Here is a 57,671-nt window from a genome sequence, read left to right on the forward strand (position 1 = left end):
CTCCAAATTTAGATATCTATTTTTGATTTAAATTTATTCTCGTTCATTTTTGAAATAGGAACTACATTAAATAAACTTTCATTAAAACACATTGTTAAATCCTTATCTAAGCCCATTTTCTTCAATTTTTGTGCGTGAATAGAATATTGTAATATTCTTGTGTGAGGTATATTTGCCAGATTAAGAGCAATATATGATTCATCATTAAAATATGTAATGTCCTGTTTTGATAATACATTTAAAATTCTTCCTGCAGTAAATGCATCTTCCAGAGATACCTTACCATCCGTTCCACTACAAATTATTCCTATATCATCTATTTTCTTTGTGATTAAATATTGCAAAACAGCTTTTAAATTTATTAATGATGCCGCAATAGTTATTCCTTTAGAATTAGCTAATAATAACGATTTAGAACCGTTCGTAGTACACAATATAATTTTTTTATTTTTAAAATATGCTGCATTTTTTAATATTTCAGAAGGCGAATTAGAATAATCAAAACCAGAAATTTTTAGCGCTCCTCTTTCACCCAATAATAATGTATTTTCTTTCTTTAATTCAAAAGCTTTTTCTGGTTCAGATACTATAGTAACGCTCTCACATCCAACAGACAGCGCTGTAGCTATAGTAGATGTAGCTCTTAATGTATCAATAACTATATAATATTTATGATTTTCAATACTTTCTTCTGGTAAAAAATAGGTATATAACCTCATAATTCTTCCTCCACAGTTTTAGGATGAATTAATCTCTCTAAATCCAAATGCCATGTTTCATTTAAATTCAATAATCTTATATATTTTTCTGTATATTCTAATGTTGTAACGGATGCATTATCTAATATAAAATTCCTATGCTGGTTAAGGGTAAATTTAATACCCAGCAAATTACAGTTCTTAATAATAAAGCATGTGAAACCACAACAACATCATCTTCATTTTCATTGATGATTTTTTTTAAAGCTCTTACTCCTCTTTGTTGTATTTCGGCGAGTGATTCAACACCTTCTACAAATGCCCAGGGATCTTTTGACCATGTTTCAAATTCCTTTGAAAACTTATTTTTTACATCGTTAATATTATATCCATTCCATAATGAAACCTGTGCTTCTTTTAAATCATCGATAATTATTGGTTGAATGTTAATGTTCTCAGCTATTGGCAACGCTGTTTTATATGCTCTTTTTAATGGCGATGAATAAACTTTTATATAATGTTCCCTTTTAAACCTTCCAGCAAGATTATGTGCTTGTTTTAAACCTATTTCATTTAATTCTATATCAACATTCCCCTGCCATTTCCTATGTAAATTCCAATCTGTCATACCATGGCGCACCAGATATAATTTCAAAAAATTCCCTCCTTAACCTATTAAATATTCTATCATATTTCTGTAATTTTTGTATACATATTTTTAATTTTTCCTTTATCATATTCTCCGGGCGTATTTTTCACATGAGATGATAACATTACTTCATTAACAAATAGTTCCAATTCTTCATTTGTAAAATCAATATTAAATTCATATACTCCCATATCTTTTAAGAATACAAAGAATTTATCTAATGTTCCAAATATATCTTTAATTATTTTTGTCTTTTCTGGAGAATATTTTTCTACTTCTTCTGCTATTAATGGTAAAAACATAGCTGTAGCTTGACCATGTCTTATGCCTTTATGAATTGTAATTCTATATCCCAATGAATGTGGAAGAATCGTTCCTGTTTGTGCTATAACCATCCCAGCTAATGTTGAAGCAATTGCCAATTTTTCTCTATATTCTATATTTTCTAAATCATTTAATACTTTCGGTAAGTATTCATATATTAATCTAATAGATTCTTTAGCAAGCATATCTGATAAAGGTGTAGATTTTTTAGAAAGAGTTCCCTCAACTGCATGAGATAAAGCATCAACTGCTGTTGTGAGCGTTAAAGCTTTGCTAATCTTAACCATATATTTTGGATCTAAATAAGAAATATCAGGGAAAATTAATTCACTCTTGAAACCACTCTTTCTACCATTTGGTTTTGTCAAAACTGCAAATGGTGTTACTTCACTTCCCGTTCCAGCAGTTGTTGGTACGGCTACAATAGGTAAAGCAACATCATAATTATTCATATCAAACAAATCATCAGGTGTTAGCTCTGGATTCGCTGTTAATACAGCTATAGCCTTTCCAGCATCCATTGGGCTACCGCCACCTATTGCTATAACGAAATCGCATTCATTACTCAAAGCAATCTCTTTTCCTTTTAAAACCATTTCATACGTTGGATTTTCTCCAATCCCATCATAATGAATATATGGAATTTTCAATTCTTCAAGAACGGATATTACATCGTCTAAAGCTCCTGTAAGCTTTGCAGAATTTTTACCTGTAACTATAATCGCTTTTTCACCTAATACAATCTCTTCTTTATGTTGAAAAATTATATCTTTACCATAATATAATTTTGTTGGCATATAATATAACATTTTAACCACTCCCTTTCACATATTTTGATTCTTATAAACTTCGTTTTTATAAAAATACATTTAAAAAGACTAAATTGATTGTTTATAAAAAATTTTTTATTTTATACTACTTCTATTATAATAAAAAAATTCATAAATATCAAATACTCTTAATTTTTATTTTTTATTGACATATTATTATTTTATTGGTATAATAATAGCAATAATTTTATAATAATACCCCTGCATGTGAAAAAAATAATTTTCATAGAAAGGAGTGATATTATAGTAATTTCAGAATCCTGGATTTTTTTCATTTTTGTTTTTAGTATTTCATGGTTTTCATGGTTATGGATAATATTATTAAATTGGAATGTTTTTACTTTTCCTGCAATACTTTTTGGAGCTTTAGGACTATTAGGACCGGCTATTGCTGAATTTATTTTAATTTATAAGAAACATAATAAATATGAATGGAAAGATTATTTATCTAGAATATTTGATGTTAAACGAATTGGCGCTGTATGGTATTGCATTATTTTATTCACATTTCCTTTAATAAATATCACTGCAAATATTTTAGCAATGTATTTTAATAAAAGTCCTTTACCCAAATTTGAAATAATAGAAAATTTCATATCTAATCCTTCAAAATTTTTCCCATTTATTATATTTATCCTTATTTATGGTCCTTTACCTGAAGAATTAGGTTGGCGTGGTTATGCTCTTGATAAGCTTCAGGAAAGACATAGCGCATTTTTATCCAGTGTTATTATTGGTGTTTTATGGTCAATATGGCATATTCCTCTTTTTTTATGAAAGGTCAATGGCAGCATGATGTATTAAAATTTGGAACTATTGATTTTTGGATTTTTATTTTTAGTCCTATTATATTATCTTTTTTATTTACATGGATATATAATAATACAAATAGAAGTACTTTATCAGCTATACTTTTTCATTTTATGTGCAATTTTACGGGATATATTATTCCTCTCTCGTCAGCAGGAAAAATCTACAATTTTTTATTGATTTTTGTTCTTTCAATACTGATAATTATTATATACAAACCAAAAACTTTAACTTTCAATAAAAATATATATTATAAATATCGAAGGGAGACTTAAGCATGTATTTACAAAAATCATCTATAACACTTAATTATAAAGCTATAGAACCTATGTTGAATGTTTTTCAAGCAATACGTAATTCTAATAACATAAATACTATTAAAGAACTTCTCAAAAAAATTTTATCTACATCTGAATATCAAATTTGTGAAGAACAATATAGAATAGAAAAAAAACAAATCACTTTAGATGAATTTAAAAATTTTATATTAAGCTTTTCAAGTAATTCCAAAGAGACTCAAGATAATAAAAGATTATTATTTTTAAAAAAATATTATATAGATGCTATTAATAATTTAGAAAAATACAAAAATGCTTTAAATAAAATTAAATTTATATCCAATGATGATATAAAAGAAGCTTTAAATATAGCTCTTTATTGGCTGCCAGGTAATATAAATTTGGATGTCGAAGTATTAATTTTATTCGATATTGGCGGTGGAGCATGGGCTTATAAATCAAAATCTGGAAAATATTATACCGCTTTTAATATATTATTCTTGTTAGATGATCAAGGACATTTTGACAAAGATATGTTTCTTTTAACTTTAGCCCATGAATTGCATCATCTTGGAATACCACTTAATACTTATCTTAAGTCTATTAATTATGAAACTTTATCTGACACACATCCTTTAAAACTATATTCTGATTTTTTTTATTCAATTATAAAAGAAGGTATGGCACAAAAATTTTGCAGTAATGCCCCAACAAATTTTTCTCTAAAGCCATATCCTGAAAAAAAATTTGCTGCATTAAAAAGAGTAGAAAAGACGTGGCTCTGTTTTATGAAAGAGTTCAAAGATATTCATAAACACGCAATTCAAGACTTACAAAATATTGTTGATGGAAACATAACTGATATATCTAAATTTTGGAAAGATTATTCAAACTACTGGACATGGAAAGCAGGGCAAATTGAAAATAAAGACATTAGCTTAGGTAGAAGATACTATTATGGTTCTGAGATTTTAGGATTAATTAATGCTGGTATGGGAAGAACTGCTTTATTTGAGGTTATGTTTGATTTTAGAAAACTTTTATTCCTTTATAATAAATCTTTAAAAAAATTACATCCTGATTTATACGATAAATATAAATTTCCGGAAGCCCTGGTTGAAATGATTAAAAATTTATGAATTTAGGAGTTCATATGAACTCCTAAGGAAGAACATTATTTTATAACTCTGTTTAAAATTTCAATATATGAATATTTCTTATTTTGATAAATAAAATATTCTTCGTTATGAAATGAAATATTTGAATTTTCCAGCAATTTCAAATTCTTTTTCTTAAAACCTATAAAATTCGATTTAAATTTTATAGGCACAACTAAGTCAGGAAAATTTTTCATAATATCTTCTGCTATCTTTGTTCTAACAAGATCTCCAAATGAATCATGATATGGACCTGCCACTACATTTTCCCTTTCTTTTCCATATAAACAAATCCCTAATCTTATAACTTTTTTCCCGGATGCCTCAATAATTTCTGTCATTTTAGCTACCTTATCAATTGCAATATCAAGTGTTTCAGGAATATATTCTCCATTTTTATACATTTTTTCAAGGGTTGAATTTTTCAATACTACCGTAGGATGTATTCTAACGCTTTTTGCTTTCAGCATCGTTGTTATAATAGCAGATGTTATATCTTTATTATATGAACTCTCAGGTAATCCTGTCATTAAATGAACTCCATAATCCATATTATGTTTTTCCAACAAATCAATTGCATTCCATACATCATTTAAATTATGTGGCCTATTAGCAGCGTTTAAAATATCATCAAAAAATGACTGTATGCCTATTTCTATGAAATTAATTGTATAGTTTTTTAATATATTTATTTTTTCTTCTGTAATCTCTTCTGGTGATGTGGAAAAACGTATACCAAAAGCTTTTTTCTGATTAATTTTTTTTTCTGCCCAATTTAAATAATATTTCATTTTTTCAGTTTCCATACCTGTAAATGTTGCCCCGTAAAAAGCAATATAAGGATTAACTTTTTCTGGAAAATAACTAATATATTTTTCAAACGTTTCATCTAAATTTTTTATATCTGGTTTTTCCCTTATACCTGTAGCAGAATATTCATTACAAAAGACACATATTTTTTTACATCCTGCATGTGGAATAAAGATAGGAATGATATATTCTCTCGACACACTTCCACCTCTCACACTTACACAAATCCGGCGGCCTAGTTCCCGCCGGATTCAATATATTATAAAAATAAAATATAAAAAATGTATCAAATATTATTTTACAATTTATCTAAAATCTAAACCGGTGGATACTAATCCACCGGTTTTATATTATTATTACTTTTCTAAGCCTATTAATTTTTTTACAAAATTTGGTAATGCAAAAGATGCAACATGAATTTCTTCATTGTAATATTTTAATGTATCTTTCTTCTCAAAATTTCTAACCTTTTCAGGATCGAAATCTTTTAATGGATCTAATACTTTTGAAGCAAATGTATAACTCCACATTCCTGATGGATATGTTGTCATGAATCCCATGTATACTTTAGTTACAGGAAATGCACTTTTAATTCTATTATATGCAATTCCAACCCATGCTCTATCATAGAATGGATCTTCTGTTTCAGCAGAGAACACTCCATTTTCTGTCAAAGCATTATTACATGCTTTATAGAAATCTTCTGTAAATAAGTGTCCTCCTTCTCCAGCAGTTGGATCTGTTGAATCTACAATAATTACATCAAAATAATTTTCAAATTGTCTTACATATTCAGCACCATTTTCATTTACTATTTTTAATTTTGGATTATTAAATTCTACGCTTGTAGTTGGTAAATAATTTCTTGCTGCTTCAATAACCATTGGATCAATTTCACATAAAATTACTTCCTCAACTGATGGATGCTTTAATACTTCTCTTGTTGATCCACCGTCTCCTCCACCAATAACCAATACTCTTTTTGGATTTGGATGAATAAACATTGGTACATGAACCAACATTTCATGATACATAAATTCATCTACTTCTGTAGTCATTGTAATTCCATCTAAGGAAAATACTCTTCCCAATTCAGGGTTTTCAAAAACATCTACTCTTTGATATTCACTTTGTCCAGAAAATAATATCTTGTTCATTTTCATAAATAATCCTACATCGCCACCTGTATACCATTCCATATATAATAAATGTCTTCCTGGTTCCAAATTCTTTTCCATTTCTATCCCTCCTTAAGCTTCCACTTTATGTGGTGAATTTTCATCTATTCCTATTTCTTCATAAACGCCTCTTAAATGTTCTATTGTTTGCGCTCTTTGAGAATTAAATTCCCTTTTTAAAAATTCAAAACTCTTCCATGGATCCACATGATCTCCACATGTATAAATATCAACTGAAGCATAACCATATTCAGGCCATGTATGAATAGCAAAATGTGATTCTGAAACAATAACAGCTCCACTTACCCCATGGGGCAAAAATCTGTGGAAAGTAGATGTTACTATAGTTGCTCCCGATTCTATAGAAGCCTTTTTCATTAATTCTTCTATTTTATCTACATCGTCTAAAATATCTTTATCACACTCATAAAATTCTGCTATAATATGTCTTCCTAATGATTTTGCCATTTACAACCCTCCCATGGTATTTTTATTGTATTTCAATCCATAATACTCTGGCTTTTTTCTTTTTACTGGAATTCTTTATATAATGTATTTTATCTGCCTTAAAATAAAAAGCATCTCCTGTTTTCGCTTTATATTTAACATCATCCAGCCATAATTCTATATTACCCTCTAATATGTATCCAAATTCAGAACCTTCATGATAGTTCTCCTCTTCTGTTTGAGCCATTGGTTCAAGCTCTACAATTATTGGTTCAATCTTTTTTACTTCAGTATCAGTCATTAACAATTCTTCTTTTATACCATCAGGAGTATCATATATTGGAACTCTTTCATTTTTTTTGTATATAACCTTTTTTTCTTCAAAATCAGAAAAAAACTCTTTAAGATTTGTTCCTAATGCTCTTAAAATCATTTCCAAACTTTCGAGAGTCGGAGAAGTTAAATCTCTTTCTAATTGTGATATAAATCCTCTCGTTAAATCCGCCCTAACGGCTAATTCTTCTTGTGTTAATCCCTCGAAAGCCTTAATTTTTTCAGCTTTTCCCCTATTTTCATAATATCACCTGTATTTTTAAAGTATCTTTTATGTATTTTATATTAAACTTATAAAATATTTATAGAAAAACACTTATAGAAACATTATTCTTTTATGCTCTTTTCAAAAAGACATTTTTCCACACTTCAATGAACATTATAATAAACAATACGTTTATTATTATAATCTTTTTTTCTTTCATTGTCAACAAATGTTCTTATCAAAAACGTATTTTTAATATTAAAGTTTTTTTACACCTGTGCTTTTGTTTTTAAAAGAAATTAATGTTATAATTGAATTAGACGATATTAATTATGAGCTATGTCAGGAGGTATGTTTTTATGGACAATATAAAAATTAAGGTAATTTATGAATCAGATAATCAAACATTTGAAAGAGAATTTTCAAAAGATCAGTTTAATAACTTTAATGAATTAGTTAATTTTTTTCAAACAGAAAAAGTTAATTCGGTATTAACCGGGATGAAGATAAACGGAAAAGAAATTCCTATGAAATTTTATGATGAAATCAAAAATGCTTTTTTTGAAGGTGGAGAAGAAATAGTACTGACATTTGATGATTTATATGGTTTAGTAAAAAAACTGCTTTTAGAAGGTGAGCAATACATTTCAAAAATAGAAAATTCTTTGAGTACAATTTCAAAAGAAGTTATGTTAAATACCAAAGAAGGTCATAAGATGATTAAAGCATTAGCAGAAGGATTACAAGCTATGAATACAATATTATCTCAGGCATCAAAAGTTTTAAATAAAACATTTATAACTGACGAAGAAATGGAAAAGCAAAAAAGTATATTGGAAAAAATTACAGAATCTCAAAGCATTTCTGATAATGTAGAAATCTCTGATATAATCGACTATGAATTTACCGAATTGTTAGATATCTTTAAAAAAGCATTTGAAAGGGCTATAAACGAAATCGATTAAGCGAGGTGGTGAGCTTTATGTATCAACCAAACAATTTCCAAAATGCTAATAACAGATATGTTGAAAGCATGGTAAAAACCGCAAGCCCTGCAAAATTAGTTGAATTACTATACTTAAACTCAATAGAAAGATTAAATAGAGCCATGAATATGATTAAAAACAAAAAAATAGCCGAGGCTCATAATCAGATCGTAAGAGTTGAAGATATAATTATGGAATTAAATCTCTCTTTGGATATGGAAAAAGGGGGCGAAATTTCAAAAAATTTAAGAGCATTATATAATTATATGTATAGGCGTTTATTAGAAGCAAATTTAAATAAAGATATTGAAATATTAGAGGAAATAAAAATTTTATTAAATACTTTATTAGAAGCATGGCGTGAAGCAATGAAGCAGGCAGGAGATATAATTAAACAGCAGGTTAATCAGCCTACAAGAAAAGGATTAGATATTTCCACATAATTTAAACTGGCTTTGTGCCAGTTTTATTTTTTTGTGATATAATTGTAATGAGAAGCAAAGGGGGATATTATGGAATTTAAAAAAGCAAGCGAAATTCCTAAAGTTGCTATTGTAGATTTAGTTAATCAAACATTTAAAGATTATACCGTACCAATTAATTGGACAATAACATCTTTTGAATATGATGTTAGAGAAAATTCAATTTCATTAGAAGATTCATATATTGTCTTTGAAAATGAAAAACCTATTGGTTTTTCTTTGGTTTCCATAAGAGGTACAAGGGAAGAATAGACGCTTTTGGTTTTTTAAAAGAATATAGATTAAAGGGATATGGCTCAGAACTACTTTATTATACACTTGAAAAAATGAAATGGAAAGGCATTACAAAAGTAACTCTAGAAGTTGTAGACACAGAACTTAGCGCAAAAAAATTTTATAAAAAACATGGATTTAAAGAAAAAAGGATATTGGATAGTTTTATCAAATACCTGGATAAAACTAAAGAATCAAAATTCAAATATGTAAAAACAGATTATAAATATATACATGATAGAGCTGTAGAAGCCTTGCATTATATTGGAAGAAACCCTAACTGGCAAAGAGAACCAAAAACATTGGAATTATCAAAAGATAGGTATCAAATGGAAAGAATCACACAAAAAGGTTTTACTATTGGATATGTTGTATGGGAACAACAAAAGAAGGCGCTTTTATAGTTGATATTTCTCCTATTATCGATATTACAAGATATGATGAAATTTTAGAAGATTTATTAAATAGGTTTGCTGAATTGAATTTTAAAAATGTTACTATAGTTTCTTTACCTGAAAACGATCCGTTGTATCCACTAATAGAAAAATATAATTTTAATCCTTTTTTAAGACAGGTAGAAATGGAGAAAAGAATACATTAAAAAGCGCAGTTTTTTAACTGCGCTTTTGCCACTCTCTTCTCAATATACCCATTATGATTTCATCATGATATTTTCCTTCTCTAAAAATTTGTTCTCTTAATACACCTTCAACTTTAAACCCAACTTTTTCATATGATCTTATTGCTCTTTTATTAAAACTAAAGACATGTAATTTAACCTTATTTATATTCATTTCATCAAATATAAAATTCACTAATAATTTCATTGCTTCTGTTCCATAACCATTATTCAAAAAAGGTTTTCCTAAAAAGATTCCACAGTTGCTACGGAATTTTTCCAATCTACTTCATTTATTCCACATCCACCTATATATTCACCATTCTCTATTAATTCAATTGCAAAATCATAATTCCCTTTACCCATTGGATTTATATTTTCATACCATTTTTCTTCATCTTCTTTTTTAAAAGGAAATGGAATCCCTGGTGTTAAATTCTTTTTTACTTCATATTCATTAATATACTTTAATGCTTTATCTAAATCATCTTTACGATATGCTCTTAATCTTATTAATTTCCCCTCTAACATGAAATCCCTCCCTAACCGTTTTTAATAAAAATACAAATATTTGAGAATATTATAACAAATTATATCTCCTAATGTCAATTATAAATATTGATTTATTGAAGTTGGTATGAAATTAATAATAACAAATTATAAAATTTCATAATAAATCGAGAAAAGACTCGAAATTTGCCTGATAAAATCATGAATGTAGCTGTTAAAATCCTAAGGATGGGATTTTAAGCGAAGCAACACACGATGTGTTGTCTGAGCGACAGCTGAAAATGAATGATTTTATCAGATCAGCAAATGAGCGTCTGATCGAGATTTATTATGCAAATTTTATAATATGTTTTATTTTAATAAATCAATATTATTAACAATACAGGATTATAATATTAAAAAATATTGTAGTATTATATGTTATAATATATCAGAAAAACTTTGGGGAGTGGTTTTATGATTTTTGATACTATTGCAGCAATATCTTCACCTTTAGGAACAGGAGCTATTTCTGTAATAAGACTAACCGGAAAAAACGTTTTACAGGTTATAACTGATCTCTTTAATATCAATAATCCAGAACCAAAAAAAATGTACTATGGTTGGATTAAAGAAAAAGAGGATGTTATAGATGAAGTAACATGGGTATATCATAAAGGTCCAAAAAGTTATACTGGTGAAGATATGCTTGAAATATTTGGTCATGGTGGGATCTTAGTTACAAGAAAAATCCTGAATATTATTTTATCAAAAAATGTAAGAGAAGCATTACCTGGAGAATTTTCTAAAAGAGCCGTTATAAATAAAAAAATGGATTTAGTAAAAGCCGAGGCTATTAATGAATTAATACATGCAAATTCCGAGTACGCTTTAAAAGCAGCTGCAAACCAAATGGACGGAAAACTTTCAGAAAAAATACAAATGCTAAAAAAAGAGTTATTCAATATTGCTGCAAGAATTGAGGTAGAAATGGATTATCCTGATGACTTTGAAGTAGATAATTTTGAATTTCTTAATTCTCTAAACTCTATAAAAGATGAATTAGAATATTTATACGAAAATGCTGATAATGGTATCTCTGCCATAGAAGGAATAAAAATGGCTATTGTCGGAAAACCAAATGCTGGGAAATCTACATTATTAAATGCTTTACTAAGAAAAGACAGAGCTATAGTAACTGATATCCCTGGAACTACAAGAGATACCATAGAAGAAAATTTGAATATTCATGGCATTTATATAAAATCAATAGATACTGCTGGAATAAGGGAAACCGATGATGTTGTAGAAAAAATTGGTGTAGAAAGGTCTTTAAAAGCCATTGAACAGTCAAAGTTGGTATTATTTGTATTGGATAATTCAACTGGAATAGAAGATTATGATATAGAAATATATGAAAAAATTAAAAATCTAAATAAGGATATTATTATAGTAATAAATAAATCCGACCTTAAAAATAAAGATAATTTTGAAATCCCATGGAAAAATCATGATATTGTTAGAATATCAGCAGCTACAGGAAATATTAAAAATCTTGAGGACTTAATCTATGATAAACTAAAAAATACAGTTACTACAAATGAATTTACACTTACAAACGAAAGACAAAAGCGAGCTGTTAAAAAAGCTATTGATTCTGTAATAAAAGCTATTGAAGGAATTGAATTGGGTCTTACAAATGATGCAATAATGTTTGATGTAAGAAAGGCTATTGAGGGCTAAATGAATTAACAGGTGAAGATTATACAGAAACATTATTAGACAACATATTTGGAAATTTCTGTGTAGGAAAGTAGGTGTGAATTATGAATTATACAATATTATCTATTTTATTTGGATTAATCCCTTAGCTCAATTATTTATCAAAGGATGGCTATTTTTTGGAATTTCATTAATTGCATTTATTGTTTTTTATCAAATATTAAAGTCAAAAGGAAAACAGGTCTTTTCATTTTTATCTGCTACAATAATAGGAAGTGAAGCCATAGCACTACTTTTTGGATTTACGAATTTCTTTATTCTCTTTTATCTTTTAGTTGTTTCTGGTATCTTTTTAGTTGCTGCTAACGAAGAAAAAAAGGTGGATATATTAAGAGAATATATAAATACAAATAATATGAATTCTCAAAAATGGGACTATTACCATTTATTTTTTGGACGTGGAGAAATTTCTTCTATAGAAGAAGTAGGAAAATTAATTCCTTCTATTCTGGCAATAGGAGAAAATAATATAGCATATTCTGTAAAAATGCCTAATGGAGACTATTATAATCAAATTATTCCAATTAAAAATATAAACTCATATGATCTTTACGACATTAAAGGTAAACAGGAATTATATTATGTAAAAATACAGGACTTATTCCTGCCTAATAGAAGATTAAGAACTTTGCATAAACCTTATTTAGAAAGTTTTTGTTTAACTATTTCAACAAAAGATGGAGAGCTTATATCCTTTTATGAAGAGCCAGACATACTCCAAAAAATAATAATAAAATTGGATGAAATATAACTTGTAAAAATCTTGAAATATTTTTTTACTTGACTGGTAATGATTTTTGTGGTATTATAATTCTCGGACATCTGATGAAGATGAATGAGTCGGAGCGTAGCGCAGATGGTAGCGCGCCGGTCTTGGGAACCGGAGGTCGCTGGTTCGATCCCAGTCGCTCCGACCAGAAGGTGGCGAACTTTCATGTGCGGCTGTAGTTCAATTGGTAGAACACTGGCCTTCCAAGCCAGGGGTTGCGAGTTCGAGTCTCGTCGGCCGCTCCAGCGCCCATAGCTCAATAGGATAGAGCATTGGATTTCTAATCCAAGGGTTGGGGTTCGAGTCCCTCTGGGCGCGCCACCTTTTTTTATTTAGAGATGGTGGCATTAGTTCAGTGGTAGAACGCCTGACTGTGGATCAGGATGTCGTGGGTTCAAATCCCACATGCCACCCCAACAAAAGAGGAACCAAGTTTATTGGTTCCTCTTTTTTTAAAATTATATTTCGTTTATACGAAAATATTGGAGAGTGAAATATGCTAAAAAATTTATTTAAGAATAAAAATTTTATTTTAATAGTTATTTCTGATGCAATTAATAGGTTTGGGGATTCTATTGATAAAATTGTTTATCCATGGATGGTTTATGAAATTACAAATTCAACACGTATTATGGGAATTCTGTTTGCAGTTAATTTTATTCCTCAAATAGTTTTTCTTATATTAGGAAGTAATTTTATTGATTCTTTATCTAAAAAAAAATATTGTTATTTTTGGCAATATAATGCGTGGAATACTTGTCTTTTTTACAGCAATTCTATTGTTATACAATTCAATAAATACTTTTTACATATTCGTATTTTCCATAATCAGCAGTACTTTAGGCTCTATTATAAAACCCGCTAATAAAACATTAATACCTTTAAGCGTTACAAAATCTAAATTATTAGATGCTATCTCCTTTTCAAATTTATTAATTTCTATAACGGATATAGCGGGTTGTTGTTTGGAGGTTTTATATCTGTTTATTTCAGTCTATATATAGCTTTTATTATTAATAGTTCAACTTTTTTTATTTCTTCTGTTTTATTATCCTTCGCCAGGATAAATGAAGTACTTGAAAAAAATTATTCAAAGAAAAAACTTCTTTTTTTGATACCTTTAAATATATAAAGAATAATGAAATATTATTTCCAACCATTTTAATGGCGTTTATTATAAATCTATGTATAACACCATTTTATATATTACAAGTTGTATACGTAAAAGATATTCTAAATCAAAACACCATTTATATTAGTTATATGGAAATATCATCGTTATTTGGAATAATAGTGGGGAGTTATATAGTACCTAAAATAGTAAAAAACAATAAAAAACTTAATATTATTTTTTTAAGTATTATATTTTTAAGTATTACATATGCTTTATATTCACTTCCAAAAATACTGGATTTTATAAATAATATATTATTTATATACATAATACTTATAAGCTTTTTCTTTGGGTTTTGGGGCCTTTTTCGACAATTCCATTAAATTATTATATCCAATCGTCTTCCCCTAAAAACATGTTAGGAAGAATTAATTTATTAAAAAGTTTTTTAGCAAGATGTTCTGCTCCATTATCAGGAATAATAATATCAGTCTTATCAAACAAAATAAGTATAATAACATTATTCTTAATTTTGTCAGGTATTATGGGATTTTCAGCAACAATATTTTATTTGAAAAATTATAAAACATTTAATAACGAAGAGCATATCATCAATGATTTGATATAATATTTTTATACTATCAAAAAATTAAAAGTTTAGAACTTATACAAAAATTTTATCGTAGCTATATAACAAAAAAGGCGAGATTTGTTCTCGCCTTTTTTGTTTATTTCCAACTATTTAAATATTCTATTTGTTCTGGCGTCAATTCATCTATTTCTATCCCCATAGACTTCAATTTTATCTTAGCAATCTTTAAATCAACTTCATATGGAACCGGTCTAACATCTATTTCTATTTTTCCTTTATTTTCTTTTAAATATTTTGCTCCTTCCAATTGCAATGAGAAAGATAAATCCATGATTTCTACTGGATGACCATCTCCATTTACCAGATTAACCAATCTACCCATACCCAATAAGTATAATTTATTTCCATTTGGCATTGTATATTGTGTAACTCCTTCTCTAACTTCTTTTTTATCAACATTTATTCTTTCAAGATCAGCAACTTTTACTTCTATATCAAAATGCCCAGCATTAGCCAATACTGCTCCATCTTTCATTTTCAAGAAATGTCTTTCTACAATAACATCAGTATCACCAGTTACTGTAATAAAGAAATCACCTATTTTTGCAGCTTCATCCATTGGCATTACTTCAAATCCATCCATAACAGCTTCAATTGCTTTTATAGGATCAACCTCTGTAACTATGACCTTAGCTCCTAATCCTTTGGCTCGCATTGCTACACCTTTGCCACACCAACCATATCCAGCAACAACTACATTTTTACCTGCAACTGTTAGATTGGTTGATCTAATTATTCCATCCCATGTTGATTGACCTGTACCATATCTGTTATCAAAGAGATATTTCATATAAGAGTCGTTTACATCGATAACTGGCACTTTTAATTTTCCATCATTTAATAATGCTTTATATCTCTTTATTCCTGTAGTTGTTTCTTCGTTAATACCCCAAATGTCATCCAATAATTCCGGGAATTTTTCTACTATTCTTACGCCCAAATCTGCCCCATCATCTATTACTATATTTGGTTTTATGGATAATACTTTATCAATATTTTCCCAGTATAATTCTTCCTCTGGTGTTCTTTTAGCATATACATTTACTCCATATGTTTTTAAAGCTTCTGCAACATCATCCTGCGTTGATAACGGATTACTACTTGTTATTGCTACATTAGCACCCAATTCATGTAATACCACAGCTGTATATGCTGTTTTAGCTTCTAGATGGATACTCATAGATATATTTATTCCTTTAAAAGGTTGTTCTTCCATATACATTTCTTTTAATGTGTTTAAAACTTTCATGTGTTGTTTTACCCATTCGATTTTCATTCTTCCAGATTTAATTAAATCCATATTATCCCCTCCAATAAGTTTTGTATAATTTTATTATATCATATGAACACAGCTTTATATAAATATATTTTTTTGTCACCAACCACACAATATGCTTCTAAAGGATTTATTTTTACATCATCAAATACTTTTTTGCTAATATTTTTTATTTCACCTAAAGAAAATCCCGGATGCGTATCTTTTAAATCATCCAATATTTCAACATGTTCATGTTTTAATATATCTATTATTATTACCTTCCCATTTTTCTTTAAAACTTGTTTCATGCTTTTTAATACTTTTTCAGGTTCTAAAAAATGATGAAAAGCTAAAGTGGATATAATGATATCAAACTTCTCTGGTTTTTTATCCTTATAATATTCATTTGAAATTCTTATTGACTCTTTAATTTTTTCTGCAACACCCCAGATAGCTTCTATATTCCTCTTTTTCAACCTATTTAGCATACTTGGAGTTAAATCCAATGCATGAGGTAAAGAAATGATATTTTTTTCATTTAAACTTTTTATTATTTTTTCAGTGAAAAATCCCGATCCAGCAGCAACGTCAAGAAACGATATCTCTTTTTTATCCAATTCAATTATTTCTGATACTATTTCTTCTACCATAACATTTATACATTTATCGTTAAGATATGATTTTACAATTTCATCTCTTGAAGGAGCTTCTTCTTCAAAATGTTTAATCTGCTCAATGAGTTCATTTATTACTAATTTATCATATCCTAATTTTTCAAAAAATATTTCTACTTCACTCAATGTTGGCATCATTTTCTCACCGCCTTAAATCCTTTTTCAAAGTCTTCAATTAAGTCCTCCACATTTTCTATGCCAACTGAAACTCTTATCAAAGAATTTTTAATACCTATTTTTATCCTTTCATCTTCAGGAACAGCTGAATGCGTCATTAAAGCAGGTAATTCTATTAAAGATTCAACCCCACCCAAACTTTCAGCAAGTGAAAAAAGAGCTAAATTTTCAACGAATTTTTTAGCCTCATTTAATCCACCTTTTATTTCAAATGATAACATTCCTCCAAAACCTTTCATTTGTTTTTTAGCCAGCTGATGTTGTGGATGAGACTTAAGACCTGGATAATATACTTTTTCAACATTAGAATTTTCTTCCAAATACTTTGCAATAATTAAAGCATTTTTTTCATGTTGTTCCATACGTATTGCTAAAGTTTTTATTCCTCTCATAACGAGCCATGAATTGAATGGCGATAATATAGCTCCTATCGAATTTTGATGAAAACTTATTTTTTCATATAATATATCATTATTCAACATTACAGCACCACCAACAACATCTGAATGACCATTGATATACTTTGTAATACTATGTAATACTATATCGGCTCCAAGATCCAATGGATTTTGAAAATATGGGCTGGCAAATGTATTATCAACTACTACCACTAAGTCTTTTTCTCTGGCTAATTTAGAAATCTCTTCAATATCAGCAAGTTTTAATAACGGATTTGTTGGTGTTTCAATCCAGATCATTTTTGTGTTGTTTTTAATGGATTTTTCAATATTTTCTACATTTCTGAAATCAGTATAACTTACTTCAATACCAAAACGATTCAATACTTTATTAAATAATCTTTTTGTTCCTCCATAAAGATCATCAAAAGCTATAACATGATCACCCTGTTTTAATAAAGATAAAATTATAGTAGTTTCTGCTGCCAATCCAGAAGAAAATGCCAAACCATATTTTGCATTTTCAAGAGAAGCTAATTTGTCTTCCAGGCTATTTCTGGTAGGATTTCCACTTCTCGAATAGACATATCCTTCTTCAACTTCATCAAGTGATTCTTTTGCAAAAGTAGTTGAAAGATGTATGGGATAAATCGCATCTCCATATTGAATGTTTTTAGGATTTTCACCAACATGTATTGATTTTGTTAAAAATTTCATTTTAACACCTCCAAAATTTTTTCGTCATTTGTTTCAAAACCATGTTCAATTAACCAATCATCATTGAAAACTTTAGTCAAATAGTTTCTTCCACTATCAGGAAAAATCACCAATACCTTTTTGTTATTTATATTATTCTCCTTTAAATATTTTATTGTCCCATAAAGTGCTGCCCCTGAGGAGCCGCCAACCAGAATTCCTTCATTTTTTGACAAAAACCTCGTCATTGAAAATGACATCTGATCATTTACAACTACTATATCATCAATAGCCTCTAAATCTATAGTTTCCGGAATAATATCTTCACCAATACCTTCAACAAAATAAGAATGGGCATGTTTTAATGCTTCTTCTAACTTCACTCCTTTTTTTACAAGATTGTAAATAGAACCCACAGGATCTACTCCTATTATTTTTATTTCACATTTTTCTTTCATAAACGAACTTATTCCAGTAATTGTACCCCCTGTACCCATTCCGGAAAATATAAAATCTATTTTTCCGTTAAATTGTTCCCAAATTTCTCTTGCGGTTGTTTCATAGTGAGTTTTTGGATTATTTTTATTGTAATATTGATTTGGTATATATGCATATATATTTGGTTCAGTTTTTTCATTTAAAATCTTTTTTAATTTATCAATTTTATTTTGGTCAATAAGTTTTTGAACATAATCAACTATTTCCTTTATTTCATTAATTTCTAATTTTTTATTTCTTTTCCACACAAGATTACGTAATATTTCAGCAATTTTATAATAAGAATTTGGAGAGTCAGGGGTTACCTCTGTAGGGGTTCTAACAACAAAAGCACCATAAGCTTTTAATAAAAACTCTTTTTCCATACTTATTTTAGAAGGCATTGTAAAAATTAATTTATTTCCTTTACTCAGTGCATATAAGGCTATTCCTACTCCTGTATTTCCAGAAGTTGGTTCTATTATAATGGTATCTTTATTAACTTTATTCTCATTTTCAGCGCTTTTTAACATGTATACGCCCACTCTATCTTTTATACTTCCACCAGGATTAAAATATTCAATTTTTGCATATAATTCGTTTTTCAAATTAAAAAATTTTTCTATTTTATTTAATCTTACAATAGGAGTTTTTCCTATTAAATCTAAAATATTTTTAAAAATTTTTTATTCACCATGAAATAACCTCCTTTGTGAATTTGTTCTCAAATCAATGTAGACTAAAAATATCCGATTAACCAAATTATACCAAATAGGATAAAAAAAGTCAAGATTAAATTTTTAATGTAAACAAATATTAAAAAAAGACTTCTGATTCCAGAAGTCTTGATTTTCAGGCAAAGTATAAAATAAAAGCTCCCAAAGGAGCTTAAGCACTTTGCGAAGCAAAGGGATTTGAATTCCTTATTATTAAGTAATTTTTTCTAAATATTTTACGTAATGAAGCGTTAGCTTTCGCTTTGCGAAAATCTAAGGTTTAAAGAATTTTATTATTAAATATTTTACTCTAAACACTTCACTTTGTGAAGTGTTTAGAGTAAAGGATTGTCTATAACATATTCCTCAACAAGTTCTTTATAATCATCAAGCCAATATGCATTTGGATTTCTTTTAAACACCATGAACTTTCCTGCATTATTTGGATCATGTGCTCTTTGATATCTAAAAATTATATGTTCCTTTGTAAGACCAGCAACTTCAATTTTACCTGTTTCATGTGACATAGCAAATCTTGCTCTTTTTGCAAGTCCTGATATATTCATTATAGCTTTAAGAAATATCTGATATCCTTCTTCCACAGGAACAGCAAATGGCTTATTACCAGCAACTGGTCTTCCCTGGAAAACATAATATGGTGGAACTCCTATGAATGACAATTTTTTAAACAATTCCATCAAGGTTTTCCAATTAGCATTTACTCCTTTTATTAATGGAGTTTGATTTGCCAAAATCGCACCTGCTTTTAATAACATATTTACAGCTTTAATTGCAACATCAGTAATTTCATTTGGATGATTAAATTGAGTCATAATATATATTTTCTTTTCATTTGTAGAATATTTTTTTATCATTTCAATTAATTCTGGATCTTCAATAATTCTATACGGATTAAAAGCTACCATCTTTGAACCTATTCTGATTATTTGAACATGTTCTATTTCTCTAATTTGTTTTATAATATTTTCAAGTTTTTTAGTGGATAATAGCAATGGATCTCCACCTGTTAACAGTACATTGGTTATCTCTTTATGTTGTTTAATGTACTCTAAATCTTCACTTACATCTCTAACCACTTCTGCACCAACATTTATAAATAACCTTTTTCTGAAACAAAATCTACAAAATCCACCACATACATCATTTACCAAAAGCAATGCGGTATCTCTATATTTATGTTGTAATCCTTTACTTATGGTATAAGATTTTTCATTTGAAGCGTCAAGTCTTCCCCATTCTTCCAATTCTCCAATTTGTGGAATGATAAGATTTCTTATTGGGTCATCTGGATCATCCCAGTTGATTAAACCTAAATAATAATCATTTGCTCTAAACTTATATTTTTCTGTAACCTTTTTTAATTCTTTTTTTTCTTCCTGACTTAATTGTTCTACTTTATCAATATCAATTATATACTTTACACTCAATTCTAACACCTCCCTAAAATTAAATAAAAAGAATTGAATATTGAATATAAAACAAAAATAATGCGAATGATGGTTCGCAGATTACTTAAATGAGTATTGAAAGTTTTCTATTTAAAGACGTATAGAAAGTATTTTTGAAGCATTAATATTATATCATATTTCTCCACATTCTCAAAAAAGATGTATTTTAATATTCAAATATAACCTGAGGTTTTTTCTTTGTGGGGTGTTCTGTAATTATACAATCTATATCAAAAATTTCCTTCATTATTTTCTCTGTTATTATCTCTTCCGGTTTTCCTGAATATTTTATTTTTCCTTCTTTGAATATATATATTCTATCAGAATATAAAGATGCCAGATTTACATCATGAAAAATCGATAAAACACTTTTATTATTTTTCACTGATTCTTCTTTTACCATTCTAACCAATTGTTGCGTATATCCCGGATCTATTTGCGAAACAAATTCATCTAATAATAATATATCGGTATTTTGCACCAATGCTCTTGTTAACATTACCCTTTGTTTTTCACCACCACTAAGTGTATTGTATACTCTTTCCTTGAATTTCAATGTATTTGTCTTTTTCATAGTTTTAATAATGATATCTTCATCTTTAGAAAATAACGTTTCATATGGAATTCTGCCTGTTGAAATAATATCTTCAACAGTAAAATCAAAGGATGTAAAAAATTCCTGTGGAACAACTGAGATTTTTTTAAATAACTCTTTTTTTGAATAATTTTCTATTTCCTTATCAAATAATATTATTTCTCCACTTTTTTTCTTCTCTAAAAGCGTCAATAATTTTAAAACTGTTGTCTTCCCTGAACCATTAGGCCCAATTATAGAAACAAATTCACCCTTTTCAAGATATAAATATTCAATTTCAAGATTGAAATGATTATTATATGAAAACATGAGATTTTTTATTTCCAATAATTTCATAATCTATTTCCTCTTTTCATAATGATTATAAAAATAGGAGCCCCACAAGAGAGGTTGTTACCCCAATGGGTAATTCAGTTGGTCTGAATAAGTAGCGTGAAAAAAGATCAGCAAATCCTAAAAATATACCTCCATATATCATCGATCCAATTGTTGAATAATATATATTTGGACCTGTTATTTTTCTAACCAGATGTGGAATTATCAATCCAACAAAACCTATTATACCAGCTTTTGAAACCACAACAGAAACTGCAAAAACATTTATTGTTAATACTATTAATTTTATTTTTTCTGGATTAATACCAGAAAAAATTGATATTTCATCTCCCATTGCAACTACTTCTATATGTTTTTTAAAAATAAAGTTCACTGCTATTTGTAACACCAAAAATATAGTTAATATTATTAAATCATTCCATACAATATTTCCAGTGCTTCCCATGAGCCAGAAATTCACATGTAAAAGATTTTGCCAGAATAACACTGTAAATAATGTCGAAATAGAATTAAACACAAAACCAACTATAACACCACTCAAAATCAAAGAAACAACAGGTATTTTTTTCCCTTCTTTGGCAAGGGAAAAGGTTATAATCGTTGCTATTAAAGCAAAAATAAAAGCAAATGTTTCTATTCCAAATGGTAAGTCTATTCCATATACACTCTTTAAAGCGGTATATATTACTGCTCCAAAGCTCGCTCCTGAAGATATACCAATAATAAATGGGTCGGCAAGTGGGTTTTTTATTATCATTTGAAAATCATTACCAGCTATTGCAAGTATTGCTCCTATTAATAAAGTACCTATTACCCTTGGTAATCTTAAATTGAATATTATTCTATCATACAATGGATTATCTGAATTATTTGCAAATGCAAGAATTACATTTTTAAAGGGTATTTTTACCGTTCCTAAAGATGTAAATAATATTATAGATAATATAATAAAAACTATTCCCAATAACAGGGAAAAAATCGGGAATTCCCCCCGATTTTAATTTTTTCATTTATTTTCACTGAAGAGTTTATTAATCTCTCCCAATAAGTCTATTAATCCTGTGTTTGGTAATGATGCTTTATTACCGTCAATTATAAATACCTTTTTGTTTTTTACAGCATTAACATCTTTAAATTGTTCTGCATTCATTATTAAATCATATGCACCCTTATCTCCTGGATAATATGCTGGAACCAAAATAATATCCGGATTTTCTTTAACAACAAATTCCGGACCAACTGCAAACCAACCGTTATTTCCTGTATATGGTGCTGTTAAGTTAATACCGCCTGCATAAGTGATTAATTCATTTAAATATGAACCTGTTCCACATGTCCACATTTGAGAAACACTACCATATGCGGATAAATACATAACTTTCGGCTTTTCTTTCCAGGAAAAAGTATTTTTTGCTATGTTTAACATTTGAGCTCTTAATTTTTGTGCATAATCCTGAGCTGTTTTGTCTTTTCCTAATATAACGCCTACAAGTGTTAAATCTCTAAACATCTCATTTAATGTTGTTGGATTTATAACAAAGGATTTAATACCAAATTTTTCTAATTTAGAAACCTCACCTTCCTGAAATCCTCCAGTTAATAATACAACATCTGGATTCAATGATACTATTTTTTCTACATTTAATGGAACCATATTTCCTATTTTTTCTACATCGGTAATATATGAATCAAAATCCGTTACTCCAACCACTTTATCCTTTGCACCAAGTTTTACTACAAAATCTGAAATAGCTGGTGCTGCTACTACAATTCTTTCAACTTTCTTTTCAAAGGTTACCACTCTTCCTAAATCGTCAACCAATGCCACAGGTTGAAAGGCAAACAAAGATAATGTCAATACCAATAATAACGCCAAAAATACCTTTTTCATCTATAATCCCTCCTATAAAAAATCTATTTTCCATCTTCTTTTCGCGAGAAGATGGAACAAATCCCTTTAAAGCAGGTCTCCCGGCTCATGGCTCATCCTACTCCCAACGCCTTCCCAGAGAAATGTTTCCAGTGGCATAGTGTTGGTTTCGTCCCCATTCACGGTGGCGCGACCGCAACGGATTTTCACCGTTTTCCCTCACACTTTAAAGGAATTTTTATTTAATTGTCAATGATATTATATCATGAAAAATCCTTCATGTAAAGAAAATCCCGGGAAAACCCCGGGGAATTGATAAACACATTAAATTAATTAGTTACTAAGTTTCCAAAGTTAATCCATTTATAATCGCTCGTTAGACCTGGTGTATAAGGTGTTGAATTATTATCATATAATACTACAACTCCATTATCACCATCTGCTACTAATGTATAATAATTTGCACCTGCACCACCATTACCTACATAATTTACACTATATCCTGCACCTTGAGTATCATATTCACTTGCTACATAGTCATTATCACCATCTGGATCATTACCTGATGTATGTAAAGCATCAGCATTTGATAATGTTGTTGGATCTGCTACTCTAAATACAACAACTCCTCTATTTCCTGCTGCTAATGTATAATATCCTGCTACTCTTAGATTAATACCTGTAATTATAGCATCATCGAATCTTACGCCACCTTTAAGTGTCCAGGTTAATGCGCCAGCACCATCATATGAATAATTAACAACGGTTAATCCTTGAGTTCCATCTGCTACATATGCATTATCATTTGCTGTGTCTACGTATAAGTCAAATGCTGTTCCTGATGTGTCATATCTATCCTGAGCGTGGTCTGAATCTGGTAATGAAGGACTGTTTGCTGTAGAAATATCAAATAATACTATACCAGCTTCTCCATCTGCTACTAATAATCCTGGTTGTGCTCCAGCTGTAGTTGTATCATAATCATCATCATAACCTATTGCCATCATTACACCAGCGTTACTTGAACCTGTACCAGTATCTATAAATGTATTTACATAAACTGGAACTCTTGTGTTTGCCTGTGTCGTTATATCAAATACTGCTAAACCTTTAGGACCATCTGCTACATATAGCCATTCATCTCCACTTAAATCAAAACTTCCATCTACAGCATATGGATAAACATCATATGCATAACCGTCTGTATCTATATTTCCTATTAATGCTATATCTGCTGCATTTTCAAATGGTGTGTCATTTGCATCTGCATCTGCATCTATTACTGCAAGACCTTTAGGACCATCTGCTACATATATAAGATATTCTTCAGCACCTGCTCCATCATCATGAGCAACATAATAAACAGACCTTGCATAACCTGGAGTGTCAATTGTATCAATTAATGTTGGATTTGCTATATTTGCTAAATTAGCTCCTGCATCATATACTTTTACACCATTATCACCATCTGCAACTATCAAATATCTATTTCCTGTTACGAAAGTATCCCTTGCTACCGAACCTAAATCAAAACTACCCGTTAACGTTAATGCATTTATATCTATAATATTCAATCCATTATAACTATCTCCTATAAATCCTGTTCCTCCATCTATAATTATCCCCTTTGCATATCCTGCTGTATTATATCTTCCTACATATGCCAATGAAGAATTACCTAATTTTACTACTCCATTGGAACCATCTGCTACATATACATAATCACCTAATGCATCCACTGCTTCTGCATAACCAGCTGTATTATATGATGTACTTACGCTTGGATTTGTTTCATCACTAATATCTACTTTATATACTCCATCTTCTCCAGCTGCTACATATGCATAATTTCCATCTACAACAACATCTAATACATTTGAAATATCGCTTAACGTTCCTACGATTGCTGGATTTGTTACATCACTAATATCAACTATTACCATTCCACCAGAACCTGCTGCTATATATGCTGCCGTTCCATCTACCGTTACTGACTTTGAATCTCCATTAATTGCAAGGTGTGACTTTAATGTTAATGTAAATTGTCCTGATGGATCATCATCGTCACCATTAGCATCATCCGTAGTACCTGGATCAAATTGTGCTATGTATAATCCTTGTGTTCCTGATGCTACTAAAATATAATAATTTCCTCCTGATGTATAATAAGCTACACCTTTCGCCTCATCTCCTACGTAGAATGGATCTAATTGGTCATCTAACTCAAATTGAGGTGATGTGTTATCATCATCATAAAATGCTACCTTTAACCCTTTATCGCCATCAGCTATTGCTACATAACCTTCTGAATTAATATCAAATTTTGCTACATCATATACGTAACCATCTGTATCTATTACATTATCTGATGGTCCAGCATCCTGTTCTATGCTTGGATTTGCAGGTGTGCTTACATCAATTACAAATACTCCTTCATATCCTCCTGCTACAAATATTTTATCCAATGTTACTGTTGAGAAACTATATGTCGTACTTGAACCAGGAAGCTGAGTTTCTCCACCCTTTCCATCTTTTGCGACTACTTTCCAATAATATGTTGTTCCTCTTAATAAAGATAAAGCTGCTGTCTGTGAATTAGTTAAATCTGTAGCTATTTTTGTTGTTGAATCTAAATTATTTACCAATGTTTGATCTGTTCCTAAATATACATCATATGTAACGCTATCTCCATCTGGATCGGTTGCGTTATCAAAATCAAGTGTTGTTGTTATAGAAACATTATTTGCTCCATCTGCTGGTGTAGGAGCAGCACCTCCAAATACTGGTGGTGAATTTTCTGTTGGTAAGTTTTTACCATAATTTCTTGCAAAAATTATGAAATCATATAAGTCTATTTTACCATCAGGAAAAGCTATACTATAGATTGAATTTGTTTGCCAATCAGAAATAGGAGCTATTTCTGAAGGATATATATCAAAATCCGCATCATATGCTGCATCACCTAGTTGAGTATCATAATGATCCAAAAAGATTAAGAAATCATCAATATCAACAGTATTATCTCTTTCATCACCTGTAGTATCTGGATCATCAAAATCACCTAATAATATAGGATCATAAACTACTATGTCTCCACCATATGTATCAGCAGAAACTGTATTCAAACTGTGATCTAACAAAGTAACATCTAAGCTCGTATTACCCTGACCTTTAGGATTAACATCTTTTGCAATAATATATATTCTTACAATATCTTCGTCTTCAATAGTTAATTCACTACCATTTTGTGTTGTAAAGGTTATTTCTAAATCTCCTGGATTATTTATTGGATCTGAAAGTAATGTATTTACTGCTGCTGAATTCAATAATTGAACTCCATTATTTCCTTTTGATGTATCAATATCTATTAAAGTGTTTGGATAATATAAATGAATCTGAAAACTTTCTACTCCTGAGATATTTTTTGCATGAATCACTATAGAAGCTTCATCACCTGATCTTAAAGTAGTTGCATCCGAAACGCTTAAACCATCAGAATACGGAGCACTTGCTTTTGTAATAACCTTATTACCTGCTAACAATGCTGCTTTAGTTTCAATTTGTGTTTTTTCTACATTTAAATAATTTCTTTTTACTGAAAACAGTTTTTCACCTTTAACTATATCCTTTTGTGCTTTTGAAAACATTATAACTGTTTTGTTAGGATACGTTTTTACCAGCATCAATGATGTGTTTTTATTATAAATAAATGCGTCTTTTGGTATTCTTGTATTGAATTCCATCTCAATAGCTGATGCATTTACCTTTGAATAAAAATCATAATTTGCAGTTAAGTCTACACTTATATGATTTGTATTCAACATTTCTACCGGGACTGTCTTAAAGCATCCTACCAAAACAAATGCCACCAACAGCAAAATCCCCATAAATAAGAATCCTTTTTTGTTCCGCATAATTTCACCTCCGTGTATTATTTATTGGCATTAATAAAATCGACCAAAAAAAAAAAACTTTATAAATATTAAAAAAATATATTAAATTTAACTTTATTTTATTGTTTAGACTATATAATCTCTCTATCGGTTCAAAAAATGTGTTTTTAACAAGTATAAAATATTTTTGTTTAGCAAAGAATTAGCAAATATCATCTCAAAAAATTTTATAAAAAATAAAGCCACATTTGACAAATGTGGCTTTATTTTTTATTGAATAGCAATAATACCAATATCGCTAATATCAACATCTAATTCTTTACCATTTGAATCTACAATTTTAGTATTTGGCGTAAATTCAACCTCTGTATTACCACTATTCCCTATTGCGGTAAATGTGATTTTTAAAATATCACTATCATTGATAGTAAAAGGTGAAAATGATAATGTTGTTATTTTTATTTTGCCATTATTGATATTAATTATTAAACTTCTTCCCTGTAATTCACCAATTGCCTGAATATTATTTTGTGATAGTGTTAATTTTGTTTTATCATAACTTATTTCTATATCGAAGGCCTGAACATTTTCCAGCTTTTGACCATGAATAATAAGATCTCCCTGACCTCCAGATTGTATTGTTACATCTTTAAAATACAATTTTGGTGTTAATGGACCTATTGATTCCTTTACTGTAAATGAATAAGTATCACTGCTATTTTCTCCACCCTTTCCATCTTTTGCGACTACTTTCCAATAATATGTGACTCCTAATTCCAAATCAGATATAGACAATGATGTAGTTGAAATATTTGTTCTATATGGTGATGAGAAATTTTGAGTTTTGTCTAAATAAACGTCATATGTCAATGAGTCACCATCAGGGTCTGTCGCATTCCACACCAGAGTAACATCTGGATCAATATCTGTCGCATTATTCGGCGGTGATAATAATTGTGGTATATTTGGTGGATTATTTACTTTTACTGATGTAGTAAATGAGTATATATCACTTGATGTTACCCCACCTTTACCATCCTTCGCAACTACTTTCCAATAATACGTCTCTCCTGGTTCTAAGTTAATACTATATGATGTTCCTTCATAATCTGTTTCTTTAGGTGTAGATAATATTGGTTCTTTTTCAATATATATATCGTATTTTAAAGCATCTCCATCCGGGTCAGAACATGACCACTTCAAACTAGCATTTATAGGTATATTTTCACTATTATTTGCTGGTTCTAGCAACGTAGGTTTAAGAGGTGGATTATTTTCACCAACAACTTCTTTAACTGTGAAACTCCACAAATCACTTTTTGAGGTATTTCCATAGTCATCCTGTGCTTTAACATACCAATAATATGTCCCTGGTTTTAAATTGGATATTTGATATTCTTTCTTTGTAAGCCTTTGAGCTTTTAACTCCTGACTTACACTATCTCCAAAATAAACATCATAATATACTACATCGCCATCTGGATCTGATGATTCCCAGGATAGTGTAACATTAGATAAAGCAATTTCACTCTTGTTTTGTGGATAAGGATTATACGGTTTTAAAGGTGGTCTGTTAGAAGGCATTATTATATTTTTATTTATATTTCCAGTATGTTTTTTATCCCCTAAAGAAATGGGCCATGGTGAATTGCGTAAAAATTGTGTTTCTCCATAAATCCCGTATAAATAACCATCTATGGTGCCAAAAATTATAACTCCATTACTATCTATATTTGGAGAATATTTTATTTTACTATATTCATCATACCATTCCAGATTTCCATTATAAATGATAAATTTATTTTTTGTCGTTATATACTTTACTTTATCCATTAAAATAAATGAATATGGTATATCTTTTAATTCTATGATTTTCATATCATCGCTTTTATAATAATATTTGTATAATTTGCCCTCGTGAGATCCAAAGATTATAGAATTATCCTCTGCAATAAGTATAGATCCTGATATTTTCTCATTTATATTTTTTTCAAATTCTATATTACCAAAGCTATTAATAGAATAAATTTTATTCTCTTCTGTTGCAAAATATATATTATCATTATTATCCATTGAAAGCTCAGTAGAAATTATTCTATTAAAGCTTTTTTTAAATATTTCTTTTCCATTTGAATCCAAACAATATAGATAATTGTTTAATCCAAAATATATGTTATCATTATTATCTACCACTATATTAGTTGTAGGCATTCCATTTAATTGTTTTTCCCATATTTCATTACCAAAAGGTCCTAATTTATATATCTTACCTGTATCTGTTATTACATATATTTCACTATTACCACTTAAAGCAACTGGTTTTGATATGCTACTATCAAGTTTTATAGAGTTTGATAAACTACCATCTGAATTAATAATGTATAATTCTCCATTTTCATTACCAATAATTATTTGATCTAAAGGATTTAAAACAACTGGAGATTTTATAAATCCATTCGTTTCATATTTCCATAGTTGTTTTCCATAAGGATTATAAGCATATACATTTCCAGAACTGGTAGAAAAATATATAGTGTTATCTTCAGATATTGCCGGAGAATATATAGTTGCTCCTTCAACTTTAACTTTAAATTTTTCCTCCGCAGGCGCAGGAATTGTATAAAAACTATACATATCACTTTCCGATTCCAATTCCCCATCATTTGCTACAACTTTCCAATAATATTTTTTACTGTTTTCTAAATTAACTTCATATGATGTTGCATTTGTTGTAGCAATCAAATTTAAATCTCCATCTTCACCCAAATATATTTTATATATTAAATCATCATCTTGTGGATCATCACATTCCCAGGTTAACACAACATCTTTTGGAATTTCTATGCTTTGATTTTGTGGATAAGTTAATTCTGGCTTTTCTGGAGAAGAGTTATTTCTCATATATGAATCTCTATTTTTAAAGATGTTTTTCCCAAAAGCTGGCCATGAATCATTCAATATATTCTCATCTTCAATGGAAATAGAATACAATTTATCTTCAGAGGCAAAATATAACAAACCATCATTCAACAAAACATCCGTTTTTATTTCTCCAAAATTCTTCAGGACTATCTTATTTTCATTTTGAGCTATTCCATCATTTAATACTGCAATTAAATTCTTATTGCCAGTTATTAATAATGTTTTTGTATAAATATTATTCAAAATATATGTATCTACTAAATTCCCTCCTTTATCTATTTTAAATACTTTGCTTTTCCCACCAGCATATAAATAATCTCCATCATATACAATATCATTTTCTATGCTTTCTGATAAATTTAATTCCCAATTTTTATTTCCTTCCTTTGTATAAGAATATATTTTATTTCCTGTAGCAAAGTACATATTATAATTTTCATCATTTGAAATTAGAGTTGTAATCTTTTGAGAAAATGTTATTTCTTTATATATTCTACCTTTTGGTTTCGTAATAATTATTTTTCCAGAATCTTCATAATTACCAGATATAATTAAGTATCCATTTTCGATTATTAAGATAGGCCCGTTTGGTATTATATTATACTCTCTACTCCAGTAAAGAGTATAATCTTCTAAATTGTATACATATACACTTCCATCTTCAGTTATTATATATAAATATTCTTGATTTTTATAATCTTCATCCGCAGTAATTCCTACAATTTCTCCAGGCACTTTTATTGTATTAATAACTTCAAATTTATCTAAATCTATTATTTTTAATATCCCGCCATTGATAGGAACAAACATTAAATTCCCAAAAATAACACTATTTGGCATTATATTACTTATGTCAATTGAAGAATCTTCTATACCATTTGTATTTAAACTACTTATTTTATCTTTATTCACAATTATTAGTTTATTATTATATATAAAATATTCTTTATTTCAGAAATATCTTTTCCCATTGAAGTGTCGTTGGTTCTTTCTTAGTTTTAAAATATATTTCATCACTTGCTGTTATACCGCCATATTCATCTTTTGCTACTATTTTTAAATAATAATTGGTATCATAATTCAAACTAAAACTATATTCTTCTGAAGAAACGTCTGTAGCTATTTTCGTATAATTATTAGAATAATTTCCCAAATATATATCATATTTTAAAGCGTCCCATCCGGATCAGAACAATTCCATTTTAATATAAAATCCTTAGGAACTATTGAATTATTTAAAGGATAAGTGATTTTCGGCTTTTCCGGAGGCTGATTAACATCTTTAACAATAATATTTAAAAATCCACTGGAATTGTCTTTTGTATCTGAAACAATTATTTGCTCTTGAATTTTTTTACTTAAATTGAAATGTTTTACAAAATTATATCCTGGTTTAAATATATATTTATTTCCTTGAATGCTGGCTCCGTTGTTTGTTACTATACTATATTCAAAATAATCATCTTCCATATCTGATACAAAATTACTTAGATCTAATTCAAATGTTTCATTTTCTTTTACTATAAAATTTTTTTGAGGAAAATCAACAATTGGTGGTGTATTTGATAATGTTTTGAACATCCATGTTTCTGAAGTAGTAGATGATCCATATGTATCATAGGATACTACTTTCCAATAATAGGTAGTATCTAATTTCAATTTTTTTAACGTATAATCTGTCTTAGTTAATGATGTTGCTACAGGAGTATTAAGAGGTGTAGCATCATCTAAATATAAATCATATAAAACAATATCTCCATCGAAATCCAAGCTTTTGTTCCATTGGAATTTTATATTATATGGATAAACTGAATTATCATTATTACTTGGAGATATTAAAAATGATTTAATTGGTTTAGTATTTGGTTTATATGTTTCAAATTGAGAATTTTTTTTAACTTTTTCACCATTTTCATCAATTGCTTCCAACCACCATTCGTATTTTACTAAATTCTCTAAGTTTTTTACAACATAACTGTTTCCTGCCAGGTTCTTTTCTTCCTTAACAAGTTTTCCATTTGAAAATAAATAAAAATTATAATATAATGTTTTTCCTTCTGGATCTTTAGCCGTCCATTTGAAGGTTATTTTATCAGGATTAACTTTTTCACCATTTGATGGACTCATGGTTTCAATTATAGGAGGTTGATTTTGAAATATACACCCATGTAGAAAAAACAATAAAATTAGTATTATTAATAATTTATATATCTTTTTCATAAGATTTCCTCCTATATATTTGACTACTCAAAAGTTCATTTAGTTCTTAATAATATCTTCGTATTATTTTTCTATAATGATTAATTATTTACCTAAACACACAAGAGCTAATGCTCTTGTGTGTTTTATTTTAATTTATTATACTCCTTCTATTTACTATAACAAAAGCACCCGATTTGGGTGCTTTTGTTATAAGTTTATATTTCCTCTTCAACTGGTTCTGGTTCTTTGCCAGCTTTTGCTATTGCTATAAATCCTTCAATTATAATCCATAATGCAATAATAAGTGTTGCAACTGTGATAAATATCAACAATCCATTATTTGAAGCTATAAATTTCTTTAAATTCATGAACGTTGCATATAATGTTATTACCATCATGAATAACATTGGTAATCCTGTAATCCAGATTGGTTTCCTTTTCTTAGCAAGATAAACTGTACCTATTAACAATGCTAAACTTGCTAATAATTGGTTCAATGCACCAAAAACTGGCCATAATATTAAAGCACCTTTACCCCCATCTGCTGACAATGCTAATGCCATTGCTGCTAAAATAACAATTGCCGTAGCAATATATCTATTTTTTAATGGTTTTACTACTACTTCTTTATTTTTATTTGAGAATAATTCCTGCAATGCAAATCTTTGAATTCTTGCAGATGAATCCATTGTTGTTCCAGCAAATGAAACAATAAATACAGCCATTATTGTCTTAGCTAAGTCTAAAGGAATGCCGTAAGAATTCATCAAATTTGCTGAACCATTGATAACTGCTGATAATTTTGCACCTAAACCACTTGCTGCTGCCCATGATGCATAATGTGATGTAAATGCTTCTACTCCTCCACCATTCATCCCTAAACCTGCAGTTACAGCAATTATAACTATAGTTGCTAAAACGCCTTCTAAAATCATTCCACCATAACCAATTGGAAGAGAATCTGTTTCTTTTTCCAATTGTTTTACTGTTGTTCCTGAGGCAGCCAAACTATGAAATCCTGAAATAGCGCCACAAGCTATTGTGATGAATAAAATTGGGAATAATGGTGGTGCATCTGGAACTGTTTGGAATGCAGGCGCAACAATTTTCGGATGACCAACTAAGATACCCAATACCAACAATGCCATTGCAATCAATAATTCATGTGAGTTAATATAATCTCTTGGTTGTAATAATTTATGTACTGGTAAAGTTGAAGCAAGGAATACATAAACCATTAAGATGTAAATCCATGTAACTACAGAAATACCTTTTATTGGCATAAGAACCCTATTGCTATTGTTACATACATTAAAATAACAGCTATTATTGAATATACTGTGTCATTTTTACCTTTGTTATAAACCATATAACTTAACCACATTGCTATAGGTATTTCCATCCATACTGGAAATACTGATTGTGGATACATTTTGAATAATAAAGCTACAATTAATCCAAAAACAGCTAAAACTATCCACAACAAAAATTGTATCAATATTAAAAATATTTTTGCTGTTCTTTCATTGATTAAATTACCTGTTAATTCACCAATAGTTTTTCCTTGATTTCTGGCTGATACGATTAATGATGTGAAATCATGAACTGCACCCATAAATATGGAACCAAAAAATACCCATATAAATGCTGGAACCCAACCCCAAATTACACCTATTGCCGGACCAACAATTGGACCTGTTCCTGCAATTGTTGTAAAATGGTGCCCTAATAAAATATGTTTTTTAGTAGGAACATAATCGACGCCATCTTCAAATTCCTTTGATGGTACTGGATTTTTGTCATTTAGCCCAAAAATCTTTCTTGCAATCCATTTACCATACGTGTTATAAGCTAACCAATAACCTACAAAAGCTAAAATTGCTAAAAGCAATGAATTCACACAGAATTCCCCTTTCATAATTTTTTGTGTATGATTAGTATATCAGTTGATATATTAATTTAACAATTAAACATACAAAAAAATGACCTGAACGGTCATTTTTTTGTATTAAAAGATATGTATTTTTCTTGACATCATATATTAAGCATATTTCTGACATCTTTCATATGAGTTTTTCCAATAGGAATAATTTTATTATTCTTCATTTGAAGTGAATTCAAATCTTTTATGAGCTTATCTATATAATTAAGATTTATAATGTATGATTTATGTATCCTGAGAAAATTATCTGGTAATTCTTTCTCCAATTTATTTAAATTCTTAAAATGTTTTAACACATATTCTTCATTATTTGTTCGAACCAATATTTTCTTTTCGAAATATTCAAAATAATATACCTCTTCAAAATCCAAAAATATTATTTCATTTTTATTTTCAACAGCAATTTTACTTAATTTTGTATCTTTAAAAGCTTCTTCTATTCTATTAACTGTTTCTATAAATCTTACTTCCGAGACCGGTTTTGTTAGGTAATCCAATGCTTTAACTTCAAATGCATCTACTGCATATTCGGAATAAGCAGTAACAAATACAATTTTATATTTTTCAAGATATTTTGAAGCCTTAATACCATTCATTTTTGGCATTTCAATATCAAGGAAAATAACATCAATATCGTTTTTTAGTTTGCTTTTTAAAAAGTCTTCAACACTTTCAAAACATCCCTTTATTTCAAAAGGACTCATTTCATTAATTAAATCTTTTAATGTTTCTCTTGCATAGTATTCATCATCTATTATAGCAACATTTATCATATTAGCTCACCAACTTTTGAATTAATTTTTATCTCTATCGTGGTTCCACTAAATAAACCGTTTTTTATATTAAATGTATAATTATCCTCATATAATGATTTCAATCTATTTTCTATTAAAGAAAGTCCTTTACCTCTATTTTTTAAGCTTCTAAAACCCTTACCATTATCTTCCACATATATAATAACTTGACTATCTTTTTCTTCTATTACGATTTTTATCAATAATTTATCATCTTTCATCCCATGTTTTATCGAATTTTCTACTAAAGGCTGTAATATAAATGGTGGGATTAACTTTTCTTCTAATTCTTTATCAAAAATTATTTCATAGTCTAATTTGTCTTTAAATCGTAATTTCATTAGTTCCAAATAGTTAATAGTAAAACTTATTTCTTTTTTATTGTTACCAATTTCGAGTTTTCGTAAAGTGTGTATCTCAACAAATCAGATAAATTATCTATAAATTTATTAACCTTTCGAGGTTCCTTTTTAGATATGTATTTTATAGCATTTAAGGTATTAAATAAAAAGTGAGGACTTAAATTTGCCATTAATTCTCTTAATTTTTCTTCTGTTGCTAATTTTAAATTTTTATTCATTTTTGAAATAGATATTATTAAAGACAAAATTTGTGCAAGTTTTTTACCAAAAATAACATCAGAATTCTTTATGGTATTATTTTTAGAATAATATAATTTTAATGTTCCTATTAAATCCCCATTCAAATCTTTTAATGGCACTATTAAAGCAGAATAAAGAGGGCAATTATCTTTTTCGCAATTTATTCCTTTTTTCCCCACCACTTTCAAACCTTTTTCATTTGCTATTACCTTTTTTGTTGCTCCTGTTTTTATTTCAAGCCGGCAAAGTGATGGTCATCACCTATACCAACATGAGCAAGAATTTTTCTTTATCTGTTAAAGCTACTGCTTCAAAATCTGTGTTTTCTAAAATAACTTGAGCTATTATATTAGCACTTTCCTCATTAAAACCTATTTCTACAGTATTTAAACTCTTTTCCATTATAAAAAATATTGAATTCATAGCATTTTCTGCAGTATATTCAAGTTTTTCTTCCATATTTAGAATCATAAAATTTAAAAACGATACGCCAAGAGCATTTGTTATTACCATTGGAAATAATATATTAAAAGTTATATCATAAGCAAGAGTAAAAGGTTTTACCATGATTAAAACATAGGTTAAATGAACTATTTCAATAATCGCTGTATAAAAAAGCGTTCTAAAAAAAGTAAAATGTTGTCTTCCATAGTATTGGGATATTACTCCACTCATAATTCCTGCAGTTAACGTTCCAAAAAAACATGGAATTGCTGTAATACCTCCTAAAAAACTCTAAATATTGCTGAAATTAATGCTGCAATAATTCCTCCAGGAATCCTCCCAACATACCTGCCAGAATAACTCCTATATCCCTATAATTTACTATAGCACCATTATATTTAACACCAAAAAGTGTCCCTAAAATACCAAGTAATCCTCCAATAATACCGAGAACAATTTTATTTTTAGCAACAAGAGTTTTGCCAAAAATCTCTTTTATAAAATATGTCTGGAAAATTATATACGTTATTACCAGTATCAAAGATACTCTTTCGAGTAATATTAAACTAATATTTCCTAACATGGGTCTCTCATCATCGCCCTATCTCCAAAATCTCCTAAATCTTTTAACTCTGAATCTTTAATTTCTTTAGCCTTTCTTTTAGCTTCTTTATAAAAGTTCAAGGTTGAATTTATTTCTATATAGTCCCAAGTTCTTCTATCATTTCTTTAGCTTTTCCCTGTGGCCTTTTGAAACAAATACTATAACTTTTTCATATTGTCCTTTAACCTTTTTTATACTCCTAATATCTACAACTCCTATTCCAAAACCATATAATATTAATGTTTTCATATCTTTCCTCCCTTATAAATTTGACATTAAATATGCATATACTTTTGTATCTGCTATTAAATGTTCTATTTTTATATATTCATTTGGTTGATGCGCCATATGATCCATAGTTCCCATACAACTGCAGGCAATCCTTCATGTCTTAAAATAGCTGCACAAGTACCTCCACCTATTCCACCAACAAATGTTTTTATATTTCTTAATTTCTCTACACTTTCTTTTAATTTTAATACCATAGGATGATCTGCAGGTGTTGGTTTTGGTGCGTTTTCCATTTGTGGAATCTCGATGTTTATCTTAACTCCAAATTTCTTTTCATATTTCTCTTTTATTTTATTTACATCATCTAATATTTCATTTAAATCGTATTGTGGCAATACTCTACAATCAAAATATAACACATCCGTTCCAGGAATAGTATTTACATTATCAACATTATGTTCTTTTTTGTTGGTTCAAATGTTGAAATTGGAATTCTACCAAACATTTCATCTACAGCATTATATTTCTCATGCAAAAATTCATCTAATTCTTTTGCAAAATATATTGCGGCTCTATGTGCATTTTTAGCAACATTAGGAGTAGCTGCATGAGCCTGTTTCCCTTCTGTAATTATTTTTAACCATAGGATAGATTTTTCAGCTATTTCAATAAATGAACCTTCATTATTTCCAGAATCAGGAACATAATACCAATCATTTTTATTAAAAATATTTTGTTTTAACAAATATTTTATTCCATAATCACTGCCTGTTTCTTCGTCAGAAACAAAAACAAGCCCTATATTATCTTTGGGTCTGATATTTAAATCCATTATTGATTTAACTCCAAATAATGTAGCAATTAACGAACTTCCATTATCTTCTGACCCTCTTCCGTAAATCTTACCATCTTTTATAATAGGATCAAAAGGTCATGATCCCATAATGACAAGTCTCCTTCAGGAACTTTGTCCATATGTGTAATAAACCATATTGTTTTTTCAGGATTTGTTCCTTTATATATAGCAACAATATTTGGTCTAAATCCATATTCCACAGCGTCATCTGGAGCATCATATCTTTTAATCTCATCAAATTTTAATGTTTTTAAATAGGATTCCAACCATTCTGCAACTTCTTTTTCTCCAGGACCTCCACCTCTTGGATTAACCGAATTTATTGATACAAACTTTTTAATGCCTCTATTACTTCATTTTTTATACTCTCCACATGATTTATAATATCCATTTGATTTCCCCTTTAAATTATTTTTCTATATTTTCTCTATAATATAATCCTCAATATTTCTTTTTCAGAATTTATATTTATTCCTATAAGATATATTTCTTTTCCTTTGTATTTTTCATAGTATTTCTTCTTTTTATCTGAGCTAGCGCTTCTTCTGCACTTTTGTCCAGTTTTGCTTCGAATATATATACTCTTTCATTGAATTCTAATACTACATCGCTTCTTCCAAGGTTTGTCATTTCTTCTGCTCTTACATTTAGACCTGCTATTGCCAGTATTGCAAATATCAATGAGTGATAATATCTTTCTTCTTTTTGATGTAGATTATACGGTATTGCACTTATTACTTTTTTTATTCCTTCTATTAATCCTTCTATATCATTGTCATATATCTTTTCATATATTATATTTTCTGCTTCATCTAATCCTTTTAATCCATAGTTTGCTTCTAATATTAATCTTGAGAAACTACTTTTTACTTCTATATTTGGATAGTCGAGTATATATTTCTTTTTTAATCCTAATTTTTTTATTCCTTTAAAGGTTAAATATCCTGCCTGCGTGAAGAATACATTTGCATTTGCATCTTCTATTTCTCTTGTTGAGAAATCCATTGCACTTACTGTGTCTTTTACTAAGTCTTCATAGGTTATCTTTCTGTTTTTTATGTATTCGTATAGGAATGATGGTGAGCCGCTTTCAAACCAGTAATTTTGAAATTCTTTTCTTCAAAGAACTTTAATATTGAAAATGGATTATATACATAATGTTCTCCATCAAATGAAAATCCATTATAATATTCTTTTAATCCTTTTAGTAATTCTTCTTCACTTATTCCTATTTCTTTTGATGTTTCTTTTATATACACTTTGAAATAATGTTCGAGTTCTTCCTGTGTATATCCTAACATTTGTGAGTATTTTTTGTTTAACGATATATCGTTTAAATTATTTAATGCAGAGAATACTCCTGTTTTTGTGAATTTTGTTATTCCAGTGATGAATACAAATTTTATATATTCATCATTTGATTTTATTGTGACATAGAAATCTCTTAATATTTCTCTATATCTTTCTGCTTTTTCTTTATTATTTATATTATCCAGTATTGGTTTTTCATACTCATCTACCAGTATTACTACCTTTCCTTTTTTGATAACTTCATTATTAATTCATCAAATGCAAATTTGTAATCATCTTCTTCAATGTCTACTCCGTTTCTTATTCCTTCTTTTTTTATTATTTTTGTTAGACTTTTTTTGAACCTCTCTTCATTATCTGTTGCTGATGATAGTATGTCTAATCTGATAATTGGATACTCTTTAAATTCCCATTTGTCGTATATATAAGTATCTTTGAATAATTCTTTTTCTCCTTTGAATATATAATACAATGTTGATAGTGTTAAGCTCTTTCCAAATCTTCTTGGGCGGGATAAAAATATTGGCACTTCTGAACTTATCAGGTCATATATATATTTCGTTTTATCTACATATACATAATTTCCTTCTATTATTTTTTTATAATCCTGCACCCCTATTGGTAATTTTTTCATCAATTCCACCTCCTCATGCCATAATTATACCAGAACTTTTCGCTTCGCAAAAACACATCGCTCCGCGAAGGGTTTTTGATTAGATTTTATAATAAAAATTTTTATTCCAAAAACACTTCACGAAGTAAAGCGTTTTTGTTTTTTTAATAAATAAAATTATAATCTTAAAACCTTTTGCCTTGCAAAAGCTTTTAGGTCTTTTTATTATTAAATAAAATTTTCTAAACCCTTCGCATAGCGAAGAGTCAAACTGTCAACAAAATAAAAGGTCCGGATAACCGGACCTTTTTTAAAGATTATTTACCCATATAGCTGAAATATACAGATGCTCTATAACCATCTCTAAATATGATAAATCCTATATAATCACCTTTTTTAACCCTTGATGAAAGTTTTTGGAAGTCTTTAATAGAATTTAATTTTGTCCCTTTTCCATTTACATACATTTCCATTATTATATCGCCTTTTTTAATATTTACATATTGAGCTTCTGAACCTTCTTTTACATCTTCAACCATTACACCATACATATCCTTGGGTAATTTGTATTCATTTAAGTCTTCAGGTGTTAAATCTCTTACTTTTAATCCTAAATAATAATCTTCTGTAGCTTTTGCAAATTCTTCTCTTTCAGCTAAAGTAATATCATATGTAATTTCTTTACCTTTTCTATTAACAACTACTTTTATTGTTTCTCCAGCAGGATATGTTTTTACAATATATACAAGTTCGTCCGCACTACCTATCTCTTTATTATCTATTTTCACTATCACATCACCTGGTTTAATACCAGCCTTTGCGGCAGGAGAACCTTTTTCAATATCACTAACAAATGCCCCTTTTGTTACTTTTAAACCAAATGTTTTAGCAAGTGATTCCGTTACATTTTGTATATAAACGCCCAAATAAGCTTTTGATACTTTACCAGTATTTATTAATGCTTCTGCAAATCGTTTTGCAAAATTAATTGGAATTGCAAATCCTAAATTTTGACCTTCTGTTGGATTAACTATAGCTGTATTTATACCAATAACTTGAGCATGTATATTTAATAATGGACCACCACTATTACCAGGATTGATAGCGGCATCTGTTTGAATTAAATCTGCATAAGAACCATTACCATCAGGTTTTGGTATTTTTCTATGAACTGCACTTACAACACCTAAAGTTACCGTGTGTTTAAATCCTAATGGGTTCCCTATTGCAATTGCCCATTCACCAATCTGAATATTATCAGAATCTCCTAATTCTATTACTGGTAATTCGTCTTTTGTTTTAACCTGTAAAACGGCAATATCTAAGTCTTTATCTCCACCTACATATTTTGCTTTGTATTTTTTCCCATTTAATGTTGTAACTGTTATTTCATCTGCATTTTCAACAACATGATAATTGGTTAATATATATCCTCTTTTATCAAAGATAAATCCTGTTCCTAATGCTTTAAACTCTCTATCCTGAGTCCATGGTGATTCACCAAAAAATCTTTTATAAAAATCCTCAAAAAATGGATCTATTGAAGCCTTCCTATGCCCTACCGCTTCAATATTAACTACAGCAGGAGCTGCTTCTTTTACAACTTTCACAACTGGTGACACATAATCAGGATTGACAAAGGCAAAAGAAGATACTACCATCAGCAATAATGACATCATTACTACTACCGTTTTCTTCATTCCTACCACCTCCATTTTATCATCTTTTTCAAAATATTTTTGCTCGCTTTCCTTAGAATTTCCTTAGAATATTTTTAAATTAATCTAACAATATTTTGTTAATTTCATAAAGTATTTCGTGATTTTCTTCTAATGTTCGTTTTGTTATATCTTTGAATTCAAATTGTTCTTTTATTTTTACTGGTTTATCGTTTAATATATAAACCACTTCACCAAAATTTGCTACTTCAAAAGGATCATGAGTTACCATAATAATAGTAAATTTATTTTTTTCTGAATATTTATAAGTTCTTTGATTATCCTATATTTATTGGATAAATCAAGTGATGAAAATGCTTCATCCATTAATATGATATCTGGTTTATACGATATCGTTCTTAATATATTTATTCTTTTTTTCATCCCACCAGAAAGTTCATCTGGATATTTTAATAATACGTTTTTCTCAAGATTTAATAAGTTTAAATATTTTTCTAACTCTTCCATTAGTATGGTGTCATTTATTAATTTTATATTTTCATATATATTAAGCCACGGAACTAATCTATCATCCTGAAAGATATATCCGATTTTGCCTTCAATAATTATTTCTCCATTATCTTTTTCCAAAATTCCAGCTAATATATTTAAAATCGTAGTTTTTCCTATTCCGATTCTCCAAGCAATACATTTATTTTTTCTTTTTAAAAACAATATCAAATCCAGATAATATGACGTTATCTTCAAAACTTTTGTTCAAGCCTTTTATGATAATATCCTGTGACATTTTATTTAAATTTTTCACTGAATCTACTTGATTCGTATAATTATTATTTCTTATTTCTTTTTTCTTCTTGTATTAAATGCTGAAATATATTTCAACACTTTTTCAGAAAACATTCCTAAAATTGCTAGTATTATAGTATATGCAAAAACTCTTTCTGTATTTAATGCTATTTTAGCAAAGGAAAGGCTGACTCCCAGCCCCTATCTCCTGCTAAAAACTCTCCAACTATAACGGCCTTCCATAAACTACCTGATATCATATTTAATGTGGACTTTAGAAAGGGAGTAGAGAAGGTATATATATTTTTAAAAAGATATTTTTTTTGCTTACTTTAAAAACCTTAGCCATTTCTAACAACTTTTTATCTGTTGAAGCAATGCCTTCGGATATATTTAATACTATTATAGGAAAGATTACCATAAAAGCGACGAAAACAGGAGTATAAAAACCTATTCCAAACCATAACATTGCTATGGCAATATATGAAACCACAGGAGAACTTTGAATAATCATTAAAAATGGACGAAATATTTCAAAAAACGTTTTACTTAATCCTGAAATAAATCCTATTGGAATGCCTATTATCATAGAAATAAAAAAGCCCATTATTATTTTTAAAAATGTATTGAGTAAGTCAAGATAAAAAGTCGTCTCTCCAAGAAGGTTTAACATTTCCAGAAAAACATTTTGTGGAAATGGTATTAGAAGATTATTATTAGTTATGAAAGATATTATCCACCATATGAATATTAATAATATTATCCCTATTAAGGTATTTTTTTTCATATATCCCCTAATCAAAAAATTCCTTTATTTTCTTGGAAACCTTTTCATTTTTTATTATTTCATTTATCTCTTCCCATGAAGCTTTTGAAATATTCTCTAAAGAACCAAAATGATTAATTAAAAGCTTTTTCCTTTTTGGCCCAATTCCCGGTATATCATCTAATCTTGATTTTTCAAATCTTTTTGCTCTTAATTTTCTGTTGAAGGTTATTGCAAATCTGTGTGTTTCATCCCTCATAAATATTAACATCCTTAAAACAGGATGATCCAGCGAAAGATGTAAATCTTCAATATCACCAGGAAACACTATTCTTTCATCTTCTTTTGCAATACCCACAACATCGACATCATCTAATGTATACCCTATTTCTTTTAAAGCCTCAACTGCGGCATTTACCTGACCTTTACCTCCATCAATGAATAATAAATCTGGTAATGGATGTTTTGTGTATCTTTTTCTAATTACTGTTCTTATTGATTCAAAATCGTTTGGTTCTTTAAATTCATCAAGCCTATATCTTCTATAATCCTCTTTTTTGGGTTTTCCATTTTCAAAGGTTATTAATGAAGCTACAGTATACATTCCCTGTAAATGTGAAATATCTATTCCTTCTATTCTATATGGTATTCTTTTTAACGATAGTATTTCTTTAGCCTGTTTCAGGGTGTTTCCGAGGTCTGTTTGTTTCTTCACTTCTTCTTCCAAGTTTCGTGATGCTATTACGTATAATTCTTCACTTTCATCTTTTAAGTTTTTTATCTTTTTTAATCCATTTTTTGTTAAGAAATGGTCTATTTCCTCATCTATTCCGTTGATATAATCTTTTATCCAGATTTCTTCAGGTACAATATTTTTTCTTATTACATAATATTGATGTATAAACTCATTGATACTTTCATCTATGGTAAAGGTTAGTTTTGATATTATATATCCCTGTCTTATTATCAACAATACCACTATTGGATATTCTTCATCCTTTGCAATAATATCCACATTTTTATCTTTTATCATTTCAACTCCAATGGGAATAAATAATTTATCTAATTTAAATAGCAAATCTCTCAACTGTGCTGCTTTTTCAAAATTCAATATTTTAGCATATTGATGCATACTTTCTTCTATATATTTTCTTATTGATTTTATATTTCCTTTTAAGAATCTTTTTACTTTATTCACTGATTTTCTATATTCTTTTTTATCCACTTCAATATAACATGGAGCGTAGCATTTTCCAAGGTGAAACAAAAAACATGGTTTTGTTTTTCTATCCAGTTTTCTTTCGCATGTTCTTACTTTATATACCCATTGAATTATTTCAATAATATTTCTAACCATTCGAACATTTGAATAGGGTCCGTAGAATTCCGCTTTTTCTCCTTTTTTGGTTCTCACTAATTTCACCTGAGGATAATCCTCTTTTGTAATAGCAATATAGGGATACACTCTGGCATCCTTTAATAATATATTGTATTTAGGTTTATGTGTGAAAATCAAATTTGATTCTAAAATCAATGATTCATCTTCATTTCTAACCACTATATAATCTAAGAACTCCGCGTCTTCTACTATCTTTTTTACTTTTTCATTTTTTGTTGATTTGAAAGATTAAAATATGAGGATATTCTATTCTTTAATTTTTTTGCTTTTCCTATATATATTGGTTTAGAATCTTTGTTTTTAAAAATATATACTCCAGGTTCATTAGGAATATCTTTTAAAACATTTCTATCGAGCATTTTTTCTCCTCTTTTTATTTTCATACATATTATTATCTGCTTTTTCAAACATTTCTTCAAGAGTTATATTATCGTTTTTATTCTTCACGCATTTTCCTGCAGAAACGGATATATTATATATCTTTAAATCATTTTTTACCTTTTCATCAATGCGTTTTATTATATTATCTATAGCTTTTTCAGAACCTGAATTAACCAGTATAATAAATTCATCTCCACCATATCTTATAGCCAGATCTGATTTTCTTACTGATTTATTTATTATCTCTCCCACTCTCATTAAAACATAATCTCCTGATTTGTGGCCGAATTTATCGTTTACAGGTTTGAAATTATCCAGATCTAACACTATTATGCCAAAACCTTTTCCTATATATTCTTTTAATTTAATTACTTTAGGTATAATCTCAACATAATATCTTCTATTTAACAACCCAGTTAAGGAATCAGTAAATATATACTTTCTTCCTCTCAACATATCTCTAAATGAAAGAAGAAGTATTGCACTGAACAATATATTGTTTGTATAAAAATCATTAAAATTAAATAGAATTAACGTACTAAAAATATAAATTGATATATCTGTAATAGGTGAAGTTATGTATAACCCAAATCTAATAATTAATATAGCAAGAACTTTTATAAATATATTAAAAGCAAGAACATAATTTCCTAATAATATATTTTTTGTTATTGATAAAATCCCAAAAAAAAATAATATAAATATGACTATATGAGTTCTTATGTCCCTATAATAAACAACAGATGCAGTTCTCACATTCCGCCTTTTCAATGCTATTCCACACCCTTTCTCCAATAGGGTTTTTTGTCCCCCTAAGTATGATGCTAACTGTAAATGTAAGCATTTTATGCTTTCAAAATTACTTATTCCCCCAATACCAATATTTTCCAATCTGTTTTTTACCCATTCAGGTTCTTTCTTTATCTTTTTATTTCTTTTTTCCTTTTCTTCAATGTGTGCTTTTATATATTCTTCTCTTAATTCATCGTTATTTTTTATTTCCTCTTCCCATTCTTTTATTTTTCCAAGAACTTCTAATTTCCCAACTTCTTTGATTAAATGAGGACACGTTAGCCAATAAAGAGTTGGGAAGGGTTTTCCATCTTTCAATGGATAACTTTCAATTACCTGGGGAAAGCCATATGAACATCTTTTTGGAATTGATATTATTTTATTTGGTTTTCTGTTTATTTGTTTTTCTACAATCTCTATATCCTTTTTTGTAGGAGTAGTGATATCCATCCTGCTTCTTCCTCTCTTGATATTATATTATATTCTTTCTCAAAAACTTTATGAACCATTTCTTCTTCTCGTTCCTTATTTATCCCTGATAATATTAAATACCCATTTTCATTTAATATTTTCTCTAATTTCTCATCATCCATTAACCTTAATAATATTGGAACCACTATATTTGCTATGATTATATCGTATTTTTCTTTTTCACTTATTGCTGAAAGCAAATCCGATTGTTTTACTTCTATATTCATTTCATTTAATTTAAACGTTTCTTTTGCCTTTTCTACTGCAAGAATATCATAATCCAACGCTAATAATCTATTTGCTCCATATAATTTAGCTATTATTGATAATATACCTGTACCTGTTCCAATATCTAAAACATCAGCACCATTATTAATAACCTTAACCAAATTCTTAGCAGCTAATTTAGTTGTTGGGTGTAATCCTGTTCCAAATGCAGTTCCTGGAATTATTTTTATACTTTTTACACCTTCTGGTATTTCATATTTTTTTTCAGGATCTGGAATTATCCATATATCCTTTATAAATTCAAATGGTTTTAATGATTCTCTCCATGGTTTTAGCCATTCATCTTCTGTAATATCTTTTTCAGATATTAATTCTAATTTATCTTTTAAATATTCAATAATATTTTCTTCTGGTTCCTTTTTATTAATATAAACCTTCACAACTTTCTGGCCTTTTGTTGGTTTGTCTACATAATAATTTTGAAACTCATTAATTGAGAAAAATGTCTCTATCTCATCTTCTAATTTTTCTGGCAAAACAAAAATATATTCAACAAATTCCATATTCATCACCTCAATAATAAGTATAACATCTTCATATAAAAATATATATAACTGAGTATGAAGAAAAAACAAAACCATAATATTTAAAACAATCCATCTACTAATGCAGATGGATTGTTTTATCATACAAATATGTAAAAATTCTAAAACTTTTATTGAACGGTTGCATTATTAATAATTGAATCATACTCTGTCAATCTGGTATAATCTTCATAAATAGTTGTAGAACGAGTATTTTTTACTGGATAAAGAAAAAACAGAAATTTACAATTAAACATAGTTCTGCTCAAAAAAGAGTTACTTTTTTGAGCCCATAAAAACTATTTATGGGCTCTTTTTATAAAACAAAAATTATTAAAGGTCTCTCAACTAACTTCGGGAAGATCCAATATCGAGTTGCAAAATACACACATCCTCCTTTTTTTCTAATTATACCAAATTATATCTATAAAAAACAAGCTACAGCATTTGCTGTAGCTAATTATTTATAATTTCATGAACTTTCTTGTTTTTTGAGTCACCCATATAAAAATGTTAATAAATAAACCTATTAATATATACAATAAAAATATCTCGTATATTAAAAATTGATTTTTTATCAAGGTAAAATTCATAATAGAATTAAAAAAAATTACTCCCAACGAAAATATTGATATAAACAGGATACTTTTATATAAAGAACTGATAAAATAGCTTATCAAAATTAAAGATATTAAATATAATGATAGGCTTTTTTCAATCCCAAATATAGCAAATTCAAAAAATATTCCAATAGAAATTAGTAAAATACTTATATGACTATTATTAATTCTTTTGTATTCAAAGCATGTAATGAAAATTGGCCCTAATAAAATCAAGAAGCGAAATTTTAAGGATAACCCAATCATTAACCATATTAATAATAAAATTGGGTAATATCTATAAAATAAATTTCCAGATTTTCTTTTCAAAGTAATAGTGACAATACCAAATAATACTAACAAAAAATTACTCAGTGATAACATCATAATCACCATTGACATTATAATATTTTTTCTCAAAATAATCCAAAATAGAATTATAAATATCTTGCGCTTTTTCAATTACTTTATTCCATGTAGAAGCCACTATAGTATCAATTTTTTCAAACACATTTGTTTTTAATTCATTCAAGGCATGATCAAAATAATCATACGTTATAAGTATAATTATAGTTCCCGCGGCCCTCCACCAGAAGAACTTCCACCATTTGCTGGAGTTAATTTCACTGGATCACCATATAACCTATTATTTCCCAGAGTATTTTCCAATTTACTTATCTTTAGATCGCTTGAGAAAGAAATACTTATCATAAAGATCATCAAAATATTTAATAAAAAGATACGTTTATTCATACAATCCCTCCTGATTTTTAGATTTTTATCTGGCGCCAGATATATTTATTTTTAATAATAAAGGTTGAACACAAGATTGTTGAGAAAATGGTATAACATAGTTGAATATATCGTTTTAGTTTTTTTAAATAAATAATAGTCTAATATTGCAAATATAAAGATATTTATTTTTCCATCTAACCATGTATATTGTTCATGAACACTGGCAAAAATAAATGCTGAAATAAAACAAACTATTTTATTGTTTTCAAACAAAATTTCTAAAAACTTATCACTATTAATCTATACAATATTTCTTCGTATAGAGGAGCCCAAGTTATAGCCATTAAATTTATTGAAGAAAAAGCTTTGAAATCAAGGTTTTTAATCTTCAAATATATTCCAAAAAGATAGAAAAGTAATATAAATAAAAAAATTTATTTTTAATAATAATATAAAAATTATTAGCTTTGAAATAGGATTTTAAAGAGTCTTCTCCTATTATTTCAATATATACCATTAGAAGATATAAGAGAAACATTACAGCCCAAAAATATGAAATACTGGAAGTAATTCCTACATAGGTTATTGCAATAATATGAAAAAGTATTATTCCTTTTATTTTATATGAATAGCTTTCTATATTGTTTGATATAAACATTTATATCTCCTTTCTATAAAAGATTTATTTTGAATATACTATCAAATAACTTAAAACTTTATTTCATAAAGACACATTATATTACAAATAATAAGTTATAATATTAATAAACCAATTGAAGATAAAATTTTTTACTCAGTAATATCATTTTGAATTTGAGGATTGATTGAATTTGATTTAAATGGTAGAAAAAGTATGATTAATATTGCATTTGTAAAATGTGGATTTTATAACTTTGATATCCAAAAAATTTCAAATATACTACAATAAAATTTGTTTTAATTTTCAGTTCATAATAATTTTATCAAAAAAAAAAAAAAAAAAAAAAAAAAAAAAAAAAAAAAAAAAAAAAAAAAAAAAAAAAAAAAAAAAAAAAAAAAAAAAAAAATAACATTAATATGAATTCAATGTATTTTTTCTTTTCTTAAATTTAATAAATTTACAACTTTATTATATCATATGATATATTTTTATTGTTAATTTTTATTATATACCTGTTGATTATTAATCATACATTTAAACTGCCAAAGTTATTTTGTTTTTATAGCAAGAAAATACATTATCATCGAGATTTTTAAAAAGGTGAAGGATTTTAAGGCAAAATCAAAAATTTTGCAATTAAATATGGTCTTGGTCAAAAAAGAGTTGCTTTAAGATATTATGCTTTTAAAGATAATGAAAGAGCTTTTCTTGATGATATTATTGAAAAGTTTTTAAGTGTATAAAATAACCCTGGTCAGTTTAAACTGCCAGGGTATTAGAATGTTAATACAATCATAAAAAATTTTGTTATTATGCAGTTTTTCTTGCTTTTGCTCTAATTACGCAATCATCTATGGTAACTTCACCTTTTATTACACCTTGTGCAAATAATTTACAATTTTTATATCCACATGCTCCACAATTCATGTTTGGTAAATCTGCAAGAACTTCTTTTTCATTTTCATACATTATCTCTTTATCCTGAATTTCCTCTATTATATCTTCTCTACTTACCAATTTTTCCATTATATATCCCATTATTAATATGGCAGGAATCGTCAATGCATATCTTGTCAAAGCAAAGGATAATCCAAGAAAACTTGATTCAACCATAAACATAACAACCTTAACTACAGCCATGAACTGATGATAATAACAAGATTTGCTATACTTGCACCTTTTAAAAATAAAGCCTGTGCTACAGGAAAAGCTGCATAAATTGGTCCTGCAGAGATAGCTCCCGTAAATATTGATAAAAGCTTACCTTTTATTCCAGACTCTTTACCAAAGTGTCTCATTATAACTTCCGATGGAACCCAAACGGTTATTAAAGATGAGATAATAAGTATTGGTGGCATAACTTCTATCATTTCTATAAGAAACCCTTTTGTCATTTCTAAACCTTTAAAAAATATTTCCGGTTTTACAAAAAATGCTATGGCATAAAGAACTATACTAATAAATATTAATTTGTTATTTTTAATTAAATCTTTTATTTTACTCATAGTATCACCGCCATTCCTGAAGCAATAAGTATTGCAGCTACAAAACTTATCCATAATCTATGTAATGTGAATTTCTTTCCAAAATATTTTATTTCTATTGGCATTGTAGCAAAACCAACCATTGTTAATGTTGTTATAAATGCTGCTATTGCTGTTAAATTTGCTCCACTTTGATAAAGTGATTTTGATAACGGAAATGCAATAAATGCAGGAATTATAGTCAATGCTCCTATAACTGCTCCATATACTGTACTTAAAAACTCATTAGAATTACCAAGTAACTGCTTTATCAATTCAGGAGGCAATATCGCCAGCACCAAACCTACCAGAGCCATAACACCTATTATTTCGACAAAGGTTTTTACCAGAAGATTCTTTGACAACACCAAACTTTCCTTTGTCTTTTCCTTACTTTTAAAAATTGACCATGTTAAAAACAAAACTGCAATAGCGATTAATATCACTGTATTCATACATCGACCTCCTTTAATATTATTTTTTATTCTATCCTATTATAATAAAATAAAAAAAATAAAACCGTGATTTCATTCACGGTTTTATTTAAACATCCTTAAATTTATTAATTTCACATGATTTTTATCTATTGTTTTAATTACACCTTCATTTTCCAATTCTTTAATTTTTTTAGAAACAACCTCTCTAACACTCCCAATATCATTTGCTATTTTTTGTTTTGATTTAAAATATATAATATCTGAATTCTGCTGTTTTCTTAAAAGTGAAAAATATTTGATTATTCTTTCTTTTATAGACCTTATAATTAATATATCCACAACATTTGAAAGATTTAATAATTTTTTCGATATTTCATTTAAGTATAAAACAAGAAATTCTTCATTTTCTCTAAATAATTTAAGTACCCCTTCTCTTGAAATTTCTAATATCTTAGAGTCTTCTTCTACTATAATATATGATGGATAATTTTCACCAGAAAAAATCAATCCTTCTCCAAAACTTTCATTTTTATTCAAATATTTTAATACCTGTTCATTTCCCTCAGGAGTATATTTAACTACTTTTAGTTTCCCTTTTAAAATAATACTAATTTGTTTTAATTCTTCATCTGGAGAATGAAAAACTTCATTTTTTCTTATTTCTATTATATTCCCATATTTTTCCAAAATTTGTTTGTTTTCGTTTAATAATTTCTGAAAAAAAATATTTTCCAAGCTTTCACTCTCCCTTACACTTTAGAATCAAGAATTTTACCCCATGTTACTCCACCAGTATATACTAACCTTCCTTCAGAATCATACGAAGTAAAATATCTAACATATACCTGGGCCATTTTGCCTTTAAACATTGCTTCTTTTATTATTTCTCTTGCATGTTGACCTTCATGAGAACTAACAAACAAATATGAAGCACTTTCAGGAACTGCTGTTGGATATTGAAATGAAACTGCTGAATCTGGAGAATTATCCTGTAAATATATATTGTTATCTTTATCATTAAAAGTTTGTTGTTGTACTTTAGTTTTTTTATCTTTTTGTGATGATTGTATAATATTAATTATACTTTTCTTATTTAGCTCTCTTGAAGATACTTTTTTTTCAGCATTTCTTAATTCTCTTTCTGCCTCTTCTATGTTTCCTGATTTTATTAAATTATCTATATTACCAACTTTTAACAACAAAGAATTATCTTTGTTGTTTATGGCCTTTAATAATATTCTTCTTAATTTAGATTCTAAGTAAATACTTCTAGTATCTGTTGAAGGTAAATAATTACCAATCCTCATTTTTTCACCTTCTAATAATATTTTACTACTAAATATTTCTACTTCAAAATAATATCCCCCTATTCTTAATATTTTTTTTTATAATTTTTAATCTAATAATGTTTTAATTATTCTGGAGGTGGAAAATATGACAAAATTTGTAGATACCACTTTAAGGGATGGGCAGCAATCAATAATAGCTACAAGAATGAAAACATCAGAATTTGAACCTATTTTAAATAAATTTGATGAAATTGGTTTTCATTCGATGGAAGTATGGGGTGGCGCTACATATGATTCCTGTATACGTTATTTAGACGAAGATCCCTGGAAAAGGTTGAAAATTATACGCGAAAAGTTAAAAAACACACAAATACAGATGCTTTTAAGAGGACAAAATATCGTGGGATATAGAAATTATGCAGATGATGTTGTTGAACTTTTTATAAATAAAGTAGCCGATTATGGCATGGACATTATCAGGGTTTTTGATGCATTAAACGATATTAGAAATTTGGAAAAAAGTATTGAAATTGCCAAAAAAAGAAATATTCACGTTCAAGGAGCTATTTCCTATACAATAAGTCCTGTACACAATCTTGATTTTTATATAAGCTTTGCTAAAGAGCTAATAGATAAGGGTGTGGATTCTATAGTTATAAAAGATATGGCAGGTTTATTAACTCCTAAAATGTCGTATGAATTAGTTTCAGCGTTAAAGAAAAAATTCAATGTCCCAATTGAACTACATTCACATAATACCGCAGGTATGGCTTCAATTGCATATCAAGCAGCTATTGATGCTGGTGTTGACTATATTGATACTGCACTCAGTCCATTTGCAAACGCCAGTTCCCAACCTGCTGTGGAACCTTTTAATTTTGCACTTGGTGAACCATTAAATTCTGATTTATTATATGAATTAGCTCATCATTTCTGGAAAGTAAGAGAAAATCACAAAGATGATGATATGAGAATGGTATCCATTGATTCAAGAATCTTAAAAGCACAAATCCCTGGCGGAATGTTCTCAAATCTGGTTTCACAACTTAAAAATCAAAAAATGTTACATCTTTTAGATGATGTTTTAGAGGAAGTACCAAGAGTAAGAAAAGATCTTGGATATCCGCCATTAGTAACTCCTACAAGTCAAATAGTTGGCGTTCAGGCTGTTTTAAATGTTATGTACAAGGAAAGATATAAAGCTATTACAAAGGAAGTAAAAAATTATTTAAAAGGAATGTACGGAAGACCGCCTGCACCTGTTGACCAGGAATTATTGAAAAAAGCTTTAGGAGATGAAAAGCCAATAACCTGTAGACCTGCAGATTTATTGGAACCTGAAATTAATAAAGCAAGAGAAGAAATATGTGCTTTAGCGGAAAATTATGAAGACTTATTAACATATATTTTATTTGGTGAAGTGGGAAAGAATTATTTGAAGAAAAAATATGAAAAAGAAATTCAGGTGGATTTCGAATTGGTTGAAGAAAATGAAGAATTTTCTGAAGACGAAAGTGTATATCCAGTATAATAAAATAGCTCGAGGATTACTCGAGCTATTTTATTATTGGCAATGAAAATTCACCCAATAGAATGCTGTTATATCAACATTTATAGAAAAACTTAATGTTGGTTTTTTTGTTTTGAAATTATAATTATAATCCACACCTGCATTTATTCCGTCAAATCCATACTTTCCATCCATTATCGAAAAATATGGATACCATATTTTTTTGATATTTTAACCCCTGGAATAAGATTTCCGCTTGTATCATAGTAAATATATGGCTCGCTTTTCATAGAAAAAATATCAAAAGCCTTTGAATATTGAAAATAGTATATATTATTACTATATCCTAATATGCTATTGCCTTCATAATAATTTTGATTATTTATTTTGTATGGACTGGTTATTATAGAAATCCCAATTCTTTTTGCTTTGATTTCAAAATTTTCTAATCTTATTTCACCATTAAAGGTTAAATAATTCTTTCTCTTTAAATGGAATTCAACGTTTTTTGAGATATTTAAATCAGAGTGGATAGTATTATTTTGATACTTAAAAATTCCAAAATTTTGAGTATAATAATCAAGATAAAATCCAAATACAGGGCTAATATTATTAAAATCGGTTAATGCTCCTACTCCTATTCCATAATTTAATCCTTCACTTAAAGAAAGGAAAATCCCGCCAATTTCGTTATTTTCTGCATATGGTAATATGAAATTATATTTTAGTGGCTCAGTATACTTTTCTAAACTACCTGCTTTTTCTAATTTATAATTAATGCTTAATTCATTTCTTTTTATATTTAATATTTTTAACGGTGTTTGATTTATCTTCATACTTGATAAATGATAACCTTTAGAATCATAATATAAAAAGTATAAGCTCTCATTCAATATTATAGGATAAAAAGCTCCATATATATGATTGGTTAATTTAGAAAGTTGGTGATTTTTTAGGTTTAAAGCATAAATATTGAATATATGATCCTCGTAGTTAGCAGAATAATAAAGTATATTATCTTTCAAAAAGAGATTCATTTCTATATATTCATCATTTGTTAATTGAATTAGTTTTTTGTATTTAAATCAATATAAAAAATATCATTTTGATTGTTTATAATTCCAGAAAAATATATTTTATTATCTGAATAATAAAAATCATTTATTATGTATTTTCCATAATTCAATATTTTTTCTTTTTTAAACGTATTTAAATCAATTATAAATACTGCAGTTAAACCTTTATTTATTTTTGTATATACAACCTTTCCCCCACCTGCAAAGGCAAAATTGGTTACTCTTTTATCTATTAATGTGTCGCTAATTGGACAATTGCATTTCAAATAAAGTGAATTAACATATTTTTCGTTTTGATTGGATATTAAATATAATATTTGTCCTTTTTTTGAAACATCAAACTTCCTAATATCAGGTAAAATTAATTCGTTATTTTTATATATGCCACTTCTTGAATTTTTGATTCCTTATAATAATATATATCTTTTCCATCTGTTTTCAAATTTGAAGTAAAATGATATGAGTTATCTATTTTTTTATATTCATCTGTATATCCTTTATTTAATAATTCCAGATATTGGTTTTTATACTTTACTTTTATATATAATAAAAAATCCTCCCATTTTTCACCAGTTATTCTTTCAAATGCTGTACTAATAGTACTAAAGAATAAATGAGAATTCATTTCTTTTATTATTTTTCTTAAGATATTTTCACCATATTTTTCTGAAATTTCTTTCGTTAAAATAGTTCCATACATATAATTAAATCCTGCTGGTGACCAGATATCTTTATATGGTCCTGCCCAAGTGAATATCTTGGATAATCAGGACTCAATATTTCAGCTTTTAAATACATATTAAACAAATCACTCTGAAATCGGCCTTTAAAGTATTTGCTTTCCATATATATTGAAAGTCCTTCATGTAAATAACTTGGGTTCCAATTCATCATAAGTGTTTTTTTAATAATTTCACTTGGAATCCATGAAACATATTGATTTAAAGCATTTCCATAAAATACATGATTTAGTTCATGAGAAAAAACAAAATTTATCCAATCATACACATTATTAGATAATCCCATTTTAGCATTTGGAGAATTAACGTATAATCTTATTACATTTAAAGGAGGTACTGCAAAGGAGTTAACAAAATCCACATCATCAAAAATATAAACTGTTATTGTTCCAGGATCTGTGTCGTAAAAATCCGAATAATCTTTATACAATAATTCTGATAATTCCTTTAATTCAATGTAATAAGAATACAATTCCTTTTCAAAAACAAACTTAAAATGTTTTGTCTCTTCTATATACGCTTTTTCAGAGAAATCATATATTATTCCTGCAAATACGGAAAAGGATAATAAAATCATTGTTAACAAAAATACTTTTTTCACCGCTATCACCTCAAAATTAAATTTATATGATATAATTTTATTATAAAAATCACAAAAAGGAGTTATTTTTATGAAAGCTGTTATTATAGATGGTTATGTTGATGAACCCGCAATTTTAGGCGTACCACCATATGTTTCACCATATATCAGGTATGCCGCAGGAGCATTATACTATCACGGTATTGACGTTGATTATTATACCATAGATCAGGTCAGAGAAGGTCAAATGTGGCAATCTTTTAATCACTATGAATATTTAATTATTATCGCCGGTCTTACTGTGCCAGGACATTATCTTGGAGGAACTCCAATTTCTTTAACTGAAATAAATAAATTATTTTCTCTAAACAAAGAACCATTAAGGGTTTTAGGGGTCCTATTGTAAAAGGCTATACTTTAAGTGGGGTAAATCCGCTATAAAAGTAGAATCAGAAAATATCGATTTTGTTGTAGAAGGAGATATTGAAAAATTTCTTTTTACCTATCCAGTATCAGATGATTTTACGTTAAAAGATAGATCAAATTATGATTTGATTTCAAAAATTGCCCCTTAGGAGCAGAAATATTAAAAAAACATCCCGTTATCCAGATATTATTGTTGAAATGGATGTTTCGCGTGGTTGTGAAAGAACAAATGGATTTTGTTCTTTTTGCACCGAACCATTAATAAATGGAAGGTATAGAGAAAGGCCTTTAAAAGATACGTTAGAAGAAGCCAGGTCTATATCAAAAATCGGAGTTAAAAATTTTAGATTTGGAAGAGCAGCAAACTTTTTAGCCTATGGTTCCTTACTAAACAATGGAAATCCAAATATAGAATTATTTAATGAACTATATCAGGAGATGGCAAAAATAGCAGAGATCATTCATACAGATAATGCCAACCCTGCTTATATAATCAAACACAAAAATGTTATTAAAAAACTTTTAGAAATTATTGTTAAATATAACACAGCTGGTGATATATTATCCTTCGGAATTGAATCCTTTGATAAAAATGTCGTCTTGAAAAATAGAATAGATATTTTACCAGAAGAATCTTTTGAAGCTATAAAAATAGCAAATGAAGTTGGAAATATCAGGGATAAAAATGGTGTTCCAAAATTATTACCCGGTATAAACCTTTTGTTTGGTTTAATTGGTGAAACAAAAGATACTTTTGAAATAAATAAAAGATATTTAGAGAAAATCATGGAGGAAGATTTACTTGTAAGAAGAATAAATATTAGACAGGTTATGGCTTTTCCGGGTACATTAATATATAATGTAAAACCAAAACAACATAAAAGAGATTTTATTAAATTCAAAGAGTTCATGGAAAAATATAATCACGAAATGATAAAAAAAGTATTTCCTGTTGGTACTATTTTAAAGGATTTAATCATCGAAGAAATAAAAGGTAAGGTTTCTTTTGGAAGGCAACTGGGAACTTATCCTATAAAAACAGGTATTATTGGAAATTTAAATTTA

Annotated in this window: 58 protein-coding genes, 4 tRNA genes, 5 pseudogenes and 1 riboswitch (1 of these 68 only partly in view); of the genes and pseudogenes, 17 read left to right on the forward strand and 50 right to left on the reverse strand. The window is 28.2% G+C overall.

Annotated features, from left to right (window positions below):
* Positions 1–8: 8 nt before the first annotated feature.
* The 3 genes from DJ007_RS07575 to DJ007_RS07585 form a co-directional block, all read right to left on the reverse strand.
* Positions 9–719, reverse strand: coding sequence for a 2-phosphosulfolactate phosphatase (locus DJ007_RS07575; protein ID WP_129409074.1), 711 nt, complete (start codon positions 717–719; stop codon positions 9–11).
* Positions 720–840: 121 nt separating this feature from the next.
* Positions 841–1,353, reverse strand: coding sequence for a histidine phosphatase family protein (locus DJ007_RS07580; RefSeq protein WP_129409075.1), 513 nt, complete (start codon positions 1,351–1,353; stop codon positions 841–843).
* Positions 1,354–1,385: 32 nt separating this feature from the next.
* The gene (locus DJ007_RS07585) at positions 1,386–2,480 is read right to left on the reverse strand and encodes an iron-containing alcohol dehydrogenase family protein (protein ID WP_129409076.1); all 1,095 of its coding nucleotides are present in this window, start codon (positions 2,478–2,480) and stop codon (positions 1,386–1,388) included.
* Between the two features lie 228 nt (positions 2,481–2,708).
* Here DJ007_RS07585 and DJ007_RS07590 point away from each other — a divergent pair, with 228 nt between their 5' ends.
* Complete coding sequence (locus DJ007_RS07590) at positions 2,709–3,278, forward strand: CPBP family intramembrane glutamic endopeptidase (RefSeq protein WP_129409077.1); 570 nt, start codon at positions 2,709–2,711, stop codon at positions 3,276–3,278.
* Positions 3,279–3,588: 310 nt separating this feature from the next.
* Positions 3,589–4,728, forward strand: a complete 1,140-nt coding sequence (locus DJ007_RS07595) for a DUF5700 domain-containing putative Zn-dependent protease (protein ID WP_129409078.1) — start codon at positions 3,589–3,591, stop codon at positions 4,726–4,728.
* A 35-nt stretch (positions 4,729–4,763) separates the two neighbouring features.
* Here the strand turns inward: DJ007_RS07595 and DJ007_RS07600 are convergent, their stop codons facing one another.
* From DJ007_RS07600 to DJ007_RS07615, 4 genes and pseudogenes are all read right to left on the reverse strand, one after another.
* Complete coding sequence (locus DJ007_RS07600; protein ID WP_129409079.1) at positions 4,764–5,756, reverse strand: elongator complex protein 3; 993 nt, start codon at positions 5,754–5,756, stop codon at positions 4,764–4,766.
* A 156-nt stretch (positions 5,757–5,912) separates the two neighbouring features.
* Positions 5,913–6,794, reverse strand: coding sequence for a polyamine aminopropyltransferase (gene speE / locus DJ007_RS07605; protein WP_129409080.1), 882 nt, complete (start codon positions 6,792–6,794; stop codon positions 5,913–5,915).
* A gap of 12 nt (positions 6,795–6,806) precedes the next feature.
* Positions 6,807–7,202 carry an adenosylmethionine decarboxylase gene (gene speD, locus DJ007_RS07610; protein ID WP_129409081.1) on the reverse strand — a complete coding sequence of 132 codons (396 nt, stop codon included), beginning with the start codon at positions 7,200–7,202 and terminating at the stop codon, positions 6,807–6,809.
* 22 nt (positions 7,203–7,224) lie between these two features.
* Positions 7,225–7,757 (reverse strand): annotated as a pseudogene (locus DJ007_RS07615) (cupin domain-containing protein).
* 321 nt (positions 7,758–8,078) lie between these two features.
* On the opposite strand from DJ007_RS07615, the gene DJ007_RS07620 reads away from it, so the two are divergent.
* From DJ007_RS07620 to DJ007_RS07640, 5 genes are all read left to right on the forward strand, one after another.
* Positions 8,079–8,684, forward strand: coding sequence for a DUF8042 domain-containing protein (locus DJ007_RS07620; protein ID WP_129409082.1), 606 nt, complete (start codon positions 8,079–8,081; stop codon positions 8,682–8,684).
* Between the two features lie 17 nt (positions 8,685–8,701).
* A complete protein-coding gene (gene fliS / locus DJ007_RS07625) occupies positions 8,702–9,148 on the forward strand; it encodes a flagellar export chaperone FliS (RefSeq protein WP_129409083.1) in 447 nt (148 codons plus the stop codon).
* A gap of 69 nt (positions 9,149–9,217) precedes the next feature.
* Positions 9,218–9,439 carry a hypothetical protein gene (locus tag DJ007_RS07630; RefSeq protein ID WP_129409084.1) on the forward strand — a complete coding sequence of 74 codons (222 nt, stop codon included), beginning with the start codon at positions 9,218–9,220 and terminating at the stop codon, positions 9,437–9,439.
* A complete protein-coding gene (locus DJ007_RS07635; protein ID WP_129409085.1) occupies positions 9,436–9,864 on the forward strand; it encodes a GNAT family N-acetyltransferase in 429 nt (142 codons plus the stop codon). The genes DJ007_RS07630 and DJ007_RS07635 overlap by 4 nt, the downstream gene beginning before the upstream one ends.
* The gene (locus DJ007_RS07640; protein WP_129409086.1) at positions 9,834–10,061 is read left to right on the forward strand and encodes a hypothetical protein; all 228 of its coding nucleotides are present in this window, start codon (positions 9,834–9,836) and stop codon (positions 10,059–10,061) included. Before DJ007_RS07635 ends, DJ007_RS07640 begins: the two co-directional genes overlap by 31 nt.
* A 13-nt stretch (positions 10,062–10,074) precedes the next feature.
* Here the strand turns inward: DJ007_RS07640 and DJ007_RS20160 are convergent.
* A pseudogene (locus DJ007_RS20160) lies at positions 10,075–10,610 on the reverse strand (GNAT family N-acetyltransferase).
* A 435-nt stretch (positions 10,611–11,045) separates the two neighbouring features.
* Here DJ007_RS20160 and mnmE point away from each other — a divergent pair.
* From mnmE to DJ007_RS07680, 7 genes are all read left to right on the forward strand, one after another.
* Positions 11,046–12,311 carry a tRNA uridine-5-carboxymethylaminomethyl(34) synthesis GTPase MnmE gene (gene mnmE, locus DJ007_RS07650; RefSeq protein ID WP_240739382.1) on the forward strand — a complete coding sequence of 422 codons (1,266 nt, stop codon included), beginning with the start codon at positions 11,046–11,048 and terminating at the stop codon, positions 12,309–12,311.
* A gap of 76 nt (positions 12,312–12,387) precedes the next feature.
* Positions 12,388–13,101: a hypothetical protein gene (locus DJ007_RS07655; protein ID WP_129409087.1), complete on the forward strand. Its 714-nt coding sequence runs from the start codon at positions 12,388–12,390 to the stop codon at positions 13,099–13,101.
* Between the two features lie 90 nt (positions 13,102–13,191).
* Positions 13,192–13,267: transfer RNA gene (locus DJ007_RS07660), tRNA-Pro, on the forward strand.
* A 21-nt stretch (positions 13,268–13,288) separates the two neighbouring features.
* A tRNA-Gly gene (locus DJ007_RS07665) sits at positions 13,289–13,364 on the forward strand.
* A tRNA-Arg gene (locus DJ007_RS07670) sits at positions 13,365–13,440 on the forward strand.
* 20 nt (positions 13,441–13,460) lie between these two features.
* A tRNA-His gene (locus tag DJ007_RS07675) sits at positions 13,461–13,535 on the forward strand.
* Positions 13,536–13,615: 80 nt separating this feature from the next.
* Complete coding sequence (locus DJ007_RS07680; protein ID WP_129409088.1) at positions 13,616–13,984, forward strand: hypothetical protein; 369 nt, start codon at positions 13,616–13,618, stop codon at positions 13,982–13,984.
* A 977-nt stretch (positions 13,985–14,961) separates the two neighbouring features.
* On the opposite strand, the gene DJ007_RS07690 is transcribed toward DJ007_RS07680, so the two are convergent.
* The 37 genes and pseudogenes from DJ007_RS07690 to DJ007_RS07835 all read right to left on the reverse strand — a co-directional run bounded on the left by DJ007_RS07690 (position 14,962) and on the right by DJ007_RS07835 (position 52,292).
* Positions 14,962–16,185 carry an adenosylhomocysteinase gene (locus DJ007_RS07690; protein WP_129409090.1) on the reverse strand — a complete coding sequence of 408 codons (1,224 nt, stop codon included), beginning with the start codon at positions 16,183–16,185 and terminating at the stop codon, positions 14,962–14,964.
* A 38-nt stretch (positions 16,186–16,223) separates the two neighbouring features.
* Positions 16,224–16,955 (reverse strand): class I SAM-dependent methyltransferase, encoded by a 732-nt coding sequence (locus DJ007_RS07695; protein ID WP_129409091.1) that lies wholly within the window; start codon positions 16,953–16,955, stop codon positions 16,224–16,226.
* A complete protein-coding gene (locus DJ007_RS07700; protein WP_129409092.1) occupies positions 16,952–18,109 on the reverse strand; it encodes a trans-sulfuration enzyme family protein in 1,158 nt (385 codons plus the stop codon). The genes DJ007_RS07695 and DJ007_RS07700 overlap by 4 nt, the downstream gene beginning before the upstream one ends.
* Entirely contained in the window at positions 18,106–19,248 is a 1,143-nt protein-coding gene (locus tag DJ007_RS07705; protein ID WP_129409093.1) for a PLP-dependent cysteine synthase family protein, read from the reverse strand. Before DJ007_RS07705 ends, DJ007_RS07700 begins: the two co-directional genes overlap by 4 nt.
* A gap of 368 nt (positions 19,249–19,616) precedes the next feature.
* Positions 19,617–20,768 (reverse strand): KamA family radical SAM protein, encoded by a 1,152-nt coding sequence (locus tag DJ007_RS07710; RefSeq protein ID WP_276318720.1) that lies wholly within the window; start codon positions 20,766–20,768, stop codon positions 19,617–19,619.
* Between the two features lie 148 nt (positions 20,769–20,916).
* Positions 20,917–21,681, reverse strand: coding sequence for an ABC transporter ATP-binding protein (locus DJ007_RS07715; protein WP_129409095.1), 765 nt, complete (start codon positions 21,679–21,681; stop codon positions 20,917–20,919).
* A gap of 25 nt (positions 21,682–21,706) precedes the next feature.
* On the reverse strand, positions 21,707–22,645 hold the full coding sequence (locus DJ007_RS07720; RefSeq protein ID WP_240739385.1) for a FecCD family ABC transporter permease: 939 nt from the start codon (positions 22,643–22,645) through the stop codon (positions 21,707–21,709).
* A gap of 42 nt (positions 22,646–22,687) precedes the next feature.
* Entirely contained in the window at positions 22,688–23,572 is an 885-nt protein-coding gene (locus DJ007_RS07725) for an ABC transporter substrate-binding protein (protein WP_129409096.1), read from the reverse strand.
* Between the two features lie 53 nt (positions 23,573–23,625).
* Positions 23,626–23,795: riboswitch (cobalamin riboswitch) on the reverse strand.
* 85 nt (positions 23,796–23,880) lie between these two features.
* On the reverse strand, positions 23,881–27,465 hold the full coding sequence (locus tag DJ007_RS07730) for an LVIVD repeat-containing protein (protein ID WP_129409097.1): 3,585 nt from the start codon (positions 27,463–27,465) through the stop codon (positions 23,881–23,883).
* 249 nt (positions 27,466–27,714) lie between these two features.
* Positions 27,715–31,278: a fibronectin type III domain-containing protein gene (locus DJ007_RS07735; RefSeq protein ID WP_129409098.1), complete on the reverse strand. Its 3,564-nt coding sequence runs from the start codon at positions 31,276–31,278 to the stop codon at positions 27,715–27,717.
* 34 nt (positions 31,279–31,312) lie between these two features.
* Positions 31,313–31,519 (reverse strand): hypothetical protein, encoded by a 207-nt coding sequence (locus DJ007_RS07740; protein WP_129409099.1) that lies wholly within the window; start codon positions 31,517–31,519, stop codon positions 31,313–31,315.
* A 14-nt stretch (positions 31,520–31,533) separates the two neighbouring features.
* Positions 31,534–32,586, reverse strand: a complete 1,053-nt coding sequence (locus DJ007_RS07745; RefSeq protein ID WP_129409100.1) for a fibronectin type III domain-containing protein — start codon at positions 32,584–32,586, stop codon at positions 31,534–31,536.
* A 197-nt stretch (positions 32,587–32,783) separates the two neighbouring features.
* Positions 32,784–34,468, reverse strand: a pseudogene (locus tag DJ007_RS20165) (carbon starvation CstA family protein).
* Positions 34,469–34,602: 134 nt separating this feature from the next.
* Positions 34,603–35,283 (reverse strand): LytR/AlgR family response regulator transcription factor, encoded by a 681-nt coding sequence (locus DJ007_RS07755; protein WP_129409101.1) that lies wholly within the window; start codon positions 35,281–35,283, stop codon positions 34,603–34,605.
* Positions 35,280–35,645, reverse strand: a complete 366-nt coding sequence (locus DJ007_RS15840; protein WP_206076221.1) for an ATP-binding protein — start codon at positions 35,643–35,645, stop codon at positions 35,280–35,282. Before DJ007_RS15840 ends, DJ007_RS07755 begins: the two co-directional genes overlap by 4 nt.
* A 26-nt stretch (positions 35,646–35,671) precedes the next feature.
* Positions 35,672–36,088, reverse strand: a complete 417-nt coding sequence (locus tag DJ007_RS15845) for a histidine kinase (RefSeq protein ID WP_240739436.1) — start codon at positions 36,086–36,088, stop codon at positions 35,672–35,674.
* A gap of 79 nt (positions 36,089–36,167) precedes the next feature.
* Complete coding sequence (locus DJ007_RS19145; protein ID WP_276318712.1) at positions 36,168–36,581, reverse strand: LytS/YhcK type 5TM receptor domain-containing protein; 414 nt, start codon at positions 36,579–36,581, stop codon at positions 36,168–36,170.
* Between the two features lie 76 nt (positions 36,582–36,657).
* Positions 36,658–36,933: a LytS/YhcK type 5TM receptor domain-containing protein gene (locus DJ007_RS19150; RefSeq protein ID WP_206076223.1), complete on the reverse strand. Its 276-nt coding sequence runs from the start codon at positions 36,931–36,933 to the stop codon at positions 36,658–36,660.
* A 138-nt stretch (positions 36,934–37,071) separates the two neighbouring features.
* Positions 37,072–37,203, reverse strand: a complete 132-nt coding sequence (locus tag DJ007_RS19155; protein WP_276318713.1) for a hypothetical protein — start codon at positions 37,201–37,203, stop codon at positions 37,072–37,074.
* A 12-nt stretch (positions 37,204–37,215) separates the two neighbouring features.
* Positions 37,216–38,432, reverse strand: a pseudogene (locus DJ007_RS20170) (M20 family metallo-hydrolase).
* A gap of 25 nt (positions 38,433–38,457) precedes the next feature.
* A pseudogene (locus DJ007_RS20175) lies at positions 38,458–39,986 on the reverse strand (ATP-binding protein).
* 296 nt (positions 39,987–40,282) lie between these two features.
* Entirely contained in the window at positions 40,283–41,665 is a 1,383-nt protein-coding gene (locus DJ007_RS07775; RefSeq protein ID WP_129409102.1) for a DegQ family serine endoprotease, read from the reverse strand.
* Positions 41,666–41,744: 79 nt separating this feature from the next.
* Positions 41,745–41,915, reverse strand: a complete 171-nt coding sequence (locus DJ007_RS14720) for a hypothetical protein (protein WP_165974070.1) — start codon at positions 41,913–41,915, stop codon at positions 41,745–41,747.
* Positions 41,909–42,391: an ATP-binding cassette domain-containing protein gene (locus DJ007_RS07780; protein ID WP_129409103.1), complete on the reverse strand. Its 483-nt coding sequence runs from the start codon at positions 42,389–42,391 to the stop codon at positions 41,909–41,911. The genes DJ007_RS14720 and DJ007_RS07780 overlap by 7 nt, the downstream gene beginning before the upstream one ends.
* Positions 42,392–42,704: 313 nt before the next feature.
* Complete coding sequence (locus tag DJ007_RS07785; RefSeq protein ID WP_129409104.1) at positions 42,705–43,217, reverse strand: ABC transporter permease; 513 nt, start codon at positions 43,215–43,217, stop codon at positions 42,705–42,707.
* 7 nt (positions 43,218–43,224) lie between these two features.
* Entirely contained in the window at positions 43,225–44,787 is a 1,563-nt protein-coding gene (uvrC, locus tag DJ007_RS07790) for an excinuclease ABC subunit UvrC (protein ID WP_240739438.1), read from the reverse strand.
* Between the two features lie 5 nt (positions 44,788–44,792).
* Entirely contained in the window at positions 44,793–44,954 is a 162-nt protein-coding gene (locus tag DJ007_RS17570) for a GIY-YIG nuclease family protein (RefSeq protein ID WP_240739389.1), read from the reverse strand.
* Positions 44,944–46,218 carry a DUF501 domain-containing protein gene (locus DJ007_RS15860; RefSeq protein ID WP_206076224.1) on the reverse strand — a complete coding sequence of 425 codons (1,275 nt, stop codon included), beginning with the start codon at positions 46,216–46,218 and terminating at the stop codon, positions 44,944–44,946. Before DJ007_RS15860 ends, DJ007_RS17570 begins: the two co-directional genes overlap by 11 nt.
* Complete coding sequence (locus DJ007_RS07805) at positions 46,185–47,030, reverse strand: 50S ribosomal protein L11 methyltransferase (protein WP_165974072.1); 846 nt, start codon at positions 47,028–47,030, stop codon at positions 46,185–46,187. Before DJ007_RS07805 ends, DJ007_RS15860 begins: the two co-directional genes overlap by 34 nt.
* Positions 47,031–48,017: 987 nt before the next feature.
* Positions 48,018–48,161, reverse strand: a complete 144-nt coding sequence (locus tag DJ007_RS14725) for a hypothetical protein (protein WP_206076225.1) — start codon at positions 48,159–48,161, stop codon at positions 48,018–48,020.
* A gap of 56 nt (positions 48,162–48,217) precedes the next feature.
* On the reverse strand, positions 48,218–48,403 hold the full coding sequence (locus tag DJ007_RS07810; protein ID WP_129409107.1) for a hypothetical protein: 186 nt from the start codon (positions 48,401–48,403) through the stop codon (positions 48,218–48,220).
* A gap of 51 nt (positions 48,404–48,454) precedes the next feature.
* Complete coding sequence (locus DJ007_RS20180; RefSeq protein ID WP_165974074.1) at positions 48,455–48,658, reverse strand: CPBP family intramembrane glutamic endopeptidase; 204 nt, start codon at positions 48,656–48,658, stop codon at positions 48,455–48,457.
* Positions 48,659–49,835: 1,177 nt separating this feature from the next.
* Positions 49,836–50,165, reverse strand: coding sequence for a (Fe-S)-binding protein (locus DJ007_RS15865; protein WP_206076226.1), 330 nt, complete (start codon positions 50,163–50,165; stop codon positions 49,836–49,838).
* Positions 50,156–50,530, reverse strand: a complete 375-nt coding sequence (locus DJ007_RS15870) for a permease (protein ID WP_206076227.1) — start codon at positions 50,528–50,530, stop codon at positions 50,156–50,158. The genes DJ007_RS15865 and DJ007_RS15870 overlap by 10 nt, the downstream gene beginning before the upstream one ends.
* Positions 50,527–51,003, reverse strand: a complete 477-nt coding sequence (locus DJ007_RS07825) for a permease (RefSeq protein ID WP_129409108.1) — start codon at positions 51,001–51,003, stop codon at positions 50,527–50,529. Before DJ007_RS07825 ends, DJ007_RS15870 begins: the two co-directional genes overlap by 4 nt.
* An 84-nt stretch (positions 51,004–51,087) precedes the next feature.
* Positions 51,088–51,720, reverse strand: a complete 633-nt coding sequence (locus DJ007_RS07830; RefSeq protein ID WP_129409109.1) for a Crp/Fnr family transcriptional regulator — start codon at positions 51,718–51,720, stop codon at positions 51,088–51,090.
* 14 nt (positions 51,721–51,734) lie between these two features.
* Positions 51,735–52,292, reverse strand: coding sequence for a hypothetical protein (locus tag DJ007_RS07835; protein ID WP_129409110.1), 558 nt, complete (start codon positions 52,290–52,292; stop codon positions 51,735–51,737).
* Between the two features lie 127 nt (positions 52,293–52,419).
* Here DJ007_RS07835 and DJ007_RS07840 point away from each other — a divergent pair, with 127 nt between their 5' ends.
* Positions 52,420–53,805 (forward strand): pyruvate carboxylase subunit B, encoded by a 1,386-nt coding sequence (locus DJ007_RS07840; protein ID WP_129409111.1) that lies wholly within the window; start codon positions 52,420–52,422, stop codon positions 53,803–53,805.
* 33 nt (positions 53,806–53,838) lie between these two features.
* Here the strand turns inward: DJ007_RS07840 and DJ007_RS14730 are convergent, their stop codons facing one another.
* From DJ007_RS14730 to DJ007_RS07860, 5 genes are all read right to left on the reverse strand, one after another.
* Positions 53,839–53,979 (reverse strand): hypothetical protein, encoded by a 141-nt coding sequence (locus tag DJ007_RS14730; RefSeq protein ID WP_165974075.1) that lies wholly within the window; start codon positions 53,977–53,979, stop codon positions 53,839–53,841.
* The gene (locus DJ007_RS07845) at positions 53,979–54,809 is read right to left on the reverse strand and encodes a hypothetical protein (protein WP_206076228.1); all 831 of its coding nucleotides are present in this window, start codon (positions 54,807–54,809) and stop codon (positions 53,979–53,981) included. The genes DJ007_RS14730 and DJ007_RS07845 overlap by 1 nt, the downstream gene beginning before the upstream one ends.
* 41 nt (positions 54,810–54,850) lie before the next feature.
* Positions 54,851–55,126: a hypothetical protein gene (locus DJ007_RS07850; RefSeq protein ID WP_129409113.1), complete on the reverse strand. Its 276-nt coding sequence runs from the start codon at positions 55,124–55,126 to the stop codon at positions 54,851–54,853.
* Between the two features lie 95 nt (positions 55,127–55,221).
* On the reverse strand, positions 55,222–55,560 hold the full coding sequence (locus DJ007_RS07855; protein ID WP_129409114.1) for a hypothetical protein: 339 nt from the start codon (positions 55,558–55,560) through the stop codon (positions 55,222–55,224).
* Positions 55,542–56,201, reverse strand: coding sequence for a hypothetical protein (locus DJ007_RS07860; protein WP_129409115.1), 660 nt, complete (start codon positions 56,199–56,201; stop codon positions 55,542–55,544). Before DJ007_RS07860 ends, DJ007_RS07855 begins: the two co-directional genes overlap by 19 nt.
* Positions 56,202–56,271: 70 nt before the next feature.
* Between DJ007_RS07860 and DJ007_RS07865 the strand changes: the two genes are divergently transcribed.
* Positions 56,272–56,586 carry a hypothetical protein gene (locus tag DJ007_RS07865; RefSeq protein WP_129409116.1) on the forward strand — a complete coding sequence of 105 codons (315 nt, stop codon included), beginning with the start codon at positions 56,272–56,274 and terminating at the stop codon, positions 56,584–56,586.
* A gap of 218 nt (positions 56,587–56,804) precedes the next feature.
* Positions 56,805–57,671, forward strand: the 5' portion of a protein-coding gene (locus DJ007_RS07870; protein WP_129409117.1) for a radical SAM protein. 225 nt of this gene lie beyond the right edge of the window; only the first 867 of its 1,092 coding nucleotides appear in the window; it begins with the start codon at positions 56,805–56,807; its stop codon lies beyond the right edge, outside the window.

This window comes from Marinitoga lauensis, assembly GCF_004135675.1.
GTDB classification, from domain to species: domain Bacteria; phylum Thermotogota; class Thermotogae; order Petrotogales; family Petrotogaceae; genus Marinitoga; species Marinitoga lauensis.

Excerpts from the sequence above, each read along its gene's own strand:
- DJ007_RS07640 (WP_129409086.1), top strand. The coding sequence starts at position 9,834 with ATGGGAACAACAAAAGAAGGCGCTTTTATAGTTGATATTTCTCCTATT.
- DJ007_RS07730 (WP_129409097.1), bottom strand. The coding sequence starts at position 27,465 with ATGCGGAACAAAAAAGGATTCTTATTTATGGGGATTTTGCTGTTGGTG.
- DJ007_RS07755 (WP_129409101.1), bottom strand. The coding sequence starts at position 35,283 with ATGATAAATGTTGCTATAATAGATGATGAATACTATGCAAGAGAAACA.
- DJ007_RS15860 (WP_206076224.1), bottom strand. The coding sequence starts at position 46,218 with ATGGATATCACTACTCCTACAAAAAAGGATATAGAGATTGTAGAAAAA.
- DJ007_RS07680 (WP_129409088.1), top strand. The coding sequence starts at position 13,616 with ATGCTAAAAAATTTATTTAAGAATAAAAATTTTATTTTAATAGTTATT.
- DJ007_RS07585 (WP_129409076.1), bottom strand. The coding sequence starts at position 2,480 with ATGTTATATTATATGCCAACAAAATTATATTATGGTAAAGATATAATT.
- DJ007_RS19150 (WP_206076223.1), bottom strand. The coding sequence starts at position 36,933 with ATGTTAGGAAATATTAGTTTAATATTACTCGAAAGAGTATCTTTGATA.
- DJ007_RS07700 (WP_129409092.1), bottom strand. The coding sequence starts at position 18,109 with ATGAAATTTTTAACAAAATCAATACATGTTGGTGAAAATCCTAAAAAC.
- DJ007_RS07715 (WP_129409095.1), bottom strand. The coding sequence starts at position 21,681 with ATGAAATTATTGGAAATAAAAAATCTCATGTTTTCATATAATAATCAT.
- DJ007_RS07865 (WP_129409116.1), top strand. The coding sequence starts at position 56,272 with ATGAAAGCTGTTATTATAGATGGTTATGTTGATGAACCCGCAATTTTA.
- DJ007_RS19145 (WP_276318712.1), bottom strand. The coding sequence starts at position 36,581 with ATGAGTGGAGTAATATCCCAATACTATGGAAGACAACATTTTACTTTT.
- DJ007_RS07805 (WP_165974072.1), bottom strand. The coding sequence starts at position 47,030 with ATGGAATTTGTTGAATATATTTTTGTTTTGCCAGAAAAATTAGAAGAT.
- speE (WP_129409080.1), bottom strand. The coding sequence starts at position 6,794 with ATGGAAAAGAATTTGGAACCAGGAAGACATTTATTATATATGGAATGG.
- DJ007_RS07695 (WP_129409091.1), bottom strand. The coding sequence starts at position 16,955 with ATGATGCCAACATTGAGTGAAGTAGAAATATTTTTTGAAAAATTAGGA.
- DJ007_RS07595 (WP_129409078.1), top strand. The coding sequence starts at position 3,589 with ATGTATTTACAAAAATCATCTATAACACTTAATTATAAAGCTATAGAA.
- fliS (WP_129409083.1), top strand. The coding sequence starts at position 8,702 with ATGTATCAACCAAACAATTTCCAAAATGCTAATAACAGATATGTTGAA.
- DJ007_RS07620 (WP_129409082.1), top strand. The coding sequence starts at position 8,079 with ATGGACAATATAAAAATTAAGGTAATTTATGAATCAGATAATCAAACA.
- DJ007_RS07825 (WP_129409108.1), bottom strand. The coding sequence starts at position 51,003 with ATGAATACAGTGATATTAATCGCTATTGCAGTTTTGTTTTTAACATGG.
- DJ007_RS15870 (WP_206076227.1), bottom strand. The coding sequence starts at position 50,530 with ATGAGTAAAATAAAAGATTTAATTAAAAATAACAAATTAATATTTATT.
- DJ007_RS07575 (WP_129409074.1), bottom strand. The coding sequence starts at position 719 with ATGAGGTTATATACCTATTTTTTACCAGAAGAAAGTATTGAAAATCAT.
- DJ007_RS07855 (WP_129409114.1), bottom strand. The coding sequence starts at position 55,560 with ATGTATGGAACTATTTTAACGAAAGAAATTTCAGAAAAATATGGTGAA.
- DJ007_RS07840 (WP_129409111.1), top strand. The coding sequence starts at position 52,420 with ATGACAAAATTTGTAGATACCACTTTAAGGGATGGGCAGCAATCAATA.
- DJ007_RS07725 (WP_129409096.1), bottom strand. The coding sequence starts at position 23,572 with ATGAAAAAGGTATTTTTGGCGTTATTATTGGTATTGACATTATCTTTG.
- DJ007_RS15865 (WP_206076226.1), bottom strand. The coding sequence starts at position 50,165 with ATGGCTGTAGTTAAGGTTGTTATGTTTATGGTTGAATCAAGTTTTCTT.
- mnmE (WP_240739382.1), top strand. The coding sequence starts at position 11,046 with ATGATTTTTGATACTATTGCAGCAATATCTTCACCTTTAGGAACAGGA.
- DJ007_RS07835 (WP_129409110.1), bottom strand. The coding sequence starts at position 52,292 with ATGAGGATTGGTAATTATTTACCTTCAACAGATACTAGAAGTATTTAC.
- DJ007_RS19155 (WP_276318713.1), bottom strand. The coding sequence starts at position 37,203 with ATGAAAACATTAATATTATATGGTTTTGGAATAGGAGTTGTAGATATT.
- DJ007_RS14720 (WP_165974070.1), bottom strand. The coding sequence starts at position 41,915 with ATGGTAACTCATGATCCTTTTGAAGTAGCAAATTTTGGTGAAGTGGTT.
- DJ007_RS07810 (WP_129409107.1), bottom strand. The coding sequence starts at position 48,403 with ATGAATAAACGTATCTTTTTATTAAATATTTTGATGATCTTTATGATA.
- DJ007_RS07745 (WP_129409100.1), bottom strand. The coding sequence starts at position 32,586 with ATGAAAAAGATATATAAATTATTAATAATACTAATTTTATTGTTTTTT.
- DJ007_RS17570 (WP_240739389.1), bottom strand. The coding sequence starts at position 44,954 with ATGCTCGATAGAAATGTTTTAAAAGATATTCCTAATGAACCTGGAGTA.
- DJ007_RS07630 (WP_129409084.1), top strand. The coding sequence starts at position 9,218 with ATGGAATTTAAAAAAGCAAGCGAAATTCCTAAAGTTGCTATTGTAGAT.
- speD (WP_129409081.1), bottom strand. The coding sequence starts at position 7,202 with ATGGCAAAATCATTAGGAAGACATATTATAGCAGAATTTTATGAGTGT.
- DJ007_RS15840 (WP_206076221.1), bottom strand. The coding sequence starts at position 35,645 with ATGAAATTACGATTTAAAGACAAATTAGACTATGAAATAATTTTTGAT.
- DJ007_RS07690 (WP_129409090.1), bottom strand. The coding sequence starts at position 16,185 with ATGGATTTAATTAAATCTGGAAGAATGAAAATCGAATGGGTAAAACAA.
- DJ007_RS14730 (WP_165974075.1), bottom strand. The coding sequence starts at position 53,979 with ATGGATGGAAAGTATGGATTTGACGGAATAAATGCAGGTGTGGATTAT.
- DJ007_RS07775 (WP_129409102.1), bottom strand. The coding sequence starts at position 41,665 with ATGAAGAAAACGGTAGTAGTAATGATGTCATTATTGCTGATGGTAGTA.
- DJ007_RS07785 (WP_129409104.1), bottom strand. The coding sequence starts at position 43,217 with ATGAAAAAAAATACCTTAATAGGGATAATATTATTAATATTCATATGG.